This window comes from Nostoc sp. CALU 1950 (assembly GCF_051172895.1).
GTDB classification, from domain to species: Bacteria; Cyanobacteriota; Cyanobacteriia; order Cyanobacteriales; family Nostocaceae; genus Nostoc; species Nostoc edaphicum_A.
Genome location: NZ_JBDNJQ010000042.1, coordinates 1 through 50207 on the forward strand (window position 1 = coordinate 1; position 50207 = coordinate 50207).

The 50207-nt window shown below is 42.5% G+C and carries 42 protein-coding genes; 14 read left to right on the forward strand and 28 right to left on the reverse strand.

Annotated features, from left to right (window positions below; genetic code table 11):
• Positions 1 to 69: 69 nt before the first annotated feature.
• The 13 genes from ABF638_RS13830 to gloA all read right to left on the reverse strand — a co-directional run bounded on the left by ABF638_RS13830 (position 70) and on the right by gloA (position 18990).
• Entirely contained in the window at positions 70 to 1839 is a 1770-nt protein-coding gene (locus ABF638_RS13830) for a WD40 repeat domain-containing protein (RefSeq protein ID WP_435023243.1), read from the reverse strand.
• Positions 1840 to 2299: 460 nt separating this feature from the next.
• Positions 2300 to 2695: a hypothetical protein gene (locus ABF638_RS13835; RefSeq protein WP_435023244.1), complete on the reverse strand. Its 396-nt coding sequence runs from the start codon at positions 2693 to 2695 to the stop codon at positions 2300 to 2302.
• A 150-nt stretch (positions 2696 to 2845) separates the two neighbouring features.
• Entirely contained in the window at positions 2846 to 3493 is a 648-nt protein-coding gene (locus ABF638_RS13840) for a TIGR04282 family arsenosugar biosynthesis glycosyltransferase (RefSeq protein WP_435023245.1), read from the reverse strand.
• 32 nt (positions 3494 to 3525) lie between these two features.
• Positions 3526 to 4092 carry a pilus assembly FimT family protein gene (locus ABF638_RS13845; protein WP_435023246.1) on the reverse strand — a complete coding sequence of 189 codons (567 nt, stop codon included), beginning with the start codon at positions 4090 to 4092 and terminating at the stop codon, positions 3526 to 3528.
• On the reverse strand, positions 4058 to 5131 hold the full coding sequence (locus ABF638_RS13850) for a glycosyltransferase (protein WP_435023247.1): 1074 nt from the start codon (positions 5129 to 5131) through the stop codon (positions 4058 to 4060). Before ABF638_RS13850 ends, ABF638_RS13845 begins: the two co-directional genes overlap by 35 nt.
• A gap of 4 nt (positions 5132 to 5135) precedes the next feature.
• The gene (gene hpsE / locus ABF638_RS13855) at positions 5136 to 6128 is read right to left on the reverse strand and encodes a hormogonium polysaccharide biosynthesis glycosyltransferase HpsE (protein ID WP_435023248.1); all 993 of its coding nucleotides are present in this window, start codon (positions 6126 to 6128) and stop codon (positions 5136 to 5138) included.
• A 21-nt stretch (positions 6129 to 6149) separates the two neighbouring features.
• The gene (gene hpsE, locus ABF638_RS13860) at positions 6150 to 7109 is read right to left on the reverse strand and encodes a hormogonium polysaccharide biosynthesis glycosyltransferase HpsE (RefSeq protein ID WP_435023249.1); all 960 of its coding nucleotides are present in this window, start codon (positions 7107 to 7109) and stop codon (positions 6150 to 6152) included.
• Positions 7110 to 7304: 195 nt separating this feature from the next.
• A complete protein-coding gene (locus ABF638_RS13865; RefSeq protein WP_435023250.1) occupies positions 7305 to 8012 on the reverse strand; it encodes a pilus assembly FimT family protein in 708 nt (235 codons plus the stop codon).
• 38 nt (positions 8013 to 8050) lie between these two features.
• Positions 8051 to 9052 carry a hormogonium polysaccharide secretion pseudopilin HpsC gene (gene hpsC / locus ABF638_RS13870; protein WP_435023251.1) on the reverse strand — a complete coding sequence of 334 codons (1002 nt, stop codon included), beginning with the start codon at positions 9050 to 9052 and terminating at the stop codon, positions 8051 to 8053.
• 65 nt (positions 9053 to 9117) lie between these two features.
• Complete coding sequence (locus ABF638_RS13875; RefSeq protein ID WP_435023252.1) at positions 9118 to 9771, reverse strand: prepilin-type N-terminal cleavage/methylation domain-containing protein; 654 nt, start codon at positions 9769 to 9771, stop codon at positions 9118 to 9120.
• Between the two features lie 195 nt (positions 9772 to 9966).
• Complete coding sequence (gene hpsA, locus ABF638_RS13880) at positions 9967 to 14778, reverse strand: hormogonium polysaccharide biosynthesis protein HpsA (RefSeq protein ID WP_435023253.1); 4812 nt, start codon at positions 14776 to 14778, stop codon at positions 9967 to 9969.
• Positions 14779 to 15415: 637 nt separating this feature from the next.
• Positions 15416 to 18058, reverse strand: a complete 2643-nt coding sequence (gene clpB / locus ABF638_RS13885) for an ATP-dependent chaperone ClpB (protein ID WP_435023254.1) — start codon at positions 18056 to 18058, stop codon at positions 15416 to 15418.
• A gap of 497 nt (positions 18059 to 18555) precedes the next feature.
• A complete protein-coding gene (gene gloA / locus ABF638_RS13890; RefSeq protein WP_435023255.1) occupies positions 18556 to 18990 on the reverse strand; it encodes a lactoylglutathione lyase in 435 nt (144 codons plus the stop codon).
• A 257-nt stretch (positions 18991 to 19247) separates the two neighbouring features.
• Here gloA and eno point away from each other — a divergent pair, with 257 nt between their 5' ends.
• On the forward strand, positions 19248 to 20537 hold the full coding sequence (eno, locus tag ABF638_RS13895; protein WP_289796787.1) for a phosphopyruvate hydratase: 1290 nt from the start codon (positions 19248 to 19250) through the stop codon (positions 20535 to 20537).
• A gap of 74 nt (positions 20538 to 20611) precedes the next feature.
• Here the strand turns inward: eno and argC are convergent, their stop codons facing one another.
• Entirely contained in the window at positions 20612 to 21670 is a 1059-nt protein-coding gene (argC, locus tag ABF638_RS13900; RefSeq protein WP_435023256.1) for an N-acetyl-gamma-glutamyl-phosphate reductase, read from the reverse strand.
• Positions 21671 to 21966: 296 nt separating this feature from the next.
• On the opposite strand from argC, the gene ribBA reads away from it, so the two are divergent.
• The 3 genes from ribBA (at position 21967) to ABF638_RS13915 (ending at position 24203) form a co-directional block, all read left to right on the forward strand.
• Positions 21967 to 23640 carry a bifunctional 3,4-dihydroxy-2-butanone-4-phosphate synthase/GTP cyclohydrolase II gene (gene ribBA / locus ABF638_RS13905; protein ID WP_435023257.1) on the forward strand — a complete coding sequence of 558 codons (1674 nt, stop codon included), beginning with the start codon at positions 21967 to 21969 and terminating at the stop codon, positions 23638 to 23640.
• Positions 23641 to 23733: 93 nt separating this feature from the next.
• Positions 23734 to 23964, forward strand: a complete 231-nt coding sequence (locus ABF638_RS13910) for a type II toxin-antitoxin system HicB family antitoxin (RefSeq protein WP_435023258.1) — start codon at positions 23734 to 23736, stop codon at positions 23962 to 23964.
• Positions 23964 to 24203, forward strand: coding sequence for a type II toxin-antitoxin system HicA family toxin (locus tag ABF638_RS13915; RefSeq protein WP_435023259.1), 240 nt, complete (start codon positions 23964 to 23966; stop codon positions 24201 to 24203). The genes ABF638_RS13910 and ABF638_RS13915 overlap by 1 nt, the downstream gene beginning before the upstream one ends.
• A gap of 282 nt (positions 24204 to 24485) precedes the next feature.
• Here ABF638_RS13915 and ABF638_RS13920 read toward each other — a convergent pair whose 3' ends face one another.
• The gene (locus ABF638_RS13920) at positions 24486 to 26198 is read right to left on the reverse strand and encodes a diflavin flavoprotein (RefSeq protein ID WP_435023260.1); all 1713 of its coding nucleotides are present in this window, start codon (positions 26196 to 26198) and stop codon (positions 24486 to 24488) included.
• 178 nt (positions 26199 to 26376) lie between these two features.
• Positions 26377 to 28101: a diflavin flavoprotein gene (locus ABF638_RS13925; RefSeq protein ID WP_435023261.1), complete on the reverse strand. Its 1725-nt coding sequence runs from the start codon at positions 28099 to 28101 to the stop codon at positions 26377 to 26379.
• A 109-nt stretch (positions 28102 to 28210) separates the two neighbouring features.
• Between ABF638_RS13925 and ABF638_RS13930 the strand changes: the two genes are divergently transcribed.
• The gene (locus tag ABF638_RS13930; protein WP_435023262.1) at positions 28211 to 29041 is read left to right on the forward strand and encodes a pantothenate kinase; all 831 of its coding nucleotides are present in this window, start codon (positions 28211 to 28213) and stop codon (positions 29039 to 29041) included.
• Positions 29042 to 29168: 127 nt separating this feature from the next.
• Here ABF638_RS13930 and ABF638_RS13935 read toward each other — a convergent pair whose 3' ends face one another.
• Positions 29169 to 30011 (reverse strand): alpha/beta fold hydrolase, encoded by an 843-nt coding sequence (locus ABF638_RS13935; protein ID WP_435023263.1) that lies wholly within the window; start codon positions 30009 to 30011, stop codon positions 29169 to 29171.
• A 364-nt stretch (positions 30012 to 30375) separates the two neighbouring features.
• A complete protein-coding gene (locus tag ABF638_RS13940; RefSeq protein ID WP_181927776.1) occupies positions 30376 to 30870 on the reverse strand; it encodes an NUDIX hydrolase in 495 nt (164 codons plus the stop codon).
• Positions 30871 to 31526: 656 nt separating this feature from the next.
• Between ABF638_RS13940 and ABF638_RS13945 the strand changes: the two genes are divergently transcribed.
• Positions 31527 to 31694 carry a hypothetical protein gene (locus ABF638_RS13945; RefSeq protein WP_012412073.1) on the forward strand — a complete coding sequence of 56 codons (168 nt, stop codon included), beginning with the start codon at positions 31527 to 31529 and terminating at the stop codon, positions 31692 to 31694.
• A 132-nt stretch (positions 31695 to 31826) separates the two neighbouring features.
• On the opposite strand, the gene argH is transcribed toward ABF638_RS13945, so the two are convergent.
• The 6 genes from argH to trmD form a co-directional block, all read right to left on the reverse strand.
• Entirely contained in the window at positions 31827 to 33212 is a 1386-nt protein-coding gene (gene argH / locus ABF638_RS13950; protein ID WP_435023264.1) for an argininosuccinate lyase, read from the reverse strand.
• An 80-nt stretch (positions 33213 to 33292) separates the two neighbouring features.
• Positions 33293 to 33499 carry a hypothetical protein gene (locus ABF638_RS13955; protein ID WP_435023265.1) on the reverse strand — a complete coding sequence of 69 codons (207 nt, stop codon included), beginning with the start codon at positions 33497 to 33499 and terminating at the stop codon, positions 33293 to 33295.
• Positions 33500 to 33605: 106 nt separating this feature from the next.
• Complete coding sequence (larB, locus tag ABF638_RS13960; protein ID WP_435023266.1) at positions 33606 to 34394, reverse strand: nickel pincer cofactor biosynthesis protein LarB; 789 nt, start codon at positions 34392 to 34394, stop codon at positions 33606 to 33608.
• Between the two features lie 102 nt (positions 34395 to 34496).
• A complete protein-coding gene (locus tag ABF638_RS13965; protein WP_435023267.1) occupies positions 34497 to 36278 on the reverse strand; it encodes an ABC transporter substrate-binding protein in 1782 nt (593 codons plus the stop codon).
• A gap of 63 nt (positions 36279 to 36341) precedes the next feature.
• The gene (ispF, locus tag ABF638_RS13970) at positions 36342 to 36827 is read right to left on the reverse strand and encodes a 2-C-methyl-D-erythritol 2,4-cyclodiphosphate synthase (RefSeq protein WP_435023268.1); all 486 of its coding nucleotides are present in this window, start codon (positions 36825 to 36827) and stop codon (positions 36342 to 36344) included.
• A gap of 42 nt (positions 36828 to 36869) precedes the next feature.
• Positions 36870 to 37595 carry a tRNA (guanosine(37)-N1)-methyltransferase TrmD gene (gene trmD / locus ABF638_RS13975; RefSeq protein ID WP_435023269.1) on the reverse strand — a complete coding sequence of 242 codons (726 nt, stop codon included), beginning with the start codon at positions 37593 to 37595 and terminating at the stop codon, positions 36870 to 36872.
• Positions 37596 to 38133: 538 nt separating this feature from the next.
• Between trmD and ABF638_RS13980 the strand changes: the two genes are divergently transcribed.
• On the forward strand, positions 38134 to 38997 hold the full coding sequence (locus ABF638_RS13980) for a cyanophycinase (protein ID WP_069072616.1): 864 nt from the start codon (positions 38134 to 38136) through the stop codon (positions 38995 to 38997).
• Positions 38998 to 39168: 171 nt separating this feature from the next.
• Positions 39169 to 41874, forward strand: coding sequence for a cyanophycin synthetase (gene cphA / locus ABF638_RS13985; RefSeq protein ID WP_435023277.1), 2706 nt, complete (start codon positions 39169 to 39171; stop codon positions 41872 to 41874).
• A 52-nt stretch (positions 41875 to 41926) separates the two neighbouring features.
• Here the strand turns inward: cphA and ABF638_RS13990 are convergent, their stop codons facing one another.
• On the reverse strand, positions 41927 to 42100 hold the full coding sequence (locus tag ABF638_RS13990; protein ID WP_181932761.1) for a Sec-independent protein translocase subunit TatA/TatB: 174 nt from the start codon (positions 42098 to 42100) through the stop codon (positions 41927 to 41929).
• A 66-nt stretch (positions 42101 to 42166) separates the two neighbouring features.
• The gene (locus ABF638_RS13995; protein WP_435023270.1) at positions 42167 to 43570 is read right to left on the reverse strand and encodes a serine/threonine protein kinase; all 1404 of its coding nucleotides are present in this window, start codon (positions 43568 to 43570) and stop codon (positions 42167 to 42169) included.
• A 94-nt stretch (positions 43571 to 43664) separates the two neighbouring features.
• On the opposite strand from ABF638_RS13995, the gene cbiT reads away from it, so the two are divergent.
• Positions 43665 to 44267 (forward strand): precorrin-6Y C5,15-methyltransferase subunit CbiT, encoded by a 603-nt coding sequence (gene cbiT, locus ABF638_RS14000; RefSeq protein WP_069072620.1) that lies wholly within the window; start codon positions 43665 to 43667, stop codon positions 44265 to 44267.
• Positions 44268 to 44402: 135 nt separating this feature from the next.
• Complete coding sequence (locus ABF638_RS14005; RefSeq protein ID WP_420758144.1) at positions 44403 to 45290, forward strand: phosphatidate cytidylyltransferase; 888 nt, start codon at positions 44403 to 44405, stop codon at positions 45288 to 45290.
• Between the two features lie 199 nt (positions 45291 to 45489).
• On the opposite strand, the gene ABF638_RS14010 is transcribed toward ABF638_RS14005, so the two are convergent.
• Positions 45490 to 46203, reverse strand: a complete 714-nt coding sequence (locus tag ABF638_RS14010; protein WP_435023271.1) for an LmeA family phospholipid-binding protein — start codon at positions 46201 to 46203, stop codon at positions 45490 to 45492.
• A 137-nt stretch (positions 46204 to 46340) separates the two neighbouring features.
• On the opposite strand from ABF638_RS14010, the gene ABF638_RS14015 reads away from it, so the two are divergent.
• Positions 46341 to 47099: a pseudouridine synthase gene (locus ABF638_RS14015; RefSeq protein WP_435023272.1), complete on the forward strand. Its 759-nt coding sequence runs from the start codon at positions 46341 to 46343 to the stop codon at positions 47097 to 47099.
• Between the two features lie 29 nt (positions 47100 to 47128).
• Positions 47129 to 47941 (forward strand): helix-turn-helix domain-containing protein, encoded by an 813-nt coding sequence (locus ABF638_RS14020; RefSeq protein ID WP_435023273.1) that lies wholly within the window; start codon positions 47129 to 47131, stop codon positions 47939 to 47941.
• 81 nt (positions 47942 to 48022) lie between these two features.
• Here ABF638_RS14020 and malQ read toward each other — a convergent pair whose 3' ends face one another.
• Complete coding sequence (gene malQ, locus ABF638_RS14025; RefSeq protein ID WP_435023274.1) at positions 48023 to 49531, reverse strand: 4-alpha-glucanotransferase; 1509 nt, start codon at positions 49529 to 49531, stop codon at positions 48023 to 48025.
• Between malQ and ABF638_RS14030 the strand changes: the two genes are divergently transcribed.
• Together ABF638_RS14030 and ABF638_RS14035 are read left to right on the forward strand one after the other, a co-directional pair.
• The gene (locus ABF638_RS14030; protein ID WP_435023275.1) at positions 49506 to 49658 is read left to right on the forward strand and encodes a hypothetical protein; all 153 of its coding nucleotides are present in this window, start codon (positions 49506 to 49508) and stop codon (positions 49656 to 49658) included. The genes malQ and ABF638_RS14030 overlap by 26 nt on opposite strands.
• 52 nt (positions 49659 to 49710) lie before the next feature.
• On the forward strand, positions 49711 to 50142 hold the full coding sequence (locus tag ABF638_RS14035; RefSeq protein WP_435023276.1) for an NUDIX domain-containing protein: 432 nt from the start codon (positions 49711 to 49713) through the stop codon (positions 50140 to 50142).
• Positions 50143 to 50207: the final 65 nt, after the last annotated feature.

The window sequence follows — 50207 nt, forward strand, 5'->3', positions numbered from 1 at the left end:
ATACTCATTAATGAAGCTCAAATACTCATTAATGAAGCTCAAATACTCATTAATGGAGTTTGCTAACTCCTAACTCCGTTGCCAAATTTTAATTGTCTTATCCAAACTTCCACTAACCAACATCTCGCCGGAAGCTGTGAAGGCTAATGCTGTGACTATATTTCCATGACCTGTAAACGTACCCAGCAATTCCCCGGTTTGTAGATGCCATAATTTGATGGTTTTATCAGCACTACCACTGGCAATAATTTGTCCATCGGGACTTAAAGCGATCGCATATACTCTATCTCTATGTCCTTTCAGAGTGTGGAGTAATTCCCCAGTCTCCAATTGCCAAATTTTAATCGTTTGATCCCAGCTACCACTCACCAGCAGTTTACCATCTGCACTGATTGCTAAGGAACGGACGATGTGAGAATGACCCATGAGGGTGTGCAGTGGTTGTATGTCCTTTAAACTTTTGACCCCCGTCAAAAGTGATGTGCGCCAAACTTTGATTTTGCGATAGCTACCTGTAACCAGAGTTTCCCCATCTCGACTCAAAACCAGGGAATGAGCAGCTGTATCATCTAAAGAGAGTGCGATCGCAACCTGACGATGCATCAAATCCCAAAACAGAATTTTTCTATCATCTCCACCTGTAGCTAACATTCTTCCGTCTGGGGTGAAGGCAGCACACCGCACAACCCCATTATGTTTGTGTAAAATATCTATTAAGTCTAAAGCGCCTACGTGCCAAAGCTTAATTGTGGAGTCTGCACCGCAACTCACTAAAGTCTGTCCATCTGAACTAAAAGCCAGGGAATTCACTTCATCCACCAGCCCAGATATTACCCAAGGATACTCGGATAATGTCTCTATTAATTCACCTTTGCTTAAATCCCAGAGTTTCGTCTCTCCACGGCTACCACTTGCCAATATGGGTAAGGCTTTGCCATTGTTACACCCGGAACTGAAAGCTAGGCAATTAATGCCTCTGTTGTGTCCTTGCAAAGTTTGCCAGCATTCCCAGTCACCGACTACACCCTTAAGGCAATGCTCTGATGGTAGAGTTTGTATTGTATCTGCGATCGCTCTCTCAATAATTACTGGCGACGCATCTTTTTTGCCAATAAGTGATTCTAAATACCAACTCAATCCCCCTGCATACAACAAGTTACTCGGATTAATGTAGAGTTTTTGTTCAGTAAGTTCAATTAGATTTGCAGGTAAAAAGCCTGTAATTATGCTCTGTTTTTCGTCTCCTAACTTACCTGTAGATGGATAAAACAAACACAGAAAAATTAATACTTGGTGATTTTTTAAATCCTCTTGAGTAACCGACCATCTAATTTTGTCTTTCTTAATACCATTAAAACTTTCTCCATCAGCAACGTAAACTTGAACACTTAGCTGAGGATTATCTTTTAGTACATAAGAGAATTTGCTTTCGCCACACAAATTTCCCTCATCATCTAAAATCATGTTTTGCAAAGTATCTTGTGACACCTTTTTTACCAATTTGCCCAAGCGTTCAGTTATTACCCGGTCAACAATATGTTCCCGTAAAAGATAATCTTCCGCTTGTCCTTGGAAGTATTTGGGAAAAGGTATTGTCCAGTCGGGAGGCTCAGGATATTCAGGCGGCGTTGGCGGCGGATTTTTGGCGAGAACTTCTGCTTGTTGGCGAGAAAGTTCTTGGAGTCTAGCCAAAGGTTCGCCCCAAAAGGCCATAATCTCAGTGTGACAACCTTTAACTTGACTTTCTAGCAAAGATAAGTCATAAGTTTTAGGTTTTTTCACACGTTGAAGGAAGTCAGTTTGTTGAGCTTTGAGCAAGCTAATCCAATCCATCTGCATTCCTGCGGCAAACTATTGCATACCTACGGTAAGCTATACCAATGCAATTACTCAAGTTTATAACCTTAGTTAATTAAAAATTCAGTAATGTTAGCAGTCTAATAAAATACAACTATCGGCAGATGTTTCCGGGAAAGAGATAGATGGATAGCACTTAGACATTTCATGAACTGATGCAACTGAGATATATAAAATTAGATGATGTCTGTTAATTCTAACGGAGATGGACAAAGAGATACTGTTTCTAGGGAAACACTTCTAGCTGCAAAGGAAAGTTTGATGTGAGAGAGATTTCAAGGGTTACGCTAACGTGAAGTCAACAAATACCCACACAAAAATAACCGAGTACAGCTTGGCGTAGTAAACCACCCATTCCAAATCTATGAAACCCTTACGGTACAGGAATTACGAATTGCCGTAGCGCAGCGTTAGTGAGGAATGAGTGTGATTACGATTTATTTTAACCTTTACGTTTTGGTTGTCTGGGTGTACTACTTACATTAGAGGAGTCACCGAAAGTATCCCTTGCTTCGATCTGTTTAATTTTCATTTGCAGGTTCAAGTCATCACTGCTAACAATTGTTTCTAAATTCGCTAATCTCTGCTCTAACAGTTCTATTTGCTGTTGTTGCAAATAGTTAGTTTTTGATTTTTGCTCATCAGAACGCCAAACAGCAACTGTACCAACAGCTGCGCCACCAATAGCAACTAAAGGAAGAATAGCACCACTTCTAGTAACTGCTGACAGGGGGACGCAAACTCCGAGAATAGCTACTGTAATGACCCAAATTCTTGTAGTAGCAGATAATCTGACATCTTGGTATTGCTCCAAATTGGGTTGAGATTTTTTAGCCATAAGTAAATCCGTTGAAAAGTTATTTGCTACATTGGCAGAAATGTTTACTAAAATACTTCCTACACTTCATCTGTAATAGGCTGAGATAATTGCACTTTTGTCAAGAAGGTGCATGAAAAGGGGACTCTCTCCAGTTTGGAGACTTCTCCCTCATTTTTCCATATCCCTTGCAAGGGCTTGTTCCCAAATCGGTAGATCCTCCGGTCGGTCAACATCAGCTAAAGGCAACAAGTTTACATGTGATAAATTAAGTTTCTGGGCAATGTCCACAGTTTTCTGGAATACTTGAGCAGTTCCCCACTCGATGTTAACGAATAATTCTGGGATAGGTTGGCACAAACCAATTAAGTAATATCCACCATCGATCGCAGGGCCAAGGACAAGATCAAAGGCGTGTAACTTCTCAAAGGCTGTTGCTAGAATCTGAGGATTCACTCCAGGACAATCTGTACCAATGATAATGACTTGTTCTGCACCAGATTGAAAGGCATCGAAAAGCGATCGCGTCATCCGCAAACCTAGATCCCCTTCACCTTGAGACTGGTAAACTAAATCCAACCCCAGCCAGTCTTGCATGAGTTGCGAATCGCCACCTGCAAACCGCACTTCCACAGATATGTCAATGGCTTTTTGCAATTCTTGAACCTGAAATATTGTATGTTCTGTCATCTTGCGATGAAGATTGGCAGCACCAACAGTTCCCAAAGCAGGTATCAGTCTGGTTTTTGTCTTACCTGGTTCTGGATAGCGAGTAAAAATAATCAGGTGTTGTTTTGCGTTTGCTGGTAAGTTCAGCACACAATACCTTGTTTGAATGAACTAAGAATATCTTAATAGCAATACTTGTCATTTTCGTTGGCTCTAGCTTGCTCTTTTGCCATTCGCATTGCTCCTAAAATTGTAGAGATGTAGACGCAACGTTTAGCTTTACCACCATATTTACTGGAGATAGTTATACTCCGCGGTAGCGAAACAATATTACCTCTGTAATCAAATTTAATTTGCCTAAAGCCGTTTGAAATTTGTAAGGTTGTTTCCGTATCTAAGCGAACATTGACATCTAAGTTATTCCAGTTAGCATCAGATGGGTTTACTGTAGCAGGATGAACCGCCCATTGAACAATGCCGTTTTGTTCGCGAAAGCTGGCTTGCCAAGTCAATTTATCCTTGGTGGCTTGCCTTTGAGCTTGGCGCATAGCATAATAGACTTCGTTTTGAGCAGTGTTGAGACGGCGAGTCTCCACAAAAGCTAGCCAGTTGGGTATTGCGATCGTAGCTAATATACCAATTAATAGAACAACTACTAACATCTCTGGTAAGCTAAAACCACTGTTAGAGTGCTTATTGCAGAGATTTTTTGCATTAGCTAGAGATCGTAAATGCACCTGGATATCCATTTTTGCTTTCTGGCCGATTTTCAGCTACCCAGATGTTGAGCAATGTTTCAGCTTCTTGGTTTCTGACTTCGCGCCGATTAAGAATACTGTAGAGCAAGGTGGGCGAAGTAAAAATTATGACAATTTTAAGTAACAATTTTAAGGTGAAATTTATATTCTGAATTCTTGAAGGATCGTTAAGAAAATACTTCCACAGAAATTTAGCTGCTGCTAGACCTTTTTGCCGATTAAACGGCTCTTGTAGGGCTTTGCAGGTCAAATATTTATATAAATTTGCTAGGCTTATATTCCAACTCTGTTTAAGTGTTGTTCGCGTAGCATCTCGTAGAGAAGGTCTTTCTTTATACGCTCTTTCAAGCACTTGCAAACAGGTTTTTTCCTGCCTAACAAGGTTGGAGGAAACTGAATTAGCACTTATACGATATAAGATTTGTATAGATGGTACACATATAAAATCAAACTTAGAGGCTAATCGCAGCCACATATCCCAATCCTGGGCGGCATTGAGAGATTCGTCAAAGCCACCTAATGTAATTAAAGCTTTTCTAGAAATTAAGGGATTTGAACCATTTTCTAGAAAGTTATTTAATAACAACTGATCATAAGCATTTCCATTTACATTAATCCGCTTACCTGAAAGTAGAAATTTACCATTTGTGTCAATATAATCAGTCCAACTGTAAGCAACTTTTGCAGTAACGTTTTCTTGCAGAGCCTTGAACTGAGACTGAAGTTTATCAGGTGTCCAAAGATCATCTGCATCTAAGAAACTAACAAATTCTCCAACTGCACGGTGTAGACCTCGGTTACGGCTGACGTTTCCGCCAGCATTGGAATAGGAAAATACTTTTATTCTTGAGTCTGGGATTTGTGTAACAACTTCTAAAGTTGAGTCTTGTGAACCATCATTAATTACAATTAATTCTAGGTTAGTAAAAGATTGATTTAAAACAGATTGAATTGTCTGCTTAATAGTATTTTCACTATTATAAGCAGGGATGATTACAGAGATTTTTGGCAATTTTTTGTTGGCTTTCATAATTTTATAGGGCTAATTTATTTTTTAATACTCTGCCAAAATGACATTTTAAGTAGTAAAGAGGACTCATCATACTAGCCAAGTAAAACTCCATCTCAAAAAGAGCAATTAGATTACTTTTAAATTGCCCTCTATAGTAAATCAAGTGCTGTAATGCTCGGCGTAAATTTCCTAAAATAGTTTTTATAAACACTATTGGTTTTTGCCAATTTTTGGTATTTATCAAGCGTAACTGGAAAATACACAAACCACAGCCGCGTGCCAGAGTTAGGAGGTAATCTTTCTCAAGTCGCCAATGTGGTATTTGATGATAAGTATGCATGGTAGGGTTATACCAAATTTGCCAGCCTGCATAATGTATGTAAAGCAATGGTTCATAGTCATCACCCTGCACCAAAATACCAGGCAGCTTGCCACTTAAATTAGGTCGTTGTGGTACATTTTCGCGCCATACTTCTTTCCGAACAACAAGGGCTGCACCAGGAGGAAGTCTTAAATTATCCGCATCAAACAAATGTGGATTTGAACCATGTTCTCTAATAGCTAAAAAAGCTTGAATTTTTTCAAAATTTTCTGGTGGTTTTACTTCAAAATCACCATGAATCTGTCCACTCCAAGCACCTGCTTGAGGATGCTCTAAACCAAATTTATATGCTTCTGCTAACCAATCAGGTGCAGGTAAGTTATCATCATCTAAAAATGCGATTAGCTCCCCTCTAGCTTCACGTACAGCCCTCAGTCGTGCAAAAGCTGCTCCCTGTTCGGGTTCTAAAAAATATCTTAAATGACAGTTTCCATCATATATTTTTTGGTAATTCTGGATGATTTCAGATGTGTTATCAGAACTATTGTTATCAACAATAATAATTTCCCAATTAAGATTTTCTACTCCTGTCTGGGTTAAGAGTTTATCTAAAATTTTAGGTAATCGAGTTGCTCCATTATATGCAGGTATGGCTATGCTAACATCTAAATTTTCAACTGCTAATTCAGTCATAATACCTAATACTCTGATAATTTATTTCTTGAAATATCCATTTTTCCAAAGATAAAAAGGACTAATTAGACTACTTACAAAAAGTTCCATTTCACAAGCAACTACCAAATCCTGTTTTAGATTAGTTCGATATTTTAATAAATGAAAAAAAATTTTACGCAGGTCATTTATCATATAAGATAAAAGAGCTACTGGTCTATATATCTGTTTTATATTAACCATTCTAGTTACATAACGGCTAAGTCCAATACCTCGAAAAAACGGAATTAAATAATCTTTTTTTAAACGAAATTCTGGGATTTTATGAGAAATTTCCATTTCTGGGTTATACCAAATCTCCCATCCTGCTTTTTGAATATAAGACAACATCTCTAAGTCTTCACTGGTAAGCATATTGCCTTTAACTCTTCCAGTTAAAATAGACTTATCTGGCACACTTTCTAACCACGCTTGTTTACGAACAACAAGTCCGGCAGAGGGTGGCAGTAATTTTTTAGATGTTTCATATAATAGCGGTAGATTGCCCCGCTCTGTAATTGCTAAAAATGGAGCAATCCGCTTAAAGTTTTCCGGTGGTTCTACTTCCCAGTCCGGGTGAATTTGGCTGCCATAAGCTCCAGCCTTATGATATTTTTCACCAAAAGTATAAGCTGCGGATACCCAATTTGATACTGGGTAGTTGTCATCATCTAGAAAACCTATGAGTCTACCTTTAGCTTCTGCGACTGCCCTTTTACGGGCATAAGCAGCACCTTGTTTTGCTTCAAAGCAATACTTTAAAGGGTAAGTACACTGCCAATTTTTTTGATAGTTTTGAACAACTTTAGCTGTGTTATCAGTGCTATTGTTGTCTACAACTATAATTTCCCAAGATAAATTTTCTGTGTGAATTTGGTTTTGTAGTCGTTCTAATAGTTCAGGTAAACGACTTTCACCGTTATAAGTTGGGATAGCTACAGTAATATCAAGGTTTTCAGTCATTTGACAAAAGTTACATTTTGATATTTTGATTAGGACGCTTTTTATATGTTCAGCCAATGGCTAATTTATTGGTGGCTTTTCAATAGATGTATCAAACATTAAAACTGCACATGATGTTTCAATTTTGCTATCAATGTGCAGTTTTATGTACAGTCTTATTACGTATTTTTTAATAAAAGTTGCTACATCAGTTACTTAATCGCATTTTTCGTCTTTTGCTGTGAACATTGAGCCTAAAAGAGTTTTCACAACGACGCATCGCTTTACGCTACTAGCCAATGTTGGATTTGCAGAGCTTGGTACAGCTACCACTATTTTTAACCCAGGTGGCTCTGTACCTTCTGGCACTGTTCCAAAGTTATTTGGCAAAGTCAGCGCTCCCATATAGTCAAAGGTAATTTTTGCTGATGCATTTAAAGGATAGGATACAGGAGAATTAGTAGTAGTATTGGCGATATTTTCACCACTAAGATTTCCGCCCAGCAGTAATTTATTAGAATTAGCTCCCACTTCTGCCCCTAAAGGTTTCCATGTGCTGATTCCAGCATCGGTACGATAAATAGCAACCTCTACATTTTGGGTTGTGCTATTTTTCTGAAAACTGACACTGTAGCTAAGTTTTTTCTTTTTAGCTTCGCGCTGTGCATCTTGCAGTGTGGCGAAAACAGCGTCATTAGCCTTATTTATCTGCTGCCGATTTACAAAAGCAATCCAACCAGGAGCAGCGATCGCTGCTAGAATTCCTACTATCAGTAGTACTACTGTTAATTCTATCAGGCTAAAACCAGCATCATGTCGATTGTAGCTATAATGTCGATTTACTAAATATTGCTGCTTTTGTTTTGTTTTTTTGCTGTGTAACTGGAAATAATCGAATAATTTTAAACTAGGAATATTCTGCATACTATCCTGCTTTTATTAATCTTTGTCAAAGATAGAAGCTATTTGCTAAATATAAAGCTGCTTCCTTGAACCTTAATGTTTGCACTCGGAAAATAACTAGATTTACTCTCGGCGTAACGTACTTTAGTTTCATCTTCTAATAAGCGAGCTTGTGCGTTACCTCTTAAATAAACTTCAGCAGCACTTCTATTATTTGCGCTAACTGAATTTACACAAGCATAGAATCCTGTTCTAACACTAGTTGCTGCTACTGGAATTGGACTAAAGTTAGGAGAGCATGTTGATGCTGGCGCTCCCTGTGCTATTGTTGTTTGATCTATAAAATCAACCAAAACTAAGGGGTTTTGATTGTAACTCCCCCCTCCTGTCCAAGTATTCATTTTTGCTTGTAATGTTATGCCTTTTTGTGACACGTCAAATGGTTTAAAACCTTTATCTGGACATGGGAGATATTTTTCGGTTGCAAGAAATCCATCGCAAGCAACTGTAGCAGCAGCATTTGGAACCCCATCTTTAATTTCCCATCTGGCGATGCGGGCAGCGTTAGACCAAGTAGTACTAGGACTAGTGTCTTTAATTAAATAGTAGGCAACTAATGAGTAAACAAAAGTATCATCTTTTTCAGTGCCTGTAATTGTAATTGCTTGATTAACTAATTGTCGTTTCCAAAAGACAAGCACAGGAACTCCACCTGTTGGGCTAGGTAGTTGATTTGTAACTGCTGGGCAAGTACTAGGATTACTAGTATCAGCAGTACCGCTTAGACAACCAATTCCAATAGCATCATATATATATAGTGCTTGTTGGAGATCGCGAGTGATATAGTCAAGCGCTGCTTTAATTTCTTGCTCAGAGGTGGCTTTAGCTTGTTCCTGGCGGTCAGTGTTTAAAACGCTGATCATAAAGCCTAGTAACGGCGTAATTACCAGGAATGCAATGATCATAGCTACTAGTAATTCAATCAGCGTGAAGCCACTATTTTTGTTTTGCTTGTGAGAGAGTTTTAGCTGAGTACTTAACAGCCACCTCAATATATTCATCTTGCTACAGTTTCTCCTTAGTGACGGATACTGAGTCATAAAATTATTTATGTTTGCTGGGTTAATTATTGACAACCACCAAGCCTTCCGCATAAAGCACTATAGGAGCTTTGACCCCTAACAATTTCAGTTGTCATTTCTACTAGTGGTGCTTTGCGATCGCCTAATCCCCCAGTGAACGTTGCTGTTGTTTTCTGGTTGCCATTGTCATCAGAAGTTTTCTTGAGAGAGCCAAACTCGGCATCTGAACGATACACCCGAATTCCCAAACTATAGCCTTGACCTCTATCGATTTGAGCGGTACTTGTACTGATAGTTACATCTGATTTACCAAAAGCCTGAATGTAAAACTGCACTGGGCTGGTGCTTGTTTTGTAGGTTGTACAATCAGTTGGGAGAGTAATTTTTCCGTCTTTGTGAAAGCAATACAAATTAGTTGTGACTGTAGGGGCATCTTCGCTAGCAAGTAAAGAAGTTACATTTGATACTTTATCTTCTAAAATTGTTTTAGACTTAATAGCATCAATAAAGGCTTTAGCGGCTCCTGTTGCCAATTCTATGCGTCTAGCTTGCACACGAGTTGCGGTTGACATGACTAGGACAGGTGCGATCGCTACCAGCAAAACGCTAACCACGAGGATTGCCACCAGCGACTCAATGATCGTAAAACCAGACTGGCTCGATTGGGAAGATGATTGTTGTAGTTGGTGTGGGATCATAGTTAGTTCCTCAATAGGGCTATGTTTGACAGCGATTCGCGTCGAGTGTAATAAGCTTTTAACCTCTGTCTCCAAATCTTGCAGAGGAAAGGCTTTGAATTTCCCCCTTCCCTACTAGGGAAGAGGGCTAGAAATTAGGTTTGTTAAGGTGGTCTATTCACCTAAAAAGTGCTGTAAAAAATTTCATTCAACACTTCAGGATGGTTGCAGTTGGCAGTTACCAGGACGTTCACTTTCAGGTAGTGCAAATTTGAAACCACTACCAAAGAAGGTGGTGTCCCCAGAAGGCATATCAAACCCATCCTCTGTTTGAGTTTGGACAGCACACAACAGAGTTTTCACCCAAAGATCATCCCGACCTACTTCTCTGAAGTATTCATTCGGAGGATCTATTGCTGGAATTACAAAACGCTGGGCAAACAAGTCGGGATTTTGCGCCAGTAACGCCACATCAAAACCCCAGTTACGGTTAGGAGCCATATAATAAGGCGCTTCCCCAGCAGGATCACTACCTATAGAAGTACTATCTGATGTGTAACCAGGTCTATTAGAATTCAGAATTCTAATAAAGATACTGTTATTCTTTGCAAGGTTAGCAGGGGTATTATCATTAGGGTTAGAAGAGGTTGCAGGAGCAGTTGTTGGTCCTGGTCTGACAAGAACTTGGAAGGGTGCAGTAGCATAGATACTGCGTTTAAATTGGATGAATGAACCGTTGATATTGGCATTAACTCCATCCCAATTTTCTAAGAAGCGTACAAAGTTATGCAAACCTCCATTGATTTCGTAGCTAGTTGCACCCACACGAGCAGGAGTATCACCAGCTGCAATTACTAGATTAAAAGTTGTTTCACTTGCCCTAGACAACCATCTAGTATTTTTAACGACAGTGGATAATCCTCCTGCTAAACTGGCATAGTCTTGATTTTGAGGCCCTGTAGTGGTTGTTACCTGTAGTTGCAATACAGGTTCTAATAGCGGCTGGTACAACGCATTTCTGATGGGTGTAGTCGTGAATGGTGATGTGGCACCGGGGAAATCCCTAAGCGAACCAGAAGCTGGTAGTTGCGGATACCTGTAGAAAAGACGCTTAGTCTTGTCGTATTGTATCTCGCTAGTGCTGAACTGTGGTGGGCTAATAGAAGTACTTGTTGTCGTTGCAAACCATAGGGCATTAGTCGCTATGTCAGGTATGCTATTCGGGTCTAGCGCACCACCTGCGGTAAATGGCGGAAGTTCTTTTACTGCGCCTGATTTGATACCTAGTGGAATAGGAGTAGCGGCACTAAAAGTTATGGGAGTATTAGCAATATTAACCAGCTTGGCAAAATCAGCACCAGCATTGTATGTCCGTTTGAACGCAACCCTACGAGCAAACCGTTCAAAACCAGCCCTTGGCGATCGCGCAGTTGTACCAGCTAAGAGTCTGTCAGGATTTGCGTCTATTACCTCACTAGACCTTTTTAGGGTTTCTGCTGAGGTTAAAGTATTGCTTAGGTTATCATCATTATCTAAACCCACATGCCAGTCACCTGGTTCGCATTGTGAAACTGGTATCCTGAAGCACATTTCCATGACATATTCTGGGAAACTTCCTCGCCGCTGAATGGGTGTGACAAAGTTGTTCAAGTAAGAACTGTTATTGTCAGTACCAGTGGGAGTACCCTTGTAGTAGGTATCACCACCAGAGTCAGTGAAGAATTTAGATGAAGTGACGAAGTTGTTATTCCAGAAACCCGCCCTCAGTCGGCTGAGTACGATGTTAGGGTCACTTCCTTGGTTATTTCGCAAGTCGTAATCACCCTCATTGCGAAAACCTTCGCGGAAGTTACCAGAAAGCAAGGTGACAGCATCAGCAATCACTGATGCAGATCGCCAGGTTTCGCCTGTATCGCAATTAGGTAGTCTAGAGTCTAGCGGACGACAAGCAAAGTTAGGATCGCGATTTGTCGCAGCGCGAGTGTAAAATTTACTATCGTAAGTAGCATCACTGGGAGGAGGTAAAAGACCCGCATCTTTAAATTCTTGCTTGGTATGCAGATTAAAATTGCCTTTAACATAAGCTGGCAGGTCAGTTGCTAAAACTAAGCCTTTTTCTTCTGCTCTGTAATTGTTTTCGCGGCTCAAGTCACTGCCATTAATCAACATAATGGCGTTAGGTCGCCGCTCTGGATCAAGCCTGTAGTCAGTAGCACTGACATTTTCACTTGAGTTACTGGCATCTTTTTGAGCATCATCACGGGATGCATAGATAATGCCACTATTAGGTAACAGATATTCGTTAGACCAAGTACCAGCGATTGATTTTGTGCGAAGCTTATTTAAATCGATGACAGTGGCACGAATTTCTAAAGGTTGACGCTGTTCAACTTCTAAATTGTAGTTTCCAGTTAATGTGCCACCTTTATCTATAGCTTTAATTTGTCTAGCATCAAGAAATGCAATTTCCTTAATTGCATTATTAGGAACATAAGTCTCACTCGTTGAGAGAGTCCCATCAGCAATTTCTATTGCACAGATTGTGGAATCAATTGCTGCTTGCTCAGATAATGTCAGGTCTTTATCTGTTGCTTTGAGTAGTGCTTGCCGCAGTAGCGGATTTACAAAACGACCGTTGGGAAATGTCAAGTTGGCTTGATACTTTAAGCGATCTAGCAAAGTTACAGCAGAGTTCGTTACATCTTCAGCGTTCGCCGCAGTTGTAAACAACCCACTCGTTAAAGTCTGTCCTCTAGTTATTTCATCAGATGTAGTATCGGAAATGTTGTAAACGATCCCGTTGTTAGAAGCTGCTACTGTTGTAGGATCGAGGGGATCGTAGGTGTTTGTGTTTGCCGTTGTTTGATTAGTGGGGTTGTGGTAACTGCTGACGCAGGCTATAGGTGTTTGATAATGATCTGCTGTAGCCGCATTAGGATCATAGGAATCACGGTTGTAGTGATAAACTGCTGTGGCACGCATCACCAAATGCCCACGTGTTGGAGTACCGTCGATAGGATTAGCAGGATCAGGCACTAGCATGGGCATGGTGTCAGGCCAGACTACTAATGATGAAGTAGTAGGTAGTCCAGAGCCTGTACTTCTATATATTCCTGCACCTGTAACTACTCGCAGTCCGCCCACTACATCAAGAACATCAGCGCGGGGTGAAGCGGCTGCTATTTCCCAGAATCCGTCACGTCCAGTCACCCCTAAATCTGCCAATTGTTTGACGCTAGTAGTACGAGTACGATCTTTAGTAGTGCTACCTGTCCATTTCACACCAGTAATAGTTTCAGGTTCTTCCTCTCCGACAAAAATTTCTTTTGTACTGTCCCATCTGAGTTCAGGTAAATTGTTACCTACTACAATGCGATCGCCTAACCGTGATTCTATGACAGGAGAAGTTTCTAAGGTTGCTGGGTCTGTAGCAGGTAGCTCTGATGTGGTTAGCGTTAATGTTGTATTGGTATTCGTGGGATATATCCAGCTATCTGGTGGACGTAGGGCATTACTTCTTGCTGAATCGTCATATCCTTCGAGAACATTTGCTGTAGTAAAACTACCAACGCCATCAGTACCATAAGCTACTTCATTAAATGGTACTCGTCTGGTACGTTTTTTGAAGTAGGTTTCCAGTTCTTCTCGACGTACTTTATCTGAGTCTAAACTTGGGTCGGCTGCAATCCGCTTGGTTCTATTATCTTCGACCTCTTGGGGGTCAGTAGTTGTAGCGTGAGCTACTTGTGCATTTACCAACAAGTCAATGCGTTGAGCATAGGCCTGGCTGTTATAGGCAATTTGATTTGGGGCATTCGAGGTAGATTTATTTGTGCTTGCGAGTGATGTTTGTATAGGGGCATTATTTTCTCGAAATAAATCTACTTGAACTGCCCCAACATCTGAAGCGCTTATTGGCCCATTACCTGCAACATTACCACCAACAACTATTCTGCCATTTTCTCGCTCGTAATAACAAGAATATCTACTGCTGACCTGGAATAGCGTAATATCTTGATTACTTCTACCCATCAATAGATTACTGTTGGTGAAAATGCGCCCATTCAAACGAAATCTAGGACCAGGTGTAATATCTAAATCATCCTCATAGACAACAGCATTATTAGTAATGGGAACTTGACTACGGTCTTGTTGCATTTCTAAAGCCGAGAAGCCCTTATTTCCTCGATATGCTTCATATTTGCTTGTATCAAGATCATCATTTAAGCTACTAATAGGAACCGTTGCTGCATATACGAAAAAGCTTTTTTTCAATTCACCAGTTGGTAACTTATACCAACCAGAAGCGCCTACCAAGCTGGCACTAGTTTCACCGGCTACATCACAAGCTCCACCTGCCTTAGCCGGTAGCATAGGAGGGGTTCTAGCATCTAGAGGGCTTCTCTTTCTCTCTTGGGTTGTACCAGTTTGGGGGGGAGTGCGGAAGTAGAGACCGTAGAGAATAAAGCTATCAAATTTACCGTTATTATCTGTATCGGCAGGAAATTTCCAGGCTGTTTGTAAGTTTTCTTTATTCTCTAAAATGACACTACTATCTGCTTCAATTGTGGTATCTTTATCAAGATTATACGCCAGGGTTATAGGAGTTTCATCACCAAATGTATAGACAGGAAGTTTATTGGTTAAGGTACTGTATAGTGTTACATTTGATGGAACAGAACGTGGTAAAGTCGGGTCAGCAAACAGTGCAGTTATTTTAGCTTTAGCTCTTTCTAAAGCAGGGGTAGCAGCTTGTATTGTCGCTTCATTCACCCGGACATTACTAGCATTTTTGGAGCGCTCAAAAGACCGAAACAAAATTGCAGTTGTTAACAATACGACTACCAAAGTTACCATTGCCACTGTTGGTAACACAAAGCCAGCATTTGCCGCTCCAGGTCTTCTTCGAGTCCCAAAAATAGTGCGGAGGAACCAAATAATTTGCTTGTTAATTGCAGATAAAAACTGCTTACTAATTTGTTTGAAGGTTTTTTGAATTGCCTTGAATAAATGACGTTTTCGAGACATAGCTGCTTCCCTATTTTTTTTGCATCTTAATTTATACCTGCCAAGGATTTTTACAGGTAAAACATAAGACTATACTTATCTAACTACTGCATCTGGTTTTAATAATTTCCAAATACAGTAGGTAAAACAAAAAACAATTTACTTAAAGTTATATCATTCATAAATTGTTGATTTTATCCGGTAAACACTGATTTTTTTAAAATTATTTAATTCAAGTCTGATCAAGAACAAGAGCATGACTTCACAGTAAAATTGCGGAAATGTATTTTATTTGAAGGCGAATTTATGAAGATGTTGTTAGCAGAGTAAGCTTATAATACCCATCGGTTAAAGGAAAAATATCAGGTGGGTGCAAAATAATCAGATGTTCAGCCAAAATTCCCGACTTCTTAGAGAAGTCGGGAAACTTGTTGTTTACATTGCTTTTATTAAGAGGTCATTTATAAAGTTAAAAAGGGTGGTTATAAACCAATACACTTGGGTTAAGGGTTATTGGTGTAGGTAATTGGTTTTTGAAGACGCGATAAATCGCGTCTCTACATGAGGGTTTTGGGCATCTCTGAATTGTATTGGTTTATAAACCGCGTCCCCACAGGCAAAACCCACGGATGTGGGTTTCAATCGAATTCATCTGGTGCTATGTAGCAATCTGTGGTAATGACACTTTCACCAGTATTTTTTTGCTAAAAGACAGACCGTTTTCATTTTTGTCAATGATAATCGTGTCTCCAGAGATAAAAGTATTCTCCAATAACTTGGTGGCGAGGGGGTTTTCTACTTCTCGCTGAATTGCGCGTTTGAGTGGACGCGCACCATAAACTGGGTCATAGCCTGACTCGACAAGGTGATCACAAGCCGATTGGGATATCTCAAAGAAGATTTTTTGCTCGCGCAAGAGATTTTCTACCCGTTTGAGTTGAATGCGGATGATATGCCGCATTTCTGTACGGCTGAGGGTATGGAAGAGAATAATATCATCGACGCGGTTGAGAAATTCGGGGCGGAAATGTGATCGCAAAGCTTCCATTACCCTAACTCGCATTGTTTCATATTTGGAATCATCACCAGATACATCCAAAATATGTTCGCTACCAATGTTACTGGTCATCACAATGACGCTGTTACGAAAATCTACTGTCCTTCCTTGAGAGTCAGTAATTCTCCCATCATCTAACACCTGTAATAAAATATTGAACACATCGGGGTGCGCTTTTTCCACTTCATCTAGCAGCACCACCGAATAGGGACGGCGGCGAATCGCCTCGGAAAGTTGACCGCCTTCTTCATATCCTACATATCCTGGAGGCGCTCCCACTAACCGAGAAACTGAGTGTTTTTCCATATACTCAGACATATCTAAGCGCACCAATGCATCATCAGAATCAAAGAGAAACTGAGCTAAAGCACGAGCGAGTTCGGTTTTGCCCACACCTGTGGGGCCCATGAACAAAAATGAACCAATGGGACGAGAGGGATCTTTCATCCCCGCACGGGCACGACGAATTGCCGCTGCAACCGCTTCTACAGCCTCTTCTTGCCCAATGACTCGTTGATGTAAATGACTTTCTAGTTGCAGTAATTTTTGCCGTTCCGATTCCAACAGGCGATTGACGGGGATTCCTGTCCACTTGGCAACGATTTCGGCAATATCGGCTTCGGTGACTTGTTCTCGAAGTAAAGTGGAACCTTGGTTTTGAATTTCTAAAAGGTTTGCTTCTTTGGCTTCGCGATCGTGCTGTACTCCTTCTAATTTGCCATACTTCAATTGGGCAGCTTTATTTAGGTCATAGGCACGTTCCGCCTGTTCAATTTGCACTCGCAGGGCATCTTCTTCTTTCTTTAAGGCGCTTATAGCTTCCAATAGTTGCTTTTCACCTTGCCATTGCTCATTAAATGTCAGTTGTTTTTCCGTTAAATCGGCAATTTCTTGCTCAATGCGCTCCAAACGTTCTTTAGTTTGGGGAGTACCCTTTTCTTCGCCAGCTAATGACAGCTTTTCCATTTCTAACTGCATGAGGCGGCGATCAATGGTTTCTAATTCCGCTGGTTTGGAGGTAATCTCCATTTTCAACTGTGCTGCTGCTTCATCCACCAAATCAATGGCTTTATCTGGTAGAAAGCGATCGCTAATATAACGTGCTGACAGTGTTGCTGCTGCTACCAAAGCCGAATCAGAAATTTTGACGTTGTGATGCACTTCATAGCGTTCTTTCAACCCCCGCAGAATGGAAATAGTATTTTCCACACTTGGCTGATCGACAAATACTTGCTGAAAGCGGCGTTCTAAAGCAGCGTCTTTCTCAATGTGTTTGCGAAACTCATCTAGGGTAGTAGCACCAATACAACGCAGTTCTCCCCGCGCCAGCATTGGTTTGAGCAGATTTCCCGCATCCATCGCTCCTTGTTGGTTGGAACCTGCACCAACTACTGTATGCAGTTCGTCAATAAACAGGACGATTTGACCGTTAGATTCCGTAACTTCCCGGAGAACAGATTTCAGACGGTCTTCAAATTCACCCCGGTATTTTGCCCCAGCAATCAAACTGCCCATATCTAAAGAGATGAGTTGGCGGTTTTTCAGAGATTCGGGAACGTCACCATTTACCATCCGTTGTGCTAAAGCTTCTGCGATCGCAGTTTTGCCTACCCCAGGTTCACCAATCAAGACTGGGTTATTTTTACTACGACGAGACAAGACTTGAATTACCCGCCGAATTTCATCATCCCGCCCAATTACCGGGTCGAGTTTTCCAGCTTTTGCCTGTTCTGTCAAATCTCTGCCAAATTTTTGTAAGGCTTCATAGCGGGATTCTGGGCTTTGATCTGTCACCTTTTGGCTACCGCGAATGGCTTTGATAGTAGCTTCTAGTTTGGCTGCATCTGCACTAAAGCCTTTGAGAATCTTTCGTCCCAGGCGATCGTCTTCAGCAAAGGCTAAGAGTATATGTTCCACGGAAATGTAGGAATCTTTCATCCTAGCTCTAGCTTCCTCGGCTCGGTCTAGTAAAATATCTAAATTGCGGCTAAGGTAAAGCTGATCGCTTTTACCAACTTTGGGCTGGCGTTGGGTAAAGGCTTCTAGCTGTTGCTGCAAGCGGATTGGATCGACCTCAGAACGAGCCAGAATGCGTATTGCTAGACTAGTAGGTTCTTCTAACAGGGCAATAATTAAATGTTCAACATCTAGTTGCTGTTGTTGATAAGCACGGACTATATCCTGAGATTTAACAATTGCTTCCCAGGCTTTATCAGTAAATTTATTCGGATCTGTAGGTTGCATCTTTAGAATTTTGGAATTTTGATTTTTAGTTGTTTATGGAGTGGAATTGGGTATTAAGGATTGGTAGGAAAATTAAGTCCCCAGTCCCCAGTCCCTAATTATCCAAACATTGTCAGCGGATATCCGCGTGTATCTCCGGTGGCAATTTGGGATTGGTAATTGGTGATAGTTATAATTCATTACCTATTTTCTAATTTAAAACGAAAACACTGTTCTGAACGGACTTTGCCAGATGGTGTTATTGGAGCGATGCCTATGACGGCTACGCCTACGCTCTTAGGAATACGGATACACTAATAGGATTTACGCAGAGGATATACCCTAACCCGCCTAAAAAGCGGAGGCAAAAAGCGAAAAGTATCGCACGTCTCACTCTTAAGCAAAACTTGCTGCTCAGATCCCCGACTTCTTCAAGAAGTCGGGGATCTAAATTCAGCTTAAGTAAGTGAAATTCCACCCTAACGATAATTTATTTTTTTGGAAATCCCTTATAAGAATCACTGACTCACAAGTTGCTCTTGTGATTCCTGTTTGGCTGCCGATCCTTGAGATCCTAATTGAATCAGTTCAATTTTATACCCATCTGGATCTTCCACAAAAGCAATTACTGTTGAACCATGTTTCATCGGCCCTGGTTCGCGCACGATTTTACCGCCCTGATTGCGGATTTCTTCACAGGTAGCGTAAATATCATCAACCCCAAGGGCAATGTGACCGTAAGCATTACCCAATTCGTACTTTTCCACACCCCAGTTGTAGGTTAGTTCGATCACTGCGTTGTCGCTTTCATCGCCGTAGCCCACAAAAGCTAAGGTAAATTCTCCCCCTGGATAATCTTTTCGGCGTAGTAATTTCATACCCAAAAGTTCACAGTAGAACTTCAACGACTCTTCCAGATTGCCTACCCGTAGCATTGTATGTAGTAATCGCATATTGACCTTTTCTGTGTAATTGATTTAGTGTTATTCTCTGCCAACATTTTACATAGCTGAAAGTCTTCAGGTAGAAATGCCATCAGGGAAAAAATAAAATAAACATTCCCTTACCCGTTTTTGGTGTTGCTCCCTATCCATACAATGGAAATCTTCTTTAATCTCAGCCAATAAAGTCTCTTAACAGCATAAGCTAGCGATTGGGTTAGGCAACTGGACTGGGTGCGTAACACACTCGAATAAAGGATAAAGTACAGATGAGTAAATTTTTAGACACTGCAATTGAAGCGATCGCAGCCCGTGAAATTCTTGATTCACGCGGTAGACCGACAATTGAAGCCGAAGTGCATTTAGCTAATGGTGTTGTCGGACTGGCGCAGGTTCCCAGTGGTGCTTCGACTGGCACTTTTGAGGCTCACGAACTGCGTGATGGCGATAAAAGCCGTTATGGGGGCAAAGGCGTACTCAAGGCAGTACAAAACGTCAAGGAAGCACTTGCACCAAAATTACTAGGCTTGGATGCCCTCAACCAAGAACTCCTAGACCGCACGATGATCGCCATAGATGGTTCTCCTAACAAATCCAATTTGGGCGCGAATGCAATTTTGGGGGTTTCTTTAGCAGCAGCCAAAGCTGGTGCTGAGTCTCTAGATATTCCTCTATATCGCTATTTGGGTGGTCCTTTAGCGAATTTGCTCCCAGTGCCGTTGATGAACGTAATTAACGGTGGCGCACACGCATCAAACAACGTAGACTTTCAAGAGTTTATGATTGTCCCAATTGGTGCAACTTCCTTCCGGGAAGCATTGCGCTGGGGTGCTGAGGTGTTTGCTACCCTCAGTCAAGTATTAGATGAGAAGGGTTTACTTACTGGTGTAGGCGATGAAGGCGGCTTTGCCCCTAACTTAGAATCTAATCAGGTGGCTTTGGAATTGCTGGTTGCTGCCATTAAGAAAGCTGGTTACAAGCCAGGTGAACAAGTAGCTTTAGCTTTGGATGTGGCGGCTAGCGAGTTTTACAAGAATGGTCAGTATGTTTACGATGGTAAACCTCACGCTCCGGCTGAGTTTATTGATTATTTAGGACAACTAGTTGATCAATACCCAATTGTATCAATTGAGGATGGTTTGCACGAAGAAGATTGGCAAAGTTGGCAATTGCTGACCCAGAAGTTAGGTTCGCGGGTGCAATTGGTAGGGGATGATTTGTTTGTTACCAACGCCACTCGTTTGCAAAGAGGCATTCAAGAAAAAGCCGCTAATGCCATTTTGATTAAACTCAATCAAATTGGTTCTCTCACCGAAACCTTGGAAACGATAGATTTAGCAACTCGTAACAGCATCCGTTCAGTAATTAGCCATCGTTCTGGTGAAACCGAAGACACAACGATCGCTGATTTAGCTGTAGCAACTCGTGCCGGTCAAATCAAAACAGGTTCACTCTGTCGCAGCGAACGTGTAGCAAAATATAATCGCTTGCTGCGAATTGAAGATGAATTAGGCGATCGCGCCGTTTATGCTGGTGCTGTGGGGTTAGGGCCTAAGTAGGGAATAGGGAATAGGTTACAGGTTAAAGGTTACAGGTATTTTCTGTCCCCTGTACCCTGTCCCCTTTCCCCTAATTAAGGATAAAACCCCAACTTGGGCAACCCCAAGGTTTCATCCCAGCCCATCATCAAGTTTAGACACTGGATCGCTTGACCCGCCTGCCCTTTAATGAGATTGTCAATTGCTGACATGACAATCACGCGACCTGTGCGCGGGTCAACTTCTACACCGATGTAACAAAGATTGCTGCCGTTAGCCCACTTGGTTTGGGGATAAACGCCACTACCGCAGACTTTCACCCAAGGAGAGTTGCGGTAGAAGGCTGAGAAAATTGTGATTAAGTCATCTCGCACTAGACCGGGATCGCTCATTGTGGCATATACCGTTGCCAAAATACCGCGTACCATTGGGATAAGGTGCGGTGTAAATTGGATCATGAGTTCGTGACCAGCTAAGTCACTACAAATTTGCTCAATTTCTGGGGTATGACGGTGACGACCGACATTGAAAGCTGCTATGGAGTTGTCTGCTTCAGCTAGTAATAAGTTGGTTTGAGCTTGCCGTCCACTGCTAGATGTGCCAGACTTGGCATCGATAATAGCTGTTTCTGGTCTGATTAAGCCTTGCTTTAAGAGTGGCGAAAGTGCAAGGAGACTAGCGGTGGGATAGGAACCAGGACAGCCAATAAGTTGAGCTTCGGTAATGCGATCGCGATAAAGTTCTGGTAATCCATAAACTGCTGTAGCTGCAATTGTGCGATCGCTTCTCTCAATACCATACCAATTTGTATAAGTTGTCAAATCACTAAATCGATAGTCTGCACTCAAATCTAATACTTTACATCCTTTTTCTAATAGTTTGGGCGCGATTTGGCAAGCCAGACCATTTGGTAAAGACAGGAAAACTACTTCACAGCGGTGAGCAATTATTTCTGGTTCTACCGCCTCTATTAGCAGGTTAGTTGCATGAGCCAGATGTGGGTAAAGATCCCCAAAGGATTTCCCGATACTGCTCTCACCTCCTAAATAAACCAGTTCGACTTCTGGATGATCCATCAGTAGTCGTACTAACTGTACTCCGCCATAGCCCGACGCGCCAACAATCCCAACGGGTACGCGTCTAAATTTGCCCATGATCTGAAATCCTTATCCCATGAATGGTTAATTCGTTCTCAGCTATCAACAATATCAGCGACTAGACGCACAGCGTACAAAACGCCCCAAACGGGGAGATGAGGGGATGAGGAAGTAAATTCTTCCTCATCCCCCTCATCTTTTGCTGTCGCTGCACTTTCTCTCCACTTTTAATGGCAAAAATTTTTGCCACATTATCAAATCATTGCTAGTCTACTTCTCTGCCTTATAAAGGAGCTACAATCTAGAAGAAGAAATTGTTAAAAAAATTTACGTTGGTAGCTGGAAATCTTTCTGTGTCACAGCCTAATACTACACAAGCTTTTAAATTTGATTCGATTGATGCCGCCTTAGCAGACCTAAAAGCTGGTCGTGTGATTGTAGTGGTAGATGATGAAAATAGAGAAAATGAAGGCGACTTGATTTGTGCTGCTCAATTTGCCACACCCGACACGATTAATTTCATGGCGGTGGAAGCCAGAGGACTGATTTGTTTGGCAATGACAGGCGATCGCCTAGACGAGCTAGACTTACCCTTAATGGTAAGTAACATTACAGATACTAACCAAACTGCCTTCACTGTCAGTATTGATGCTGGGCCAGAATTGGGTGTCACCACAGGCATTTCAGCAGAAGACCGCGCCCGCACTATCCAGGTTACTCTCAACCCAGCCACAAAACCTACTGATTTACGTCGTCCTGGACATATTTTTCCCATTCGGGCTAAGGCTGGAGGCGTACTCAAACGTGCAGGACATACAGAAGCGGCTGTGGACTTATCTCGACTAGCAGGGCTGTACCCAGCAGGGGTAATTTGTGAAATTCAAAACCCTGATGGTTCAATGGCACGGTTGCAGCAGTTAGTTGAATATGCTAAACGTCACAATTTAAAAATTATTAGTATTGCGGATTTAATCAGTTATCGCCTACAGCACGATCGCCTAGTATATCGGGAAGTTGTTACTAAGCTGCCTAGTCAATTCGGTCAGTTTGAAATTTACGCCTACCGCCACACCTTAGACAATACAGAACATGTTGCAATTGTCAAGGGTGACCCAGCGAACTTCAAAGACGAGCCTATAATGGTGCGGATGCACTCAGAATGCTTAACTGGTGATGCTTTGGGTTCTTTGCGTTGTGACTGTCGAATGCAGTTACAAGCTGCATTGAAAATGATTGAGTCTGCTGGTCAAGGTGTAGTTGTATACCTGCGTCAAGAAGGACGGGGAATCGGCTTGATTAATAAGTTGAAAGCCTACTCGTTGCAGGATATGGGGCTGGATACAGTCGAGGCAAATGAGCGCTTAGGATTTCCTGCGGACTTGCGAGACTATGGGATGGGGGCACAAATGCTCATGGACTTAGGCATCAAAAAGATTCGCCTGATTACCAATAATCCCCGCAAAATTGCTGGAGTTAAGGGCTATGGGTTGGAAGTAGTTGACCGCTTGCCGTTATTGATTGAGGCAAATGACTACAATTCTTATTATCTAGCGACAAAGGCGAAAAAGCTAGGTCACATGCTGTTACAGACTTATCTGGTGACAGTAGCAATTCACTGGCAAGATGACCCGGAAGCTGTCACAGAACGTTATGAACGCTTAGAGAAACTGCGACATTTAGCGAGAAGTAATGATTTATTGTTGCAGGAAGAAGCGCGTCCGTTAGCGATCGCTATATTTGACGAGCCATCATTGACTGTACACTTGGGTTTTGATCAGGCAAAAGTTGCTAGCTGTGATTGGTATCGCCAGAATGGTCATCCTTATATACAAGCTCTCTTCCAAATTCTGGACAAACTAGCAACAGTGCCATACATCCAGAAACTAGAATTTCTGATTTCTTCTGGTTGCGATCCTTTGAGTAATTTACAAGTTCAACTAGATCGGCAGATATTCGCCAATGGTACACTGCCTTCATCGATTAGCGATCGCTTGGAGACGCAGCAAATTTACAGCTTTAGCAAATAGCCGCCTTCCGAATAGTCAACTTCTTAAGGGGGTTGCAGGGTTTATTGTGTGTAAGTCCTACATTCCCCCCGAACTTTTTAGCCATTCTTTTATATGACAATGAGAGCAATCAAAATTATTGTTGAAAAACATAACGACGGTTACGTAGCCTATCCCTTGGGTATCAAAGGGGTTGTAGTTGGCGAAGGTGACAGCTATGAGGAAGCACTAGCTGATGTTAAATCTGCTATCCACTGCCATATAGAGATATTTGGTCAAGAGGTTTTAGAAGAGGAATCAACAGTCCTAGAAGCTTTTGTGGCAGAAGCTGAGGTTCCTATTTAATGGTTAAATTTCCAGTAGATGCATCTAAAACTAAAGTAATTAAGACATTAGAATTTCTGGGATTTACTGTTATTAGAGAGCGGGAACATATTGTTATGGAGCGAGAAAACGAAGATGGAACAAAAACTCCACTGACTATGCCTAACCATTCTCAAATTAAAGGTTCGACGTTGAGATCCATCTGTACTCAAGCAGGTATCTCAAGAGAGGATTTTTTGTCTGCTTATGAGCAAATCTGAAAGGCTGCATTCCGTTTTTACTCAAAACACTCTAAAAGATACAAGTCACAAATAAATTATTTTACTAAGCGATCGCATCTCTCCAGACAAGCTTACCAATAGACGATTCGTGAAAATAAGATTATCTGCGATCGCTCTCCAAATCTCTACTTTTTACCTCAGAACTCGACACTTCAGTTTTATAGAATGGGCTGGGGTTTAGAGAATAGTTTTACACTATCCTCTAGTCATCTGACTTCATGCCCCATGCCCAATGCCCAATGCCCAATGCCCCATTCCCAATTAATAATGAGTTGCCGACTTGCGATGATGTACGGCTGTGATGCCATCAGTATCTAACAATTTGCCACTCTCGACAGTCGCATAAACCAGCCAGTGGTCGCCAGATTCCATCCGGTTTTGTACAGAACATTCGAGATATGCTAAAGCATCCGTAAGTATGGGAGAACCACTTTCAGTTTCTTGAGCGGCGACATCAGCAAATCGGTCTTGTCCTGGGCCAAAAGGTTTGAGGAAGTGCTTCATCAATCCTAAATGATTCCCTTCTTTAAGGATGTTGAGGACAAATTTGTTTCCTGTATGAGTCAGTGTTTCTACTGCCCGGTCTTTGGCAACGGCGATGGTTAAACCAGGTGGACTAAAGCTGGCTTGAGATACCCAAGAAGCTAACATAGCACTGGAGCGATCGCCTTCTTTGGCTGTAAGAACGCAAAGAGAACCCACAATCCGACCAACTGCTTGTTCTACAGTTGTTGCAGGTTGACTAGGCGATCGCACTTTTCTAGCTTTTTTGAGTGCTTGGGCAAAGTCAGTTCCAGCTTCTTCACATAATTGTAAGGTGGCATCGTTGGGTTTGAATTTTACGCGGATAGTGTCAAAACCAAAGCGATAACCAGCATCTTTCAATTTACCCTCAATTAAATCAACTGCTTCTCCACTCCAGCCAAAAGAACCAAAAACACCAGCAAGTTTATTATTAGTAGCGGTGGATAGGACAATTCCTAATGCTGTTTGTACAGGTGTTGGTGCATGGCCCCCAAGAGTAGGAGAACCCATGATGAAACCACCGGCTTTTTCCACAGCCGCCCGGATTTCTTCTGGTTCAGTAAATTCGCAGTTAATCGATTCTACAGCGACGCCAGCTTTTGTAATGCCACGAGCGATCGCTTGGGCTAATGTGGCTGTATTTCCATAAGCTGATGCATAAATCAACGCTACTGTCAAGTCAGCAGAAGTTTGCTGTTGACTCCATTCTCGATAAGCTTTGGTCAGTTCGATTAAGCCATAGCGCACCAAAGGGCCGTGTCCAGTGGCATACATTCTCACGGGAAAATCGACAAGTTTATCCAGCGCTGTTTCAACTTGACGGGCGTGGGGAGCCATCAGGCAATCAAAATAATAGCGCCGATCCTCGTTATATACTTCCCAACCTTCATCAAAGACCTGATCTCCACAAACATGCGCCCCAAATAACTTATCTGAGTACAAAACTTCTGTTTGTGGATCGTAGGTGCTGAGTTGATCTGCATAGCGGGGATTCGGGATGGGAATAAATTGTAAATTATGCCCATTACCCAAATCTAGAGTTTCTTCACCCCGCATCACAAGAATTTGCAAATCTGGATTTTCTAGCGCTGCACGTAAATTTATCGCCCCTGGATTAGAACACACAAAAGTGATTTGCGGGGCAATTTCTAACAAAGCTTTTAAAGTTGCGGCGCGGTTAGGATTTACGTGTCCCAAAATTACATAATCTAGGTCTTCGAGATGGAAACGTTGCTGTAACGCTTCTAAATAAATTTGCGTAAACGTTTCCCCTGGAGGATCGATAATTGCGTTTTTATCGCTTTCGATTAAATAAGAATTAGCAGTTGTACCCTTAGCAAGAGCGTATTCAATTTCAAATCTGAGCCTTGACCAACTGCGCGATCGCAGTATTCTTGTATCAGTGGCTATTGGATAAACTTGAACATCACGGGGTTTATTTTTTGACATGGCTAAAATAAGAGTTATGAGTTATGAGTTATGAGTTATGAGTTATGAGTTATGAGTTGAAGAAAGTCGTTAATCTAAATCTTGTAACTTCCGTTGTGCAGACGATATTTTTTGTTAAACTCGTCCCTACAACTACTAATTTTTAACTTCTAACTTCTAACTCCTAACTCCTAACTTTTTAGTAGTGATTACCGACTTTACGGTGATGCACAGCAGTCAAAGCTTCTGGCTTAGAAACTCGTCCGGCGTAGACTGTGCTGTATACCGCCCAGTGGTCGCCACAATCCATTCTACTGATGACTTCACACTCCATGTAGGCGAGGGCATCGTTGAGAATAGGCGCACCATTTTCGGCTGGCTGAGTTCTCACACCTTCAAAGCGATCTGCACCAGGGGCGAACCGTTTTAAAAAGTGTTTCATGAGTGGTTGGAAATTGCCTTCTTCTAAAACGTTGAGAACAAAGCGATCGCCTACTTGCATGAGTGATTCAATTGCCCGATCTTTGGCTACTGCAATGGAAAATCCCAAGGGCTTAAAGCTAGCTTGACTCACCCAAGACGCTAGCATAGCACTGGAAACATCGCCTTTTTTGGCAGTAATAATATATAGTCCGCCGCTGATTCTACCTAGTGCTTTATCTAAGTCAGCACTAAGGGATTTCATGGCTTTGATACTGCGATCGCGTGTTACCCATTGAGCTAAGTCTGTACCCGCTTCTTCACACAGCTTGTAAGTATTTTCCGTAGGCGTTTGTTTAATCCGAATCGCTGGAAAAACAGTTGTCAAACCCAAATTGCGGAATTTACTCAGCAAAGGATCTATTGGCTCATCATCGCCACCGCCGGCTTCAAAAACACCGATGGCTTGCTTTTCTTTGGCTGATCCTAAAATTGTGCTGAGTGCAGATTGAATGTTCGCAGCGCCAGAAGCCGGAGGTAGACCAACGATTAATCCCGCACAACGGCTAACTAGTTCGCGCAGTTCTTGTAAATCGACTTCAGATCCCAAATCGACAATTTCCACGGCAACACCGGTTTTACCGATACCGTTGGCAATTGCTTGCGCCAGGCGATCGCTATATCCGTATTCGGAAACGTAAAATATTCCAATTACCGTTTCTGGCTTGGCTTGGGTTTGGCTCCAGGTGCGATAACGTCCAATTAGTTCCTCAACATTGTGAGATAATAATGGCCCGTGTCCTGTAGCAACCATATCGATGGTTTTTAGTTCTGCCATCCGCTTCAAGGCAGAGAGAACTGAACGTGCATTTGGCCCCATCAAGCAATCGTAGTAGTAATGAAAGTCTTCTTCGATAGCTGTCAAGTCTTCATCAAAGGTGCTATCTGAGCAATAGTGCAAACCAAAAGCATCGCAGGTGTAGAGAACTTTGGTTTTGTGGTCGAAGCTGAAAATTGTATCCGGCCAATGTAAATTTGGGGCAATCACGAATTCAAATTCATGACCATTGCCCAAATCTAAGCGATCGCCATTTTTCACAATCCGCCGTTTGAATGGCTGATGTACCAAATCCTCTAGAAACTGAATCGCCACTTTAGAACCGACAACGGTTATTTCTGGAGCCATTTGCAGTAAATCTTTAACTAAACCGCTGTGGTCTGGCTCAGTGTGGCTGATAATTAAATAATCAATATCTGTTGGGTTGATTAGTCCGGTAAGCGTATCAAAATATAGTTGACGAAACTTTTCGTGGGAGGTGTCAACTAAGGCAGTCTGCTCCCCGCGAATAAGAAACGAGTTATAAGTAGTACCGTTTTGTAGACCAAACTCAATATCAAAGCGATCGCGATCCCAGTCCAAAGAGCGAATAGCCGTCGTCTCTTGAGCAATCTCTACAGTCTGTATGGTGAGCCGTTTTTCAGTTTTTTCGGTGAGCGCTACCATAACTCCCTCCTTGACACAATGAGTATTTCTTCCTCTTCTTTTATTGTGACACGGCTTGAATGTTAATTTTTATTAAATAATTGATGGTTGACTTAAAAAATTTAAAAGTGTGAAACCGCAGAAGCACAGAGAATACAGAGAGGAAATTTGGCTAGCGTTGGAGATTGGTAATTCCCGACTGCATTGGGCATTGTTTGTAGGCGAAACACTCTATTCCGCTTGGGATACTGACTATCTTCCTGAGTCTGTTATACAACACTTAGCTGAATGTCAAACCCTAGATGATTTACTAGAGAAAATTTTTCCGCCCAGCCAGCAAGGTGAATCTCTAACAAAAACTCTACCTCTCTGCCCTCTTCTATTAGCCTCCGTAGTTCCTAGCCAAACTGCTATTTGGCAAACTTACCCAAATACTTGCGTTATTACCTTAGACCAAATACCACTAACAGGTGTTTATCCCACACTAGGAATTGACCGCGCTTTAGCTTTGTGGGGTGCGGGGAAAGCTTGGGGTTTTCCAATGTTGGTGATTGATGCTGGTACAGCGCTAACTTTTACAGCTGCGGATGCTAACCAATGTCTGATTGGAGGCGCAATTCTTCCGGGATTAGGTTTACAGTTTGCGACTCTCGGTCAAAAGACAGGACAATTACCATTAGTAGAAATGCACAATATTGCCTCTCTACCACCACGTTTTGGGCTGACTACTACAGAAGCAATTCAAAGTGGAGTCATTTACACATTAATAGCTGGGATTAAAGATTTTATTGAGGCGTGGTGGCATTTATTTCCTGATGGGAAAATTGCAATTAAAGGTGGCGATCACACTTTATTCCTAAACTATCTGCAAGCGTTTTATCCTGAGATTGCAGCACGTTTGATTGTGGAATCAAATTTAATATTTTGGGGAATGCGGGAAATAGTAATAAATGGTGGTTAATTCGTGACTTTTTGCGCGCTCGAAGAGTTTTGATTTGGTTATAGTTGTGACAAAAAACTTGAAACACATATCACGGTTTGAGAGCGAAGGAATATGTGTAGTGGATTGGCAGCAAACTCTGAATGAGCTAGTTTAATTCGTTCAAATTATGGCTTTTTAAAATACCTTCAATAAACTCCCGAATCTCGATCGCCGTAACCCCAGCACAAGATTCTGGTAAGTCATTTCCGGCATGGGCAATCATTTTCAACTCGACTTTTGGCATTAGTTGAGCATAAACCCGGCTCTTGGCTAAAGCATCTGGTGTATCTTGGCCACCTTGTAAAATAAAAACTGGGGCATCTATCATATAAAGCCGCTTTTGCACTAATTCCGCCTCAATTTCTACTTGTCGTCGTTTGAAAAGTAACTGACAAGCTATCGGGTAACGCGACAATTCCTGACGTAATTGCAAATCCTGGGCAATTTTTTCATACCAACCCAGAATTTTAGTCAATGGAATTAGCGATCGCAACAATTTAACTATTAGTGGTGGATAATTCAATAATCGCCGCATCTTTCGGCAATACTGTTCTTGTCCTGCTATCTCTACACCCTCTGGTGCTAGCAGTACCACACCGTCAACTTTTTCTGGATACTTTAAAGCATAGCTAGCAGCAATCCAACCCCCAAGGGAATGCCCCACTAAATATACTTTTTCTAGCTTCACAGCTTGCAAAAATTCAGCTAGACACTCTACCTGTAAATCTATCGAATGGTGGATATTAGGATTCTCTGATTCACCAAACCCTAACAAATCAGGTGCAAAACAATGAAAATCTTGTGCAAGAGACTCCATCACAGATAACCATTGACTGCTCTCATTCCAAGCACCATGTAAAAAAATTATAGGAGTTTTTTCACCGACTTCACGCCAGAATAATAGCCCTTGAGAGAGCTTTCTCCGCGAGTTACGGAATAGTGTATCCATTTTAATTTAGTAGTTAACTTTTAGCATCATAATAAATAGTCATTTGTCATTGGTCATTGTTCATTGGTCATTGGTTATTTGTCATTTGTCATTTGTCATTTGTCATTTGTCATTTGTCATTTGCCATTTGTCATTTGTCATTTGTCATTTGTCATTTGTCATTGGTCATTGGTCATTGGTTATTAACAATTAGTTTTGGACAATTACAAACAGAGAAGTGTGAACCGTTCGCGTAGCCTCTCTTTGGGGCAGCCTCTAGTAGAGAAAAGAGATTTCCTTAGATCATAACTTTGGCAGCAAATGACATAGATACGCCAGCAGTTTCCCACAGGGTAGGACTAATGACTAATGACTAAGTATATTGTTATGCCAGTGTTGTCAAGCCATTCAAGTAGTCTTGCAACTGCCGAGTATGGTCGTGAGACATCTGTCCTGAAGGTAGGAAACTGGGAGAAAAAGCTTGGATTTCCATGACTTCTAAAGTATCCTGAATTTCCATTGTCCCATGTACCTCGGCTTCAACCACAATACAAATTGAATGGATTCTGGGATCGCGGTCTGGTGCAGAGTAAACTCCTACCAAACGGTTAATTTTCACCAATTCTAGTCCGGTTTCCTCGATCAATTCCCGGCGGACTGTGTTGGGAATATCTTCTCCCCAATCCACCATTCCTCCAGGCAATGCCCAAAGACCATCATCACGCCGCCGGATCAGTACTATCCGACCATCGGGTAAAATTGGGATGATACTAGTGCCAGTAATGGGATGACGAAATATTATACCCAATACTGTTTGTCCAATACGCCATAAGCTACGTGTGGACTGGACAGCTGCCGGAAAGAAAGCAATAACGTTCAATCTTCAAAATTTATGTATTGTATTCTATAGTTCTCTACCACTTACATAGACTCAACTAATAAAATTTTTGTTGAGTTTTGTTTTATACAAAAATGTTTGTGGTTTGAGATTTTATTCTCACGATTTACGTAGAATATTATTGATTCTAACATCAAGTTTCAATAGAAGCACTGTATTTATATATACATAATATTCATTGGCTCAGGAAAATTTTCAGTTTATAGCTAGTATTAGTGCTGCTGAAACTAGCTACCGCTAATAGTTTTTTAGTACACATTTAAAAAAATCATAAGAATAAGAAGTCAGAAGAGACAATTAAGTATAAAGTTGCGAAATAAATTTTGACGACTAATGCCTTTATTCTTTATTGATAAGATTGCTTTGTTTCAAGAACAACAACTAGTTAGCTAATTTACAATCTAAATTTACAATCTATTTCACAGATGGAAATCTAAGAAAAGGTATTTTTAATCTAGCTGGTGGGGATGATTATGAATTATTATTGACATAACTAGGTTAAATGCGGTAGACTAGTACACTGTTTAAAGCGTATTTATTGCTGCACTGGGCTACAGGTATATCAATAACATTGGTAGCTGATATTGCCTACGTGATGCCTAGTTGATACTTTTTTGTTGTTTATTAATGAGGTGAACATGGCCAAGCGCCGTAACCCGAAAAAAGAAAAGGCGCTACGTAACCAGGCGTATGCCAGAAAGTTTCGTAAACGAACTACGACAGGAAGAATGCAGAGAAGGTTCCAACAAAGACCACCCAAGAGTGAAGAAGAAGAAGGCGCAGCAACAGCAGCTGACACTGACTAAGCTGTCTGCTTAAATCCTTTTTATTTAGATTATTTATCTTTTAAGGCGTACAAGTGTACGCCTTTATTTATTATTGGGCATTGGCAAAGAAAACTATTCTCAATTCCCCATTGCCCCTAATCCCCACTCCCTCTATCGATCGATTTGAGCGCGGGCAGCTATGAGTGCTTTGCTTACCTGTGCAAAGCCAGTACCACCGTAACTATTACGGGCTGCTACAACTTGACGGGGGGATATCGCCTCATAAATATCTTCTGCAAATGCCGGATGTAGTTTTTGCCATTCTTCTAATTTCAAATCTTTCAGCAGTTTACCTGCGGCAATACTAGTTTTTACCACCTTACCCACAAGGTTATAAGCTTCCCGGAAAGGAACACCCCGCGCTGCCAGATAATCTGCTACATCGGTAGCATTGGAAAAATCTTCCGCCACAGCTTCTGCTAACCGCTGGGTACGAAATTCCAAGCCTTCCCTAAGCAAAATCGTCATCGCTTCTAGAGAGGCTTTGACTGTGTTAACGCTATCAAATAGACCTTCTTTATCTTCTTGTAAGTCTTTGTTATATGCCAGGGGTAGCCCCTTCATAATCACCAACATTGCTTGCAGATGGCCGAATACACGTCCTGTTTTCCCCCGTACCAATTCTGGGACATCGGGGTTTTTCTTTTGGGGCATGATACTGGAACCAGTAGCACAGCTATCTTTGAGGGTGACAAAGCGAAATTCCTCAGATGACCAAAGAATGACTTCTTCTGCAAGACGGCTGAGGTGAACCATAATCAAGCTAGCCGCACACAAGAATTCGATCGCAAAATCGCGATCGCTCACTCCATCGAGGCTATTGGCATAAATATCGTCAAAATTCAGTAGTTTGGCTGTGTAGTGGCGATCGATGGGGAAAGTGGTTCCCGCTAAAGCACCGCACCCCAAAGGTGAGATATTCACACGGCGAGAAACATCTCCTAAGCGTTCGCAGTCACGTTGCGCCATTTGAAAGTATGCCAAAAGGTGGTGAGCTAAACTCACAGGTTGGGCGCGTTGTAGGTGAGTATAGCCAGGAATCAGAGTTTCAACGTGCTTTTCGGCTATATCTAGTAAAACACCTTGAAATTCTCGCAATTCGCTTTTAATTTGTTGGATTTGGTCGCGGAGGTAGAGTCTGGTATCAGTGCCAACTTGATCGTTACGCGATCGCGCCGTATGCACTTTTTTACCCACATCGCCGACAATTTCTGTCAATCGGTGTTCAACTGCAAAATGTACATCTTCAGCATCGACACCAGGCTGAAATTTACCCTGGCGGTACTCTTGGCGAATTTGTTCTAAACCGGCAACCAGTTGCTCTCCTTCTTCTGGGGAGATAATGCCCGTATGAGCGAGCATTTTGGCATGAGCTTGAGAACCAGTCAGGTCATATTCTATTAATTCAATATCAAAACCTATACTGGCATTAAAACGAGCGATCGCTGGATGCAACGCTGATTCAAACCGCTGGCTCCAAGTTTGTTCTTTGGTCATAAATATGAGGGAAGGGCATCAATTTTAGATTTTAGATTTTGGATTAATCCAAAATCCAAAATCCAAAATCCAAAATTACTTTAACCGTAGCTAGTTAGATTCCGAATCATATAGCCAATGACTAAACCAATCAACAATGCCCACACTTGACCTGTTTGTATAAAGTGGTTCCAAGACTTTTGAATCTGACCCATCAGGTCTGGATCTGTAATTGTTTGTGCTAGGGCTGTCCAATTTACAGGCAAATGCCAAAGTAACTGAGATGTCAAATCGCTGTAGTGGATCATATTTGGTGCTTAAGAAGTTATGAGTGGCAAATTCCAGTATCAGTTTATTTTTTACATTAAATACTGATATTTACTGAAATATTGGATATAACTTCAATGTCTTAACTCAAGATGCAGCCGATGCCAACCGCAATTTCTCGGCAGTCCGCAAAATTTGCCCCGCTAACACTGCTGCACCAAAACCATTGTCGATATTTACTACGCCTACTCCCGCTGCACAAGAGTTGAGCATTGTCAATAAAGGCGCTAAACCATTAAAACTTGCACCATAACCGATGCTGGTGGGTACAGCAATGACTGGACAACTCGCTAAACCAGCGACAACGCTAGGTAAAGCGCCTTCCATCCCCGCCACGACAATCAACACCGATGCTGACTCAATCAGGTGACGGTTACTTAATAAACGGTGAATTCCAGCAACGCCAACATCCCAGAGGCGCTTTACCTGAAAACCAGAAAGTTCAGCGGTGACAGCGGCTTCTTCAGCAACAGGTAAATCGGCAGTACCAGCAGAAAGAATGCCGATTTCACCCTGGAATTGTGGTTCGATGGTAGGAGGAGCGATCGCACAAATTCGCGCCGATTGGTAATATCGTAAATTGCTAACTTTTGATTGCAGTGCCTCATAAACTGCTGGTTCAATGCGAGTCGCCATCACCACGGGGTTGCGAAGGCGCATCACCTCCATAATTTGAGCAATTTGATCGGGAGTTTTACCAGGGCCCCAAATCACTTCTGGGAAACCAGTTCTTAGCTGGCGATGGTGGTCAATTTTGGCAAATTCACCAACAGATTCATAAGTTAAGTTTTTGAGTGAGTCTAATGCCGTATCTGGGGTAACTTTACCATTGGCAACCGCTTCGAGGAGCGATCGCAATATTTTTTCATCAGTCATTTGTCATCTGTCCTTTGTCCTTTGTCCTTTGTCATTTGTTTTTTGTCATTGATTTTTTTCTCTGCAAGTAATGACCAATGACTAATGACTAATGACTAATGACTAATTTGTTATTTTGATTTCATGAATGTTCCAGAATGCGCCACCCAATGCAGAGTATTGGATACCTTCAAAGCGATTACGCACTGCTGACATTGATAAGGGGTTAACTAGATAAATAAACGGTAAGTTTTCTTGGGTAATCCTTTGGGTTTCGGCATAAATTTCTTTCCGCTTTGCTGGGTCTAGTTCCCTTGCCCCTTGAATGTATAACTTAGCGATTTCTGCTTCCCAAGGGGACACTTCCCAACCTTCAATTGGCTTTTGTCCGGCTTGAGGTTTTTGATTAAACATGTGTAATCCTCCTTCAGGCGACCAGACATTAGCCCCATCATTTGGTTCTAAACCACCAGTCAGACCCAGCATAGAAACTTCCCAGTCTAATGAATTTGACAGCTTATCTGTGTAAGTATTCCATGCTAGAGGAGTAAAATCAACTTGAATACCAATTTTACTCAAGTCTTGTTTAATCTGCGATCCAATTGCTTCGCGGATTTTGTTACCAGCATTGGTAAGCAACGAGAAGCGGACGCGGTTTCCTTGAGCATCGATTAGTTGGTTGTTGTTATATTTGAATCCTGCTTTTAGTAGCAGTTCCTTCGCCTTTTCTATATTGTAGTTATAAACTTTTAGTCCTTCTTTAGGCGACAAATAATAAGGGCTTTGCACGGAAATGGGTGAATTTTGTGGTTGACCCAAACCACGAAAAGTATTATTAATCATTGTTTGTCGGTCAATTGCATAGGCTACTGCCTGCCGAAACTCTACAGTATTGAACCAACGCGATTTAACTGGATCAACCAGCGGTTTTCCATTCCTTTTACCTTTATTCAAATTGAATAAAACAAACGTCGTACCAGTTGCTGGGCCACCATTAAAAATTTTGAAATTCCCTTGTTCTTCCTGCACCTTTAGCAAAGAAAAATAATCTGGTGAAACTCCCACAGTATCCAATCCGCCAGAACGAAATTGTAGTAAAGATGTATCTGTTGATTCTACAATTTGCCAGACAACCCGTTCAATATAAGGCTGGGGTTCTCCTTTCGGGCCTTTGCGCCAATAGTATGGGTTGCGCCTGAACACTACACGTTGACTCGTGTCATAGCGTTCTAGCTTGTAAGGGCCGTTAACGATAATTTGATCTGGAGGCGTATCAACGCCCCACTTTGACAAAAATATGGGCTTACCCTCTTGGTCTTTTGTCTTGATAAACGGTTCTAGGGTATGAGCAGGTAAAATTGGCAGTCCTAGAGTTCCCAAAAACGGTGCAAAGGGTTCTGGAGTTGTGAATTCAATCCGTTGAGCATCGATTTTTCGTACCTTTGGTAATGCTCGACTTTCACCAATCCGTAACACATCTCTAGCATCTGCGGGAATCGCTTCGTTCAGGTAAATTTGGTTGAAGGTAAATACTACATCATCTGCTGTTAAGGGTTTCCCATCAGACCATTTCAATCCCTGACGTAGGGTAAAAACAAACCGCAATTTATCATCAGCAATTTCCCAAGATTCTGCTAAAGCAGGCTCGATTTTGCCAGTTATGGGATTTTCAGTAGTTAATCCTTCATAAATCAGAGGAAAAACATTGGGAGATTCCTGGCTGAGAGGGTAGTTAAAAGTTTTAGGATCACTGAGAATGGCACTTACCAATTGCGGCACTTGAGCGGCTGAACTTTTGAAGTTAGTAGGGTTGCAGGCGGTAAGTGTAAGTGCTGTTGCTGAAGTCAAAATTATTGGCAACCAAAAATGTTTAATTGCCAGAAATATTGTGCTAAAAAATTTCATAATTTCAAATTTATTTCCATCCTATTCAGTCTTGAATATCTTTATCAGGGGCTAAAACAAAAGTTACTCTGAAGCAACTAACAAGACGACAGCATAAGCACATATTCCTTCTTCGCGTCCAACAGGGCCTAATTTTTCATTGGTGGTAGCTTTGATACCAATTTGATTTGGTTGTAATTCTAAAACCGCCGCTAGTTTGTCACGCATATTGTGAATATGTGGTTTTAATTTTGGACGTTCTGCTACTACCACCGAGTCAATATTTCCGATCTGCCAGCCTTGATCCCGAATCAGTTGATGTACTTGAGTTAATAGTACTAAACTATCTGCTCCCGCCCATTTGGGATCGCTAGGGGGAAAATAATGACCAATATCGCCCAAAGATAATGCCCCAAGCATGGCATCCATAATTGCATGGGTAAGCACATCAGCGTCACTGTGACCTAATAAACCCAGTTCATGGGGAATTTGAATTCCACCTAAAATCAAAGCGCGATCGCTCACCAATCGATGGATATCGTAGCCGTTACCAATACGAATTTTTGTCATTTGTCATTTGTCATTTGTCATTTGTCAGGAGTTAGAAATATATTATTCTCTCCCTGCTCCCCTGCTCCCCTGCTCCCCCTGCTCCCCCTGCTCCAATTTCTCCAAGAGATCGGGGCGGCGATCGCGGGTTTTTTTAATTTGTTGTTCGTAACGCCACTTTGCGATCGCTGCGTGATTCCCACTGAGCAAAACATCAGGCACTTTCAAACCGCGAAAATTTGCAGGACGAGTATATTGAGGATAGTCCAATAACCCTTCCTCGAAACTTTCTGCTGTGAGGGACTCTGTTTTAGCCACGGTTCCTGGTATTAGCCGCACCACGCCATTAATCAAAGCCATTGCTGGAATTTCCCCGCCAGTGAGAATAAAATCGCCTAAAGATACTTCACGAGTTACCAAATGCAGCACCCTCTCATCCACTCCTTCGTAATGCCCGCAAATAACTACTAACTGGTCATAATTTGTCACCAATTCTTTCAAAAGAGGCTGATTGATTGTTTGACCCTGTGGACTCATCAAAATTACTTCTCTTCGGGCTAGAATTGGCAGCGACTCCACAGCGGTAAAAATAGGTTCTGGCTTCATTAGCATCCCAACGCCGCCACCATAAGGTTCATCATCTACCTTTCGGTGCTTGTCAGTGGTAAAGTCTCGTGGGTTAATCAGATGCACTTCGGCAATCTGTTTGGCTAAAGCTTTACCTAGCAGCCCAGAATTGAGAACAGAGTTAAAACAGTCAGGAAAAAGCGTAACTATATCAAAGCGCACAGTTATTCGTATTCGAGGACACTAATCTTAAATTTGAATGTCTAGCAAACATCAGCAAGCCAAGGTCGGGGCAAACTCCAGTTAAACTTTATCAATAGTATCTAAAACTACCAGACCTCTTGGATTTTAGATGGGATCAAAAGTTTTTCTAATTACTTAATTTATGTTTAAATGTTGTCACAACTACATTTAAATTAATAATCATATCAAGTTAACAACTTCCAGGATGCATCGAGCCAGCCTCAGAAAAAAGCGTAGTCTTAACTGCTCGTCCCCAACCCTAGAGTGGGAATCTAGCCCCATAAAGACTATTTTGCCCTGCTGCAAGTGGACAGGTGAAAAACAAGGCGCTGGCTTTGAGAAAAGGGAACGAACACGTTTAGACTGAGGCAACGCGAGCGTTAAGCGAGAATTTGGAGAGTGGCTGACCCAGTTCCAAACTTCCAAAAAGTGTCCTCTCAAAAAAGCAAAGCGCAAAGATCATCAGGCAACTGAGCCTTGTTAAATTCACCTGAGAGTTGTTGACAGGAGAAACACAATGCCGCAATTACAAGCTAAATCGCTAGAAATGAGGACACCCCAAGCAACTAAAACCGCCGTTCTGGTTATCGGAGGTGCTGAAGATAAAGTTCATGGGCGCGAAATCCTACGAACTTTTTTTGGACGTGCCGGTGCTAGTAAGGCTTATATTACAATTATTCCATCTGCCTCTCGCGAACCCGCTATCATCGGTGGTCGGTATATTCGCATTTTTGAAGAAATGGGTGCTCAGAAGGTAGAGATTTTAGACATTCGCGAACGGGAACAGTGTGAAGCCTCCCAGATCAAAGCATCCTTAGAAGCCTGTAGTGGGGTATTTTTGACAGGAGGAGACCAACTGCGTCTTTGTGGCGTATTGGCAGATACGCCAGCAATGGAAATTATTCGTCAGCGGGTGAGGGCGGGGCAACTTACGTTAGCAGGCACCAGTGCAGGAGCGGCAGTAATGGGGCATCACATGATTGCTGGCGGCGGTAGTGGAGAGTCACCCAATCGTTCCCTAGTAGATATGGCAACGGGTTTGGGATTTATTCCTGAAGTCATCGTTGACCAACACTTTCACAACCGTAATCGGATGGGGCGACTGATTAGTGCGATCTCAGCTCATCCCGATCGCTTAGGTATTGGCATTGACGAAGATACTTGTGCTGTGTTTGAACGCGATGGTTGGCTACAAGTTATGGGTAAAGGCAGTGTCACCATTGTTGATCCCACTGAACTTACCCACACCAACGAACCCCATGTCGGTGCTAATGAACCGTTAACCGTGCATAATTTACGTCTCCATATCCTCAGCTACGGCGATCGCTTCCACTTGTACCAGCGGACTGTATTGCCTGCTGTACACCGAATCTCCAGCTGACGGGATAGAGTATCTGAGGTTACACTGAGTTGACCGCACATTTATTTCTTACCGTAGAAAAATGATAAGAATACCATGTAAAGAGAAAAAACTGTTTGTGATGAACAGTTTAGCGGTCAATTCCAGTAAGAAACTAGAATTTTGGTTCCGAATCTCCATCTACCTATTCCCATGAGAATCCTCAAGATCCAGACCTTACGCGGCCCAAACTATTGGAGCATTCGACGCCACAAACTGATCGTCATGCGCCTCGATTTAGAAACCCTTGGCGAGACGCCCTCGAATGAAATCCCTGGCTTTTATGAAGGATTAGTTGAGGCGCTGCCGAGTCTGGAAGGCCATTATTGTTCACCTGGCTGTCGTGGCGGTTTTTTGATGCGAGTGAAAGAAGGCACTATGATCGGTCACATAGTGGAACACGTAGCTCTAGAACTCCAGGAATTAGCTGGTATGCATGTCGGCTTTGGCCGCACCCGCGAAACTGCCACACCCGGAATTTACCAAGTAGTGATCGAGTACCTGAATGAGGAAGCGGGACGTTACGCTGGACGAGCCGCAGTCCGGCTGTGCCAGAGTATCGTTGATCGAGGCCGTTATCCCAAGGCAGAACTAGAGCAAGATATCCAAGACCTGAAAGACTTCACCCGTGATGCTTCCTTAGGCCCTTCTACGGAAGCGATCGTTAAAGAAGCAGAAAAAAGAGGTATTCCCTGGATGTCTCTGGAAGCCCGCTTTTTGATTCAGCTAGGCTATGGCGTGAATCAGAAGCGAATGCAGGCCACAATGACCGACAACACCAGCATTCTGGGCGTAGAACTAGCTTGCGATAAAGAAGCCACTAAACGCATTCTCGCTGCCGCTGGTGCGCCAGTTCCCAGAGGTACGGTGATCAACTTCTTAGACGATTTGGAACAAGCCATTGAATACGTTGGCGGCTATCCCATCGTTATCAAGCCTCTGGACGGTAATCACGGACGCGGGATCACCATTGATATCAGAACTTGGGAAGAAGCTGAAGCCGGATACGAAGCTGCTAGACAGGTTTCCCGATCAATTATTGTCGAAAGATATTACGTTGGGCGTGACCACAGAGTATTGGTGGTAAATGGCAAAGTAGTAGCAGTAGCCGAGCGCGTCCCAGCTCACGTTATTGGCAATGGCAGATCAACCATCTCCGAACTAATTGAGGAAACAAACCTTGATCCAAATCGGGGTGAAGGACATGATAACGTCCTGACCAAGATTGAACTAGACCGCACTAGCTACCAACTCTTAGAAAGGCAAGGCTACACCCTAAATAGCGTGCCACCCAAGGGCACTATTTGTTATCTCAGGGCAACGGCAAACTTGAGTACAGGTGGTAGTGCTGTAGACCGTACTGATGAAATTCATCCAGAAAATCTTTGGTTGGCACAACGGGTAGTTAAGATTATCGGCTTAGATATCGCCGGACTCGATATCGTCACTACGGATATTAGCCGTCCGTTGCGGGAAGTCGATGGCGTAATTGTCGAAGTTAACGCCGCTCCCGGTTTTCGGATGCACGTTGCTCCAAGCGTGGGTATTCCCCGTAACGTCGCTGGCGCAGTGATGGATATGCTGTTTCCTAACGAGCAATCTAGCCAAATTCCGATTCTCAGTGTCACAGGCACTAATGGCAAAACCACTACTACCCGACTACTAGCACATATTTATAAACAGACTGGGAAAGTAGTTGGATATACTACTACTGATGGAACATATATCGGTGATTACTTAGTAGAAGCTGGTGATAACACAGGCCCTCAAAGTGCCCACGTCATCCTCCAAGATCCCACAGTGGAAGTAGCGGTACTGGAAACGGCTCGCGGTGGCATTCTCCGCTCTGGATTGGGCTTTGAAGCAGCAAATGTGGGCGTGGTTTTAAATGTAGCCTCCGACCACTTAGGAATTGGCGATATAGATACAATTGAGCAGTTAGCTAACCTCAAAAGTGTAGTAGCGGAAGCCGTATTCCCGGATGGTTACGCGGTACTCAATGCCGACGATCGCCGCGTCGCCGCCATGTCAGAAAAAACTAAGGCTAATATTGCTTACTTCACCATGAACCCCGACTCGGAACTAGTGCGAAAGCACATCCAAAAGGGTGGAGTCGCAGCAGTATATGAAAATGGCTATTTGTCAATTGTTAAAGGTGATTGGACACACCGCATAGAAAGAGCCGAAAATATACCTTTAACAATGGGCGGACGTGCGCCGTTTATGATTGCCAACGCTTTAGCTGCAAGTTTGGCAGCATTCGTGCAAAACGTCACAATTGAACAGATTCGGGCTGGTTTGAGGACTTTTCGGGCTTCAGTTAGTCAAACGCCGGGACGGATGAATCTGTTTAATTTAGGTAACTACCACGCTTTGGTAGACTATGCTCACAACGCAGCCAGTTACGAAGCCGTCGGTTCCTTTGTGCGGAACTGGACTACAGGACAACGAATTGGCGTAATTGGTGGGCCAGGCGATCGCCGTGACGAAGACTTTGTTACTTTGGGCAAATTAGCAGCACAAATTTTTGATTACATCATCATCAAAGAAGACGATGACACACGGGGACGGGCACGGGGATCAGCCGCCCAATTGATTATTCAAGGCATCACCGAAGTTAAGCCTGATAGCCGCTATGAATCAATTCTGGATGAAACCCAAGCGATAAATAAAGGCTTAGACATGGCTCCTGATAACAGTCTGGTGGTAATTTTACCAGAAAGCGTCACTAGGGCTATTAAGTTAATTAAGCTGCGTGGTTTAGCGAAAGAAGAGACACACCAACAAAATCCTGGCACAACTGTCATCGATTCCCAAAATGGAATCACACCTTCTTCTGTTGTGAATACCTTGCTGTAGTCAGGAATCAGGAGGAAGCAGTGCGCTGACTCCTGTCTTCTGACTCCTTTAATTACTGTTTTTCTTCTTCCTGATTGGTTTCCTCGCTGGGGGTTTTCATCTCCTCCTTAAAACCTCGTAGGCTTTTGCCCAGTGCAGTTCCCAGTTCGGGAATTTTTTTTGGGCCGAAAATTAGAATAGCAACTATGCTAATTACAGCTATTTCTGGCCATCCCAGTCCAAACATATAAATTTCCTCTAAGGCTTCTGTAATTAAATATAGACATTGATGGCTCAAATCCGATGAGTGCAACTAACTTCTAATTGGATTGGTAATTGGCAAACCTAACCAATCACTTAATTCCTGAGCTAGCCATTCCAGTTCCGCTTCAGATTTAATCGCACCACCAATACTACCAAGTTGATATTTTTTTACTCCTACCCAAATATCCAATTGTGCTGGAACGGCAATTCTAGTGCCTTCAGAGTCTTTAGTAAAATGTTTTGGAATATAAACCAACTTAGTAATACTTTGTCTTGGCGATGCACGGGGACGATAAAATTTCCAAGCAAATAACTCCCAGGTTAAGGCAATTTGTTCGGGATTTAAGCGTAAACAAATGCGTCCAAACAAATTAAAGAAAAGTTTATACACCATCATAAACCCAGCACCCCAAAAAGGAAGTGAGAACAAGGCAAAGGGTATGTTGACAGGAAAAGGCGCTGAGAGTGCCCCAATTGTCCAAAAGAGGATAAATGAATTCCAGACGATCGCAAATAAACCTGTGAATATTATTGATGGATCAAAACCAGCTGGTGGAACGATAATTTCTAGAGAGTCTGCATTTTTCGTTAGTTGAATCTTACTCCCATCTGGTTTGCCAACAACCAAAGTAGGCAAGTTTGCCGGTTGTGGTTTCTCCAAAGCTGCGATCGCTTGTTCAGCAGAACTCAAACGCCGTTCTAAACTGGGTTCAATCATCCAATTTAACCAACTAGTCAGGCTGGGACTCAAATTAGCCAGTTGTTCAAACTGAATGCGAAAATCCTTTTGAGGTAAATCGGCTGGGTGATTGCCCGTAACTAAATAAATTAAGGTTGCACCTAAACTATAGAGGTCTGATGCTGCAACAGTGCGTCCGCCAAATTGCTCTGGTGGCATATAGCCATAAGTTCCTACCACAGTTCTTGTCCCGGTTTCGGTAGCCAGGACTGTCTGCACTGAGCCAAAATCTACCAAATAAACTTGACCGATACTATTACCAGAGCGATCGCCCAATAAAATATTGCTAGGCTTAATATCACGGTGAATCACAGGCGGATAAAGCCCATGTAGGTAAACGAGAATCTCTAAAAGTGCTTTGGCTATATATTTGACTTCAGCTTCTGTAAAAGTCCGCCCAGTTTGTAAGCATTGCTCTAAGGTTTGTGCAGGGATATAAGTTTGTACTAGAGCAAATCCTTTGATGGTTGGTAAATTTACCTCAAAATAGTTTAAATAGCCAGGAATTGAGGGATGTGCTAGGTTTTTTAAAGTTTCGGCTTCTCGCTCAAACAGCTTGAGTGAATCCCATTCAAAGTCACTACCAAAAGAGAGTAACTTGATAACAACTAATTCCTGAGTTTGCAAATCACGAGCTAATAATGTCCGCCGCCCTGCTTTTTTTCCTAATAGCTGCTGAACTTCATAGCGATCGCTTAATATTTCGCCAATCATTATGTTTTCTTCTAATGCTACGGTTGAAAAGTTTTTATAGCTTATTGCTTTTCAATTTGGCAAATCGATATCTTTAGTATAATTGCGTAATTCTATGCCCTCCCAACTTTGGCCCTATATTACCCCTGGTATTCCTGATGAATTGTTTGAACATTTGCCAGGAATTCCTCTGAGTCAGCGAGAAGTCCGACTGCTATTAATTTCCCAACTGCGACTAAAATCAGATTCCGTGTTGTGGGATATTGGCGCAGGGACGGGTACAATTCCGGTAGAGGTGGGGCTATTGTGTCCAGGTGGAAAGATTATCGCTATAGAAAGAGATGAAGAAGTAGCTAATCTAATTAAGCGTAACTGCGATCGCTTTGATGTGAAAAATGTCGAAGTTGTTGAAGGCAGCGCCCCAGAGTGTTTACATGATCTCAAAATTACCCCTCACCGTGTTTGTATCGAGGGAGGCCGACCCATTCAGGAAATTCTGCAAGCAGCTTGGCATTATTTGCCGCCATCCGGTCGGGTTGTAGCCACAGCTGCTAATCTAGAAAGTCTGTATGCTATTTCCCAAAGCTTTTCTCTGTTGAGGGCTAGAAATATCGAAGTCGTCCAGTCTGCGGTTAACCGCCTAGAGACACGAGGCTTTTCTCAAACCTTTACCGCCGTTGATCCCATTTTTATCCTCAGTGGTGAGAAACTGGACTAGGGACTGGGGACTAGGGACTGGGGACTAGGGACTAGGGACTGGGAAAAAGTTTTCCAAATACCCAATACCCAATACCCAATACCCAATCCCCAATCCCCAATCCCCAGTACCCAGTACCCAATCCCAAATACTTCTATGCCTTGGTCTCGGATTATAAGTGGAATTGTTGCGATCGCTCTTGCTCTTTCAGCAACCCTTTTGGGGGGTTGGTACTTTACCATCATCTTTGCGGTCATCATCTTTTTGGGTCAACAGGAATATTTTAATTTGGTGCGAGCCAGAGGTATCGCTCCTGCCGCAAAAACCACTATGGCTGTCAGCCAAATATTGCTGGTGATTTGTACCCTTGATGGCAGTTTAGCTGACGCTGTAATGCCAATAGCTGGCACACTTATTTGTTTTTACCTGCTGTTTCAGCCAAAGTTTGCCACCATCGCTGATGTTTCCGCTTCTATTATGGGGCTATTTTACGTAGGTTATTTGCCGAGTTACTGGGTGCGGTTACGAGCAATTGATACTGCTGCTTTTAGCAATCTTCCTTTCGGAGGATACTGGCCCGCAACCTGGACAGATTTCTGGGAAAAGGCAAATTCCGCTTCTTTATCACAAGGTTTTACAGCAACACTGCTGACTTTTTTGTGTATTTGGGCAGCCGATATTGGTGCATACACCATTGGTAAATTCTTTGGTAAAACTCGTCTATCTGATATTAGCCCGAAAAAAACTGTAGAAGGTGCTGTCTTTGGCATTACTTCAAGTGTTGCCGTAGCTATAGCAGGAGCCTATTATCTCCACTTGCCCAGATCCCCTTTTACTGGTCTAGCATTGGGTTTGCTGATTGGCATTGCTAGTCTTTTAGGGGATCTAACTGAATCTCTACTCAAGCGGGATGCTGGAGTCAAAGATTCTGGACAGTTAATTCCCGGTCACGGTGGTATTTTAGACCGTACCGACAGCTATATTTTCACTGCTCCTTTAGTTTATTATTTTGTGACATTACTTTTGCCACTACTTAGTAAATAGTTAGTTGGGAATTGGGTACTGGGTATTGGGTACTGGGTACTGGGGATTGGGTACTGGGGATTGGGTATTGGGAAAACTTTTTCCCAGTTCCTAGTCACTAGTCCCCAGTCCCTAGTCCCCAGTCCTCAGTCCCCAGTCCCTCTTTTTTCGAGAGACGCCATATCATTTAAAATAAGTTACTAATATTTTTAATCCATCATCAAGGGTTAACGTTAATCCGCCCACGACACACCAGCTTTCCTGGGATCAGCGTTAGTTCTTCGATATCGACATCTGAGCCAAGATCCAGATTGTACTCATGATTGTCTTCCAATATATTTCCTTGCTCGTGGTTGATTTGGATCTGTGCTACTTGCAACTCATGCCCACTGAGTAACTGTAACCCCAGACAAATCTCTAGAGGCGTTGTTTCACTATTGGTTACTCTCAAACCTCGCAGTATAATTTGGTTGTTCCCAATCAGAATTTCTTGCCAATTAATTGGTTGTGACTGTGGGTAATGTGTTGGCAAAACCTTAACCAATAAATCACTCAAAGCAGTTGATAATAAATCAGATGAGAGAGAAGCATTGAGATCCTTCTCGTCTACGATTAAATCACCAGCTACTTGTACTGTTTCTAACAGTCGCAGGGGTTTTCCCTTGAGTACGGAGCCGATATTTATCCGAATATTTTCTGCTATTAATTGAATTTTTGTAATGAGGAGGCCTTGATAAACTGCATGACTAGCAAAAATAGATACCAAAGGAATGCGTCCAGAGAAAAGTTGACGATCGCTCGCTTTTATCTCCACTTCTAATTCCGATATTTGGCTCACTTGTGTTCTCAACCAAAGCTTTAGTGCTTTTGTAAGTACCTGCGTAATTATGCGGATTTTATTTGCATTTGTTGTTTGTGAATTTTGCTCTGACATCTACTAACCAATCTATGTATGAGTATTTGCTCAACAACCGAATAGAAATTAAACAAGCCTTAAATGTAACATTTATGCCTACTCGCTACAAAATGCAAATATCATTTAATTGTTAACAGTAAATAAGCAATTTCCACATGGAGGTACGGTTACAAAAAATTCTTGCTCAATGGGGCATCGCCTCACGTCGTGAAGCCGAGGAAATGATTAGGCACTCACGGGTGCGGATTAATGGGGTATTGGCCCATTTAGGTCAAAAGGTTGATCCCCAAAAAGATGCGATCGCAATTGATGGTAAACCTGTATCCGAAAAGCAGCGTCCGGCTTTAATATATCTATTGCTGCACAAACCAGTGGGCGTAGTTTCGACTTGCTACGACCCTCACGGCAGACCAACAGTCCTGGATCTACTACCGAAAGAATTACGAGAGGGTTCAGGTATTCACCCAGTGGGGCGTCTAGATGCAGACTCTACAGGAGCATTAATCCTGACCAATGACGGAAATCTGACATTTGGACTAACCCATCCCCGCCACAGTATTTCCAAGACATATCATGTTTTGGTCAAAGGACATCCTCCAGAAGCAGTTCTACAAATGTGGCGTCAGGGTGTGATGTTGGAGGGAAAAAAAACCAGGACTGCGAAGGTACACCTTGTAGAACGTCGTACCGAGCAAAGCTTGTTAGAAATAGTGTTGCAGGAGGGAAGAAATCGTCAAATTCGCCGTATAGCTAAACAGTTAGGATATCCAGTAATCCAACTACATCGGACTGCGATCGGCACAATTCAATTACAAACTCTAAAAGCACCCTTTTTGTCAGAGGGTCAATATCGTTCCCTCACAGATGATGAGATTCACTTTTTGCAAGAGCAAATAACGCAACCTAATTATTGATTCAGTGGAGTTAAGGAGTGTCAGTAGGCATGAAATGGCTAAGAAAGAAGAATAATCACCAGCCATCACTTTCATTAGAGCAACAACGAGCCGAAAAGTTGGCAGAAATGGGCGCTCAACTTTGGGCATTGCGGCAAGAACAGGGGTTGTCTCTAGAGCAAGTGGTTGTATTAACCAGGGTTCCCCGGCGATTATTGCAGGCGATCGAAGAAGGTAATTTAAACGATCTGCCAGAACCAGTCTATATTCAGGGTTTGATTAGGCAATTTGCCGATGCACTAGGACTGAATGGAGTCGAATTTTCTGGCACTTTTCCGATCAGTTCTGCACAACTGAACCCCCAAGGTATGAGGAATATTTCACGCCTTGATCAACTACGTCCGATTCATCTTTACTTTCTTTACATATTGCTAATTGTATGCTCTGTAAATGGCTTATCTCAGTTATTAAATAACGCAGTACTACAAGCAAGTAATAGCCAAAATCAGCCATACCTAAAACAAAAGTCTATTGATAAACCAGAACCAACCAAACCAAAAGAGTCATTAAAAGTTCAACCTGTCAGCGATACCCTTAACAGCATTCAACAGGGACAGACTTTACAGATTGGTGTCACCTTGAAAGCATCATCCTGGATTCGCGTTGTAGCCGATGGCAAAATCGAGTTTGAGGGTATTCTCCCAGAGGGAACTCACCGAATTTGGAAAGCTCAAGAGCAACTGACAGTGAAAACTGATAATGCTGGTGGTGTTTTGATGAGCGTCAATCAAGAGAAAGCTAAGGAAATGGGAGAGCCGGGGAAAGAGGAAGAAGTGAGGATTGCTGCCAAGCCTAAGTTTTGAGATGAGGGAGATGAGGGAGATGAGGAAGATGAGGGAGTTTTTTCTCCCCCTGCTCCCCCTGCTCCCTCATCTCCCCACTCCTCACTGGTCTTGCGGGGCGCGTCCATTGAGTCTTGTAAGAACTTTCAAGCGATCGCGCAATTCGTCTGTCAACGCTCCTGCTTGATAGCGCCACTCCCAGTTACCCTCTGCAACACTAGGAAAATTCATCCGCGCTTCGTTTCCTAATCCCAAGACATCTTGCAAAGGAATAATTGCTTGGTTGGCTATGGAACTCAAAGCTAGGCGAATCAAATCCCATTGAATGCCTTCAGAACAGATACAACCTAAATAAAGCCATAAGTTATGCTTTTCGTAGTCGCTAGCTGAATTGAACCAGCCTACAGTTGTGTCATTATCGTGAGTGCCGGTATAAACTACAGCATTTCGCGGGTAATTGAATGGTAAAAATGGATTACCGGGATCAGAACCAAAGGCAAACTGCAAAACCTTCATCCCAGGAAATTCATACTTGTCCCGCAGCGCTTCTACCTCTGGTGTAATTACTCCCAAATCTTCCGCCAAGACGGGTAGCTTGCCCAACTTCTGTTTGATCGCTTCAAAAAAAGCATCTCCAGGTGCTTCCACCCATTCGCCATTCATGGCAGTTTCTTCACCTTTGGGTACTGACCAATAAGCCTCGAAACCCCGGAAGTGGTCAATGCGAATTATATCTACATAATCCAGCATTGCCTCAAAGCGTTGTACCCACCACTTAAAGTCTTGTTTTTGCAATTCCTCCCAGTTATAAACCGGGTTTCCCCACAATTGACCGGTGGCGCTAAAGTAATCTGGTGGGACTCCTGCCATTTGGGCAGCTTCTCCTGTCTCTTCGTCTAAGCAAAAGATGTCGGGATGCGCCCAGACATCAGCACTATCATGAGCTACGTAGATGGGGATATCGCCGATAATGTCAATGCCGCGCATGTTAGCGTAGCTTTTCAGGTCTGACCATTGTCGGAAAAACTCAAATTGGACAAACTTGTAATAGAAAATATCTCCGTTGAGGCGACGCTCTACCTGAGCTAATGCTTCCGGTTCCCGCTTGACAAATTCTGTTTCCCATGTATGCCAGCTTGCGCCATTGTGAGCATCTTTCAGCGCCATAAATAAGGCGTAATTATCTAGCCAGTAAGCTTTGCTGTCGCAAAAACCTGCAAACTCTTTTTGTTGGATAGGCGTAGCATTCACTCTAAAATTTTCACAGGCTTTTTTGAGTAGCCCAATCTTAATTGGCACAACCTGGTCGAAATCTACCTTTTCTCCTGGAAATCCTGGTAAATTAGCAAAGTCTTCTTCAGATAGCAAACCCTCTTCTAAGAGTTTTTCTGGGCTAATTAGCAGAGGATTTCCTGCCATTGCCGAGTAGCACATATACGGGGAATTGCCGTATCCAGTGGGGCCTAAAGGTAAAACTTGCCAATATTGTTGATGGCTCTCTTTAAGGAAATCAATGAAGCGATAGGCTTCTAAGCCTAAATCCCCAACGCCAAATCGGCTAGGAAAGGAAGTAGGATGCAGCAAAATGCCACTGGATCTAGGAAAAGGCATATTTAACCTGAATTATGTGAAGGAGCAATTGTCTGATGGACACGCTGTGCGATCGCATCGAATTTATCACGGAACAGTATTTGGAGGTAAAGTCATTTGTCGTTTGTCATTTGTCCTTTGTGAATGACCAATGATCAATGACCAATGACCAATGACTAATGACCAATGACTAAATAACTATGACTTACCGAAATCCTGCACCGACAGTTGATATCATCATTGAACTAGTAGATCGACCTCATCGGCCAATAGTGTTAATTGAAAGACATAATCTACCCTTAGGTTGGGCTATTCCTGGTGGTTTTGTGGATTATGGTGAAGCGGTGGAAGTGGCGGCGCGGCGAGAAGCTGAGGAAGAAACGGGTTTACAGGTGGAATTAGTTGAACAATTACTGGTGTATTCTGACCCCAATCGCGATCCGCGTCAGCATACCATTAGCATTGTATTTTTGGCGACAGCAGTGGGGGAACCAAAGGCTGGGGATGATGCTAAGGGTGTAGGAATTTTTGAGTCTTGGCGTGTCCCTGGTAATTTATGTTTTGACCACGATCGCATTCTGCGCGATTATTGGCGATATCGGCATTATGGGATACGTCCGAGGTTGGGGTAAGAGGCAATACGGTTCGGTTAAGGCAAGAGACGCGATGAATCGCCGTCTCTACAATAATCAGTCTT

What these genes read in the sequence shown, in the direction of transcription:
- hpsC (WP_435023251.1), bottom strand. Translation starts at nt 9,052, where the DNA reads ATGAATATATTGAGGTGGCTGTTAAGTACTCAGCTAAAACTCTCTCAC.
- ABF638_RS14035 (WP_435023276.1), top strand. Translation starts at nt 49,711, where the DNA reads ATGACTTACCGAAATCCTGCACCGACAGTTGATATCATCATTGAACTA.
- ispF (WP_435023268.1), bottom strand. Translation starts at nt 36,827, where the DNA reads ATGACAAAAATTCGTATTGGTAACGGCTACGATATCCATCGATTGGTG.
- malQ (WP_435023274.1), bottom strand. Translation starts at nt 49,531, where the DNA reads ATGCCTTTTCCTAGATCCAGTGGCATTTTGCTGCATCCTACTTCCTTT.
- ABF638_RS13990 (WP_181932761.1), bottom strand. Translation starts at nt 42,100, where the DNA reads ATGTTTGGACTGGGATGGCCAGAAATAGCTGTAATTAGCATAGTTGCT.
- ABF638_RS14005 (WP_420758144.1), top strand. Translation starts at nt 44,403, where the DNA reads ATGCCTTGGTCTCGGATTATAAGTGGAATTGTTGCGATCGCTCTTGCT.
- ABF638_RS14030 (WP_435023275.1), top strand. Translation starts at nt 49,506, where the DNA reads ATGCCACTGGATCTAGGAAAAGGCATATTTAACCTGAATTATGTGAAG.
- larB (WP_435023266.1), bottom strand. Translation starts at nt 34,394, where the DNA reads ATGACTGATGAAAAAATATTGCGATCGCTCCTCGAAGCGGTTGCCAAT.
- ABF638_RS13910 (WP_435023258.1), top strand. Translation starts at nt 23,734, where the DNA reads ATGACAATGAGAGCAATCAAAATTATTGTTGAAAAACATAACGACGGT.
- cbiT (WP_069072620.1), top strand. Translation starts at nt 43,665, where the DNA reads ATGCCCTCCCAACTTTGGCCCTATATTACCCCTGGTATTCCTGATGAA.
- ABF638_RS13945 (WP_012412073.1), top strand. Translation starts at nt 31,527, where the DNA reads ATGGCCAAGCGCCGTAACCCGAAAAAAGAAAAGGCGCTACGTAACCAG.
- ABF638_RS13875 (WP_435023252.1), bottom strand. Translation starts at nt 9,771, where the DNA reads ATGATCCCACACCAACTACAACAATCATCTTCCCAATCGAGCCAGTCT.
- ABF638_RS13925 (WP_435023261.1), bottom strand. Translation starts at nt 28,101, where the DNA reads ATGGTAGCGCTCACCGAAAAAACTGAAAAACGGCTCACCATACAGACT.
- hpsA (WP_435023253.1), bottom strand. Translation starts at nt 14,778, where the DNA reads ATGTCTCGAAAACGTCATTTATTCAAGGCAATTCAAAAAACCTTCAAA.
- hpsE (WP_435023248.1), bottom strand. Translation starts at nt 6,128, where the DNA reads ATGACTGAATTAGCAGTTGAAAATTTAGATGTTAGCATAGCCATACCT.
- ABF638_RS13835 (WP_435023244.1), bottom strand. Translation starts at nt 2,695, where the DNA reads ATGGCTAAAAAATCTCAACCCAATTTGGAGCAATACCAAGATGTCAGA.
- gloA (WP_435023255.1), bottom strand. Translation starts at nt 18,990, where the DNA reads ATGCGATTACTACATACAATGCTACGGGTAGGCAATCTGGAAGAGTCG.
- hpsE (WP_435023249.1), bottom strand. Translation starts at nt 7,109, where the DNA reads ATGACTGAAAACCTTGATATTACTGTAGCTATCCCAACTTATAACGGT.
- ABF638_RS14015 (WP_435023272.1), top strand. Translation starts at nt 46,341, where the DNA reads ATGGAGGTACGGTTACAAAAAATTCTTGCTCAATGGGGCATCGCCTCA.
- cphA (WP_435023277.1), top strand. Translation starts at nt 39,169, where the DNA reads ATGAGAATCCTCAAGATCCAGACCTTACGCGGCCCAAACTATTGGAGC.
- ABF638_RS13915 (WP_435023259.1), top strand. Translation starts at nt 23,964, where the DNA reads ATGGTTAAATTTCCAGTAGATGCATCTAAAACTAAAGTAATTAAGACA.
- ABF638_RS13955 (WP_435023265.1), bottom strand. Translation starts at nt 33,499, where the DNA reads ATGATCCACTACAGCGATTTGACATCTCAGTTACTTTGGCATTTGCCT.
- ABF638_RS13845 (WP_435023246.1), bottom strand. Translation starts at nt 4,092, where the DNA reads ATGGATATCCAGGTGCATTTACGATCTCTAGCTAATGCAAAAAATCTC.
- ABF638_RS13830 (WP_435023243.1), bottom strand. Translation starts at nt 1,839, where the DNA reads ATGCAGATGGATTGGATTAGCTTGCTCAAAGCTCAACAAACTGACTTC.
- ABF638_RS13920 (WP_435023260.1), bottom strand. Translation starts at nt 26,198, where the DNA reads ATGTCAAAAAATAAACCCCGTGATGTTCAAGTTTATCCAATAGCCACT.
- argH (WP_435023264.1), bottom strand. Translation starts at nt 33,212, where the DNA reads ATGACCAAAGAACAAACTTGGAGCCAGCGGTTTGAATCAGCGTTGCAT.
- clpB (WP_435023254.1), bottom strand. Translation starts at nt 18,058, where the DNA reads ATGCAACCTACAGATCCGAATAAATTTACTGATAAAGCCTGGGAAGCA.
- argC (WP_435023256.1), bottom strand. Translation starts at nt 21,670, where the DNA reads ATGGGCAAATTTAGACGCGTACCCGTTGGGATTGTTGGCGCGTCGGGC.
- ABF638_RS13850 (WP_435023247.1), bottom strand. Translation starts at nt 5,131, where the DNA reads ATGAAAGCCAACAAAAAATTGCCAAAAATCTCTGTAATCATCCCTGCT.
- eno (WP_289796787.1), top strand. Translation starts at nt 19,248, where the DNA reads ATGAGTAAATTTTTAGACACTGCAATTGAAGCGATCGCAGCCCGTGAA.
- ABF638_RS13865 (WP_435023250.1), bottom strand. Translation starts at nt 8,012, where the DNA reads ATGCAGAATATTCCTAGTTTAAAATTATTCGATTATTTCCAGTTACAC.
- ABF638_RS14020 (WP_435023273.1), top strand. Translation starts at nt 47,129, where the DNA reads ATGAAATGGCTAAGAAAGAAGAATAATCACCAGCCATCACTTTCATTA.
- ABF638_RS13995 (WP_435023270.1), bottom strand. Translation starts at nt 43,570, where the DNA reads ATGATTGGCGAAATATTAAGCGATCGCTATGAAGTTCAGCAGCTATTA.
- ABF638_RS13935 (WP_435023263.1), bottom strand. Translation starts at nt 30,011, where the DNA reads ATGGATACACTATTCCGTAACTCGCGGAGAAAGCTCTCTCAAGGGCTA.
- ABF638_RS13980 (WP_069072616.1), top strand. Translation starts at nt 38,134, where the DNA reads ATGCCGCAATTACAAGCTAAATCGCTAGAAATGAGGACACCCCAAGCA.
- ABF638_RS14010 (WP_435023271.1), bottom strand. Translation starts at nt 46,203, where the DNA reads ATGTCAGAGCAAAATTCACAAACAACAAATGCAAATAAAATCCGCATA.
- ABF638_RS13965 (WP_435023267.1), bottom strand. Translation starts at nt 36,278, where the DNA reads ATGAAATTTTTTAGCACAATATTTCTGGCAATTAAACATTTTTGGTTG.